49 protein-coding genes are annotated in these 56,819 nt (G+C 63.5%); 23 read left to right on the top strand and 26 right to left on the bottom strand.

The features are described 5' to 3' along the window. Positions 1 to 322: 322 nt before the first annotated feature. The 4 genes from ACSC1P_RS21395 to lonB all read right to left on the bottom strand — a co-directional run bounded on the left by ACSC1P_RS21395 (position 323) and on the right by lonB (position 5,017). Positions 323 to 673 carry a hypothetical protein gene (locus tag ACSC1P_RS21395; protein ID WP_435362252.1) on the bottom strand — a complete coding sequence of 117 codons (351 nt, stop codon included), beginning with the start codon at positions 671 to 673 and terminating at the stop codon, positions 323 to 325. A gap of 263 nt (positions 674 to 936) precedes the next feature. Then, complete coding sequence (locus ACSC1P_RS21390) at positions 937 to 1,338, bottom strand: hypothetical protein (protein ID WP_435362251.1); 402 nt, start codon at positions 1,336 to 1,338, stop codon at positions 937 to 939. A 955-nt stretch (positions 1,339 to 2,293) separates the two neighbouring features. Beyond that, positions 2,294 to 2,605 (bottom strand): hypothetical protein, encoded by a 312-nt coding sequence (locus ACSC1P_RS21385; protein ID WP_435362250.1) that lies wholly within the window; start codon positions 2,603 to 2,605, stop codon positions 2,294 to 2,296. Positions 2,606 to 2,989: 384 nt separating this feature from the next. Further along, a complete protein-coding gene (lonB, locus tag ACSC1P_RS21380) occupies positions 2,990 to 5,017 on the bottom strand; it encodes an ATP-dependent protease LonB (RefSeq protein WP_435362249.1) in 2,028 nt (675 codons plus the stop codon). A 139-nt stretch (positions 5,018 to 5,156) separates the two neighbouring features. Between lonB and ACSC1P_RS21375 the strand changes: the two genes are divergently transcribed. Both ACSC1P_RS21375 and ACSC1P_RS21370 read left to right on the top strand, forming a co-directional pair. Then, positions 5,157 to 6,845, top strand: coding sequence for an Hvo_1808 family surface protein (locus tag ACSC1P_RS21375; RefSeq protein ID WP_435362248.1), 1,689 nt, complete (start codon positions 5,157 to 5,159; stop codon positions 6,843 to 6,845). A gap of 110 nt (positions 6,846 to 6,955) precedes the next feature. Next, on the top strand, positions 6,956 to 7,330 hold the full coding sequence (locus tag ACSC1P_RS21370; RefSeq protein WP_435362247.1) for a twin-arginine translocase TatA/TatE family subunit: 375 nt from the start codon (positions 6,956 to 6,958) through the stop codon (positions 7,328 to 7,330). A gap of 204 nt (positions 7,331 to 7,534) precedes the next feature. Here ACSC1P_RS21370 and ACSC1P_RS21365 read toward each other — a convergent pair whose 3' ends face one another. Continuing rightward, positions 7,535 to 9,115 carry a HEAT repeat domain-containing protein gene (locus ACSC1P_RS21365; RefSeq protein WP_435362246.1) on the bottom strand — a complete coding sequence of 527 codons (1,581 nt, stop codon included), beginning with the start codon at positions 9,113 to 9,115 and terminating at the stop codon, positions 7,535 to 7,537. 333 nt (positions 9,116 to 9,448) lie between these two features. On the opposite strand from ACSC1P_RS21365, the gene ACSC1P_RS21360 reads away from it, so the two are divergent. Both ACSC1P_RS21360 and msrA read left to right on the top strand, forming a co-directional pair. After that, complete coding sequence (locus ACSC1P_RS21360) at positions 9,449 to 10,126, top strand: metallophosphoesterase family protein (protein ID WP_435362245.1); 678 nt, start codon at positions 9,449 to 9,451, stop codon at positions 10,124 to 10,126. Between the two features lie 81 nt (positions 10,127 to 10,207). Continuing rightward, complete coding sequence (gene msrA / locus ACSC1P_RS21355) at positions 10,208 to 10,738, top strand: peptide-methionine (S)-S-oxide reductase MsrA (protein ID WP_435362244.1); 531 nt, start codon at positions 10,208 to 10,210, stop codon at positions 10,736 to 10,738. 32 nt (positions 10,739 to 10,770) lie between these two features. Here msrA and ACSC1P_RS21350 read toward each other — a convergent pair whose 3' ends face one another. Next, entirely contained in the window at positions 10,771 to 13,893 is a 3,123-nt protein-coding gene (locus ACSC1P_RS21350) for a PAS domain S-box protein (RefSeq protein ID WP_435362243.1), read from the bottom strand. A 278-nt stretch (positions 13,894 to 14,171) separates the two neighbouring features. Continuing rightward, a complete protein-coding gene (locus ACSC1P_RS21345) occupies positions 14,172 to 15,161 on the bottom strand; it encodes an aldo/keto reductase (RefSeq protein WP_435362242.1) in 990 nt (329 codons plus the stop codon). A 353-nt stretch (positions 15,162 to 15,514) separates the two neighbouring features. Here ACSC1P_RS21345 and ACSC1P_RS21340 point away from each other — a divergent pair, with 353 nt between their 5' ends. Further along, complete coding sequence (locus ACSC1P_RS21340) at positions 15,515 to 15,811, top strand: DUF8028 family protein (protein WP_435362241.1); 297 nt, start codon at positions 15,515 to 15,517, stop codon at positions 15,809 to 15,811. 45 nt (positions 15,812 to 15,856) lie between these two features. On the opposite strand, the gene ACSC1P_RS21335 is transcribed toward ACSC1P_RS21340, so the two are convergent. After that, positions 15,857 to 17,125 (bottom strand): RNA-guided endonuclease InsQ/TnpB family protein, encoded by a 1,269-nt coding sequence (locus tag ACSC1P_RS21335; protein WP_435362240.1) that lies wholly within the window; start codon positions 17,123 to 17,125, stop codon positions 15,857 to 15,859. Positions 17,126 to 17,513: 388 nt separating this feature from the next. Between ACSC1P_RS21335 and ACSC1P_RS21330 the strand changes: the two genes are divergently transcribed. Next, positions 17,514 to 17,975, top strand: a complete 462-nt coding sequence (locus ACSC1P_RS21330) for a hypothetical protein (RefSeq protein ID WP_435362239.1) — start codon at positions 17,514 to 17,516, stop codon at positions 17,973 to 17,975. 52 nt (positions 17,976 to 18,027) lie between these two features. Here ACSC1P_RS21330 and ACSC1P_RS21325 read toward each other — a convergent pair whose 3' ends face one another. The 4 genes from ACSC1P_RS21325 to ACSC1P_RS21310 all read right to left on the bottom strand — a co-directional run bounded on the left by ACSC1P_RS21325 (position 18,028) and on the right by ACSC1P_RS21310 (position 21,887). Beyond that, complete coding sequence (locus tag ACSC1P_RS21325; RefSeq protein WP_435362238.1) at positions 18,028 to 18,669, bottom strand: DUF6517 family protein; 642 nt, start codon at positions 18,667 to 18,669, stop codon at positions 18,028 to 18,030. A gap of 55 nt (positions 18,670 to 18,724) precedes the next feature. Then, complete coding sequence (locus ACSC1P_RS21320; protein ID WP_435362237.1) at positions 18,725 to 19,534, bottom strand: TrmB family transcriptional regulator; 810 nt, start codon at positions 19,532 to 19,534, stop codon at positions 18,725 to 18,727. Between the two features lie 105 nt (positions 19,535 to 19,639). Then, a complete protein-coding gene (locus ACSC1P_RS21315; protein WP_435362236.1) occupies positions 19,640 to 20,698 on the bottom strand; it encodes a transcription initiation factor IIB in 1,059 nt (352 codons plus the stop codon). Positions 20,699 to 20,837: 139 nt separating this feature from the next. Continuing rightward, the gene (locus tag ACSC1P_RS21310; RefSeq protein ID WP_435362235.1) at positions 20,838 to 21,887 is read right to left on the bottom strand and encodes a lamin tail domain-containing protein; all 1,050 of its coding nucleotides are present in this window, start codon (positions 21,885 to 21,887) and stop codon (positions 20,838 to 20,840) included. Between the two features lie 126 nt (positions 21,888 to 22,013). Here ACSC1P_RS21310 and ACSC1P_RS21305 point away from each other — a divergent pair, with 126 nt between their 5' ends. Next, a complete protein-coding gene (locus ACSC1P_RS21305) occupies positions 22,014 to 22,898 on the top strand; it encodes a hypothetical protein (protein WP_435362234.1) in 885 nt (294 codons plus the stop codon). 62 nt (positions 22,899 to 22,960) lie between these two features. Next, positions 22,961 to 23,605: a hypothetical protein gene (locus ACSC1P_RS21300; protein WP_435362233.1), complete on the top strand. Its 645-nt coding sequence runs from the start codon at positions 22,961 to 22,963 to the stop codon at positions 23,603 to 23,605. 6 nt (positions 23,606 to 23,611) lie between these two features. Here ACSC1P_RS21300 and ACSC1P_RS21295 read toward each other — a convergent pair whose 3' ends face one another. After that, positions 23,612 to 24,631, bottom strand: coding sequence for a DHH family phosphoesterase (locus ACSC1P_RS21295; protein ID WP_435362232.1), 1,020 nt, complete (start codon positions 24,629 to 24,631; stop codon positions 23,612 to 23,614). Between the two features lie 371 nt (positions 24,632 to 25,002). Here ACSC1P_RS21295 and ACSC1P_RS21290 point away from each other — a divergent pair, with 371 nt between their 5' ends. Together ACSC1P_RS21290 and ACSC1P_RS21285 are read left to right on the top strand one after the other, a co-directional pair. Next, positions 25,003 to 25,707, top strand: coding sequence for a ribulose-1,5-bisphosphate 5-phosphatase (locus ACSC1P_RS21290; protein WP_435362231.1), 705 nt, complete (start codon positions 25,003 to 25,005; stop codon positions 25,705 to 25,707). Continuing rightward, positions 25,704 to 26,333 carry a ribulose-1-phosphate aldolase gene (locus ACSC1P_RS21285; RefSeq protein ID WP_435362230.1) on the top strand — a complete coding sequence of 210 codons (630 nt, stop codon included), beginning with the start codon at positions 25,704 to 25,706 and terminating at the stop codon, positions 26,331 to 26,333. The genes ACSC1P_RS21290 and ACSC1P_RS21285 overlap by 4 nt, the downstream gene beginning before the upstream one ends. Positions 26,334 to 26,619: 286 nt before the next feature. Here the strand turns inward: ACSC1P_RS21285 and ACSC1P_RS21280 are convergent, their stop codons facing one another. Further along, the gene (locus ACSC1P_RS21280; protein WP_435362229.1) at positions 26,620 to 27,372 is read right to left on the bottom strand and encodes an endonuclease/exonuclease/phosphatase family protein; all 753 of its coding nucleotides are present in this window, start codon (positions 27,370 to 27,372) and stop codon (positions 26,620 to 26,622) included. Between the two features lie 45 nt (positions 27,373 to 27,417). Beyond that, the gene (locus ACSC1P_RS21275) at positions 27,418 to 27,861 is read right to left on the bottom strand and encodes a Rieske (2Fe-2S) protein (RefSeq protein WP_435362228.1); all 444 of its coding nucleotides are present in this window, start codon (positions 27,859 to 27,861) and stop codon (positions 27,418 to 27,420) included. A gap of 208 nt (positions 27,862 to 28,069) precedes the next feature. On the opposite strand from ACSC1P_RS21275, the gene ACSC1P_RS21270 reads away from it, so the two are divergent. From ACSC1P_RS21270 to ACSC1P_RS21260, 3 genes are all read left to right on the top strand, one after another. Next, complete coding sequence (locus ACSC1P_RS21270; protein WP_435362227.1) at positions 28,070 to 28,645, top strand: DUF7344 domain-containing protein; 576 nt, start codon at positions 28,070 to 28,072, stop codon at positions 28,643 to 28,645. Positions 28,646 to 28,867: 222 nt separating this feature from the next. Then, positions 28,868 to 29,338, top strand: a complete 471-nt coding sequence (locus ACSC1P_RS21265) for a helix-turn-helix transcriptional regulator (protein WP_435362226.1) — start codon at positions 28,868 to 28,870, stop codon at positions 29,336 to 29,338. Positions 29,339 to 29,542: 204 nt separating this feature from the next. Beyond that, a complete protein-coding gene (locus ACSC1P_RS21260) occupies positions 29,543 to 31,558 on the top strand; it encodes a right-handed parallel beta-helix repeat-containing protein (RefSeq protein WP_435362225.1) in 2,016 nt (671 codons plus the stop codon). 117 nt (positions 31,559 to 31,675) lie between these two features. Here ACSC1P_RS21260 and ACSC1P_RS21255 read toward each other — a convergent pair whose 3' ends face one another. Further along, positions 31,676 to 34,144 (bottom strand): hypothetical protein, encoded by a 2,469-nt coding sequence (locus ACSC1P_RS21255; protein ID WP_435362224.1) that lies wholly within the window; start codon positions 34,142 to 34,144, stop codon positions 31,676 to 31,678. Positions 34,145 to 34,334: 190 nt separating this feature from the next. Between ACSC1P_RS21255 and ACSC1P_RS21250 the strand changes: the two genes are divergently transcribed. Further along, the gene (locus ACSC1P_RS21250) at positions 34,335 to 36,245 is read left to right on the top strand and encodes a hypothetical protein (protein WP_435362223.1); all 1,911 of its coding nucleotides are present in this window, start codon (positions 34,335 to 34,337) and stop codon (positions 36,243 to 36,245) included. 268 nt (positions 36,246 to 36,513) lie between these two features. Further along, positions 36,514 to 37,818, top strand: coding sequence for a polysaccharide deacetylase family protein (locus ACSC1P_RS21245; protein ID WP_435362222.1), 1,305 nt, complete (start codon positions 36,514 to 36,516; stop codon positions 37,816 to 37,818). A gap of 627 nt (positions 37,819 to 38,445) precedes the next feature. On the opposite strand, the gene ACSC1P_RS21240 is transcribed toward ACSC1P_RS21245, so the two are convergent. The 3 genes from ACSC1P_RS21240 to ACSC1P_RS21230 form a co-directional block, all read right to left on the bottom strand. After that, the gene (locus ACSC1P_RS21240; RefSeq protein ID WP_435362221.1) at positions 38,446 to 38,964 is read right to left on the bottom strand and encodes a GNAT family N-acetyltransferase; all 519 of its coding nucleotides are present in this window, start codon (positions 38,962 to 38,964) and stop codon (positions 38,446 to 38,448) included. Positions 38,965 to 39,056: 92 nt separating this feature from the next. Continuing rightward, positions 39,057 to 39,635 (bottom strand): metal-dependent hydrolase, encoded by a 579-nt coding sequence (locus ACSC1P_RS21235; RefSeq protein ID WP_435362220.1) that lies wholly within the window; start codon positions 39,633 to 39,635, stop codon positions 39,057 to 39,059. A 50-nt stretch (positions 39,636 to 39,685) separates the two neighbouring features. Continuing rightward, positions 39,686 to 40,591: a DUF8471 domain-containing protein gene (locus tag ACSC1P_RS21230; protein WP_435362219.1), complete on the bottom strand. Its 906-nt coding sequence runs from the start codon at positions 40,589 to 40,591 to the stop codon at positions 39,686 to 39,688. 190 nt (positions 40,592 to 40,781) lie between these two features. Here ACSC1P_RS21230 and ACSC1P_RS21225 point away from each other — a divergent pair, with 190 nt between their 5' ends. The 3 genes from ACSC1P_RS21225 to ACSC1P_RS21215 all read left to right on the top strand — a co-directional run bounded on the left by ACSC1P_RS21225 (position 40,782) and on the right by ACSC1P_RS21215 (position 42,242). Then, on the top strand, positions 40,782 to 40,991 hold the full coding sequence (locus tag ACSC1P_RS21225; protein WP_435362218.1) for a hypothetical protein: 210 nt from the start codon (positions 40,782 to 40,784) through the stop codon (positions 40,989 to 40,991). A 241-nt stretch (positions 40,992 to 41,232) separates the two neighbouring features. Then, positions 41,233 to 42,000 (top strand): helix-turn-helix domain-containing protein, encoded by a 768-nt coding sequence (locus ACSC1P_RS21220; RefSeq protein ID WP_435362217.1) that lies wholly within the window; start codon positions 41,233 to 41,235, stop codon positions 41,998 to 42,000. 53 nt (positions 42,001 to 42,053) lie between these two features. After that, positions 42,054 to 42,242 carry a hypothetical protein gene (locus tag ACSC1P_RS21215; RefSeq protein WP_435362216.1) on the top strand — a complete coding sequence of 63 codons (189 nt, stop codon included), beginning with the start codon at positions 42,054 to 42,056 and terminating at the stop codon, positions 42,240 to 42,242. 53 nt (positions 42,243 to 42,295) lie between these two features. On the opposite strand, the gene ACSC1P_RS21210 is transcribed toward ACSC1P_RS21215, so the two are convergent. After that, the gene (locus tag ACSC1P_RS21210; protein WP_435362215.1) at positions 42,296 to 42,589 is read right to left on the bottom strand and encodes a PadR family transcriptional regulator; all 294 of its coding nucleotides are present in this window, start codon (positions 42,587 to 42,589) and stop codon (positions 42,296 to 42,298) included. 217 nt (positions 42,590 to 42,806) lie between these two features. Between ACSC1P_RS21210 and glmM the strand changes: the two genes are divergently transcribed. Beyond that, positions 42,807 to 44,141 carry a phosphoglucosamine mutase gene (glmM, locus tag ACSC1P_RS21205; protein ID WP_435362214.1) on the top strand — a complete coding sequence of 445 codons (1,335 nt, stop codon included), beginning with the start codon at positions 42,807 to 42,809 and terminating at the stop codon, positions 44,139 to 44,141. Between the two features lie 100 nt (positions 44,142 to 44,241). Next, entirely contained in the window at positions 44,242 to 45,057 is an 816-nt protein-coding gene (locus tag ACSC1P_RS21200) for a dienelactone hydrolase family protein (protein ID WP_435362213.1), read from the top strand. A gap of 82 nt (positions 45,058 to 45,139) precedes the next feature. On the opposite strand, the gene ACSC1P_RS21195 is transcribed toward ACSC1P_RS21200, so the two are convergent. Continuing rightward, positions 45,140 to 45,292 (bottom strand): DUF1328 family protein, encoded by a 153-nt coding sequence (locus tag ACSC1P_RS21195; RefSeq protein ID WP_435362212.1) that lies wholly within the window; start codon positions 45,290 to 45,292, stop codon positions 45,140 to 45,142. Positions 45,293 to 45,732: 440 nt separating this feature from the next. Between ACSC1P_RS21195 and glmU the strand changes: the two genes are divergently transcribed. Beyond that, on the top strand, positions 45,733 to 46,914 hold the full coding sequence (glmU, locus tag ACSC1P_RS21190) for a bifunctional sugar-1-phosphate nucleotidylyltransferase/acetyltransferase (RefSeq protein WP_435362211.1): 1,182 nt from the start codon (positions 45,733 to 45,735) through the stop codon (positions 46,912 to 46,914). A gap of 64 nt (positions 46,915 to 46,978) precedes the next feature. Beyond that, positions 46,979 to 48,502 carry an oligosaccharide flippase family protein gene (locus ACSC1P_RS21185; RefSeq protein ID WP_435362210.1) on the top strand — a complete coding sequence of 508 codons (1,524 nt, stop codon included), beginning with the start codon at positions 46,979 to 46,981 and terminating at the stop codon, positions 48,500 to 48,502. Between the two features lie 448 nt (positions 48,503 to 48,950). On the opposite strand, the gene ACSC1P_RS21180 is transcribed toward ACSC1P_RS21185, so the two are convergent. After that, positions 48,951 to 50,318 (bottom strand): CapA family protein, encoded by a 1,368-nt coding sequence (locus ACSC1P_RS21180; protein ID WP_435362209.1) that lies wholly within the window; start codon positions 50,316 to 50,318, stop codon positions 48,951 to 48,953. 216 nt (positions 50,319 to 50,534) lie between these two features. On the opposite strand from ACSC1P_RS21180, the gene ACSC1P_RS21175 reads away from it, so the two are divergent. After that, entirely contained in the window at positions 50,535 to 51,230 is a 696-nt protein-coding gene (locus tag ACSC1P_RS21175; RefSeq protein ID WP_435362208.1) for a hypothetical protein, read from the top strand. Between the two features lie 37 nt (positions 51,231 to 51,267). On the opposite strand, the gene ACSC1P_RS21170 is transcribed toward ACSC1P_RS21175, so the two are convergent. The 4 genes from ACSC1P_RS21170 to ACSC1P_RS21155 all read right to left on the bottom strand — a co-directional run bounded on the left by ACSC1P_RS21170 (position 51,268) and on the right by ACSC1P_RS21155 (position 56,366). Then, the gene (locus tag ACSC1P_RS21170) at positions 51,268 to 52,188 is read right to left on the bottom strand and encodes a sensor histidine kinase (protein ID WP_435362207.1); all 921 of its coding nucleotides are present in this window, start codon (positions 52,186 to 52,188) and stop codon (positions 51,268 to 51,270) included. Between the two features lie 284 nt (positions 52,189 to 52,472). After that, entirely contained in the window at positions 52,473 to 54,107 is a 1,635-nt protein-coding gene (locus ACSC1P_RS21165) for an alkaline phosphatase family protein (protein ID WP_435362206.1), read from the bottom strand. A 301-nt stretch (positions 54,108 to 54,408) separates the two neighbouring features. Continuing rightward, complete coding sequence (gene glmS / locus ACSC1P_RS21160) at positions 54,409 to 56,226, bottom strand: glutamine--fructose-6-phosphate transaminase (isomerizing) (RefSeq protein WP_435362205.1); 1,818 nt, start codon at positions 56,224 to 56,226, stop codon at positions 54,409 to 54,411. Beyond that, positions 56,226 to 56,366 (bottom strand): hypothetical protein, encoded by a 141-nt coding sequence (locus ACSC1P_RS21155; RefSeq protein ID WP_435362204.1) that lies wholly within the window; start codon positions 56,364 to 56,366, stop codon positions 56,226 to 56,228. Before ACSC1P_RS21155 ends, glmS begins: the two co-directional genes overlap by 1 nt. Positions 56,367 to 56,819 lie beyond the last annotated feature (453 nt).

Below are 56,819 nucleotides of genomic sequence, written 5' to 3'. Positions count from 1 at the left end.
CGACCTCCAGTCTATCATAGGGAGTCCCCAGTGATAACCTATCGGTAATGTTACAGTCACGAGAGTACGACTAAATCAACAGAATGTACTCACTTTCACCTGAAAAATAATACAGTCATGTTATTTGTTGGTCACTGCTGGATGGTGGTCATATCTGGGCGGTGAGACTGCCTCAAATCCTCAGTACGTCGTGTTGGTGCGGTCGTCGCAGGTGGCACGAATAGCCGGTCACCAGACAAAACGGCACGGACGAATCTACAGCGTAAAAAATCGGATACGAGGATGTCGAGCTCGAACGCTCGACGCTCTGCGGTCGGTTCTATCAGTAGTAGCGCTGGAACGGGCTGATGTAGACACGGTACGGGCTCACGTACGGGACGTAGCCGCCGTAGTACGGTCCGAACGCACACGGGTCGGCGCACGGGTCGTAGCACGGGTCGAAGCAGCCGCCGTAGCCGCCGTACGCACCGTAGCCACCGCCCCAGTAGCCGCGGTAGCCGCCCCAGTATCCGCCGTAATACTCGTCCGTGGGCGCAGTCCCTTTTCCAGGCGTGACGGACTGGCTCTTCCCGTCGGCTGCGGCGACGGCACCACTGCCGATGCCCAGTGCGAGCAGGCCGATTCCTGCGTTCTTGAGCATTCGGCGACGCGACAGCATTGATTCTTGAGTCATCTGTATTTCAACTCCCTCGTCACTCTCATAGGGAGTGAATGGTGATAACCTGTCGGTAATAACGCAGTTACTCAGATACTACAAAATCAATAAACAATACCGACTTACAGATGAGAAATTACGTTCTAGTACAATTAATTTGTATTTATTTCAAATCGACAGAACTGGCTGTCGCCAGTTCGCAACAGTGAGTCGGTGGCCACGTGGACAGTACAAAATGGAGTCGAGCGAGCAGCGACGCGCTCGACGGTTCGCCGGCGATTCTACCAGTAGTAGCCGCGGTAGCCGTAGCCGCGCCAGTACGGGCGGTAGCCGTAGCCGCGGTAGCCGTAGTAGCCATACGGGCGGTAACCGTAGCCGCGGTAGCCGTAGTAGCCGTACGGACGGTAGTAGCCACGGTAGCCGTAGCCGCGGTAGCCGTAGTAGCCATACGGGCGGTAGTAGCCGCGGTAGCCATACCCGCGCCAGTACGGGCGGTAGCCGTAGCCGCGGTAGCCGTAGCCGCGATAATACTCCTCGGTTGGTGCGGCACCCTTTCCCGGCGTGACGGACGGGCTCTTCCCCTCAGATGCGGCGGCAGCACCGCTGCCAACGCCCAAGGCGAGCAGCCCGACGCCGACGGTCTTGATCATACGACGACGCGATAGCTGTGAGTTCTGGGTCATTTGTGTCTCCCCCTCCACGGTGTCCATACGGGACGTTTCCGCATAACCCCGCGGTAAGCTACTAGTATTAGGATACGTCGAAATCGTATTACTGCGTTGTGCTACTTACCGGAAAGTTCGAAAAGTATGCAGCTAACGTTGACGTGACTCGCGTGTCGGTGTGCCGACTTGCACTGTCCCAAGACCGGCGTGGTGTCGACGCCGTCGTCCACTCCGGGTACGACCGTCTGTCGGCGCTGTCACAGCGGCGTCCACCCGAACAGTCGGGCGTCTCGTCGAGCGGACAGCTCACGACTGGCGTGTCGTCGCCCGGAAACGTAGAGAGATGAAGTAGTGCGTCTAGCGATTCACGACGGCTCGACGCGCTGGTTCGAGAATCTCGGAAGTAGTCGTGGCTGCGGTAGTACTGGCGGTAGTGGGTTCCGTAATACGTCCTGTAGCCACCGTAGCCGTCGAACCGGCGCGTCGTGACGAAGCCGTAGCGGGGAACGCAGTACGTGACGGCAGGGCACTGCCCGCCGGTTGCAGCGGCAACGCTGCTGCTGCCTTCCAGAGCGAGCGGCCCACCATCGACGTTTTGACCATACGATGACGCGGTAGCGGTGGGTGTTGGGTCATGTGTGTGGTTCCCCAGCGCGAGATACGAGACGTTTCTGCATAATCTCGCGGTAAGCTACTAGAATTTAGATACCTGAAAATCAATTGACTGCGTTGTGCTACGGTAGGAAATTTCTGAATTTCACGCAGTTTTTCCTCGGCGTCGACGGTGCGTTCTCAGCACTCCACTGGCGACGGACGGGTGACGAACGACGCAGCGCCGACGCTCGCTCTCCGACGACGCGATGGCTGGTGTACTGAGACAGGGTCGCTCTGCGTGAGGAAAAAATACGTGAGTCGAGCGGTCGAGGACTGCTCGACGGTCGTGCGGCGGTTCTACCGGAAGTGGGTAGCGGGTCTACCAGAAGTAACCACGGTAGCCGTAGCCACCGTAGCCGTAGCCGCCGTAGAGCCCAGCACACGGGTCAGCGCACGGGTCGAAGCAGCCACCGTAGCCGTAGCCGCCGTAGCCATAGCCACCATAGCCGCCATAACCGCCCCAGTACGCGCCGTAATACTCATCGGTGGGTGCGGTACCCGTTCCGGGCGTAACGGACAGGCTCTTTCCCTCGGACGCGGCGACAGCACCGCTGCCGACACTCAGCGCGAGCAGGCCGATTCCTGCGTTCTTGAGCATTCGACGACGCGACAGCATTGATTCTTGAGTCATGTGTAACTCCCTCAGCGGTATCGTAGGTACTATATGGTGATAACCTATCGGTAATCCCACAGTTACTGGGACACCACGAAATCACGTGGTAGTTTTGATTTTCACAATCAAGATGATTCTGTCATGCGCTATATCTGCTATAATTTTGGCTCGGAAACAACTCCGCACGCGAGTGACTACGATTGGTAGTCAGTATGGGTCGGTCCCGTTGTCGAGACAGTCTCGTGGCCGTCTACGATGCCTCGCTGTGTCTGCGTTCTGGAGCGGGCAGTCGCGGGCAGTTCGCTGAATACTCGCGAGTACGGAGACAGGGACTCCCAGAGAGTGAGAGGACGGGGCGACGGGAGCCAAGAAAAACAGTCAGTACGGTCGGTGTCGATTCTCCTATCTGCTGCCGACGTCGACGTCGCTTTCGGCGCGGGCTTCCCCACCAGCCCCCGAGCCGAACGTGAACTCGCCGAAGGCGTCGTTGGCTGCCTCGGCAAGCCGGGTGAGCAGCGTGTTCTCACGAGCTTTCTCGCCTGCGAGTGCGACCGTCAGCACTTCGCCGATGTGGCGGACGGGGACGATTTCGACCCGCTCTGCCATCTCGGGCGAGATGAGCACGTCTCGCTCGTTCGCGATGGGGATGACGACCGTCGAGCAGCCCGCTTTGACCGCTGCTTCGACTTTGTGAGTCACCCCGCCGACGGGGAGGACGTCGCCACGGACCGAGAGCGACCCGGTCATGGCGACGTGCTGGTCGACCGGCACGTCGGTGAGCGCCGAGAGGATGGCGGTCGCCACCGTCACGGAGGCGGAGTCGCCGTCGACGCCGTCGTACGCCTGCACGAACTGGACGTGGATGTCGGTCTCGTTCAGGTCGACCTCGGAGTACTTCTTCACGACTGCGGAGACGTTCTTGACCGACTCCTCGGCCATCTCCTGTAGCTTCCCGGTTGCGATGACCGCGCCGCTGCCCTGTGAGGGCGCGACTTCGGCCATGATGGGCATGACGATACCCGAGTCTTCGCCCATCACCGCGAGACCGTTCACACGGCCGACGACCGAACCCTGGTTCACAGAGAGGTCGTATTCGCGGCGGCGGTCGATGTACTCGTCGGCGATCTGTTGCTCGATGGAGCGTGCCTTCGTCTTCGCTTCGACGACGTGCTCACGCGTGGTGACGAGCGCGTCGTCCGCACGGGCGAGGTCACCAGCGACCCGCACCAGTCCACCCAGGTCGCGGAAGCGCAGCGTGAGGTGGCCCTGTCTACCCGCCCGCCGCTGTGCTTCGCGGATGACCTCCGCGATGGCTTCGGCGGTGAACGGTGGCAGCCGGCCGTCGTTCTCGACTTCTTGGGCGACGAAGCGCGCGTACTTCTGGCGCGTCTCGGGCGTATCCGTGATGGTCTCGTCCATGTAGACCTCGTAACCGTAGCCTTTGACGCGCGAGCGCAGCGCCGGGTGCATGTTCTCCATCGCGTCTAAGTTGCCCGCGGCGACCATGACGAACTCACACGGGACGGGTTCGGTGTGGACCATCGCGCCCGAGGAGGTCTCGGACTGTGCCGTAATCGAGAACTCCTGCTCTTGCAGTGCGGTCAGGAGCTTCTGCTGGGTGCGAATTTCGAGCGTGTTTATTTCGTCGATGAACAGCACGCCCCGGTTCGCCTTGTGAATCGCGCCGGGTTCGACCCGGTCGTGACTCGGCGTCTCCATCCCACCGGACTGGTAGGGGTCGTGGCGAACGTCGCCGAGCAGTGCGCCTGCGTGGGCACCGCTCGCGTCCTCGAACGGCGCGGTCTTGCGGTCGGCGTTGCTTATCAGTATCTTCGGAACGACGCGGGTCCGCCCGCGAGCGCCCAGCCGGAAGATGTAGTAGACGATACCGGCCGCGAGGATACCGAGCAACAGTTGCCCGGTCATCAGCGTGTAGACGAAGATGAGCAGTATCGTCAGCCACATCGCGAACCAGCGGAGCTGGAGCCCTTTGCGGGAGCGCTGCCGGTGCTCTTCGACGACGAGGTCACCCATGCCCGCGGGGACCGTCTCTACCTTCGGTCGGTTCCCGTCGTCCGGGTTGTGGACGACGAGGACGTCTTCTAGTTCGCGACTGGGGAGCAACTCGGCCATCGCCTTGGCCAGCATGGACTTGCCCGTCCCCGGCTCGCCTATCATCATGACGTGGCGGCGTTGATGGGCTGCCTTCTCCACGATGTCGCGTGCTTCGTCTTGTCCGATGACCTGGTCGATGAGCATTCGTGGGACTTCGATGTCCTCGGTACTCTCGATAACCAAGCCGCCGAGGAGCCTCGTCGTCTCATCGTCGGCGTCCGGATCGATGACCGGCGCGTCGACGACGACCCCCCGGTCGTCGGACGAGTGTTCGGTGCCTGCAGCTAACTCAGAGTTTTCCTTCTCGGTGTCCATAATCGGGTCGGTGCATCACACGTGTGTAAACTAGTCTCACAGAGTTCATATACTTTCTACACTTCTGTCAGGAAACACGCGTTACCTCCTTACTGCGAGGCGTGGAAGCCTTATCAGAAGACGTAGCTTTCTGCTACACATGAATGGGGTATCCGGCGACAGTGTGTCGGCAGCACTCGTCGCGCTCCTCGTCGTGCTCTCGGGGACGGTCGTCCTCGTTTCGATGGACGCGCCTACGACGGACGTGGGAGATCAGCCAGCGGACGTGTACGACCCACCGAACGGCGACGACCCCAGTGTCAACGACCCGGGCGACGGACCGGTCGGTGACGGGGTCGGCGACACGCCCGACGTGACCGGCCCCGACGGTGACGCCGGGAGTCAAGACGGACCCGACGTGCCCGGCGACGGCGGGAGCGGTCCCGACGTGACCGACCCGACCGACCCCGGTGACGTCGACCCGAACAACGACGGGGCGACCGACGGCGGTATCCCCGGCGACGGCGACACGCCGACGCCCGACCCTGAGTACGTCGACGACGGCGTCCTCGGCTTCGAGAACGGCTACTGGTACAACCAGACGGTCGCCATCGACCAGTCTGATGGCCTCTCCGACGACGAACTCGACGCGCTCGTCTCCGTGACGATGGCTCGCATCGAGTACATCCGCGGGTTGGAGTTCCTCCAGCCGGTCGACACGAAGGTCATGTCGCGCGCGGAGTACCGCACACAGGTCGAGGCGAAGTACAACGAGACGTACGAGCACTCGCTGTGGAACAATCAGGTCTGGGAGGCGCTGTTCGTCACCGGCGAAGACGCCAACGTGAGCGAGGAGTTCAAGAAGCTCTACGGCGGCAACGTCCTTGGCTACTACGCGCCCAAGACCGACGAGATGGTCATCGTCTCGTCGAACCCGAACAGCCCGCAGGTCGACCCGAAGGTGCTCACGCACGAACTGGTCCACGCGCTGCAGGACCAGCACTTCGACCTCACGGCGTCGCTGAAGACGGTACAGGACGAACAACTCGGACGTAACGGACTGGTCGAGGGCGAGGCGAACTACGTCGCCGCGCTCTACGACGAATACTGTGGCAACCTGTGGACCTGCACCCAGACGCCGAGCAACACCGACGAGTCGAACCCCGAATCGCCCGCGACCGGCGTCCTCATCGCCGTCTTCCACCCGTACTCTGACGGCCCGGTCTGGATGGAGTACATGGTCGAGAACTACGGCTGGGACGCTATCACGGCCCAGTGGGAGCAGGTGCCCCGGACCACCGAGTCCATCATCCACCCCGGCACGAGTGACGAGTCGACTATCGTCGCGGTCGAAGACCGCACCGACGGGACGTGGACTCGCTTCGACGCCGGACAAGACGGTGCGGACGTCCTCGGTGAGGCGTCCATCTACTCGATGTTCTACCACCTCGCCAAGGAGGACAACGTCCGCGTCGTCAACCAGTGGGAGTTCGCAGAAGTCGACTCCGACTACGACACGTTCAACTACGAGAGCGACCCGTCCGCCGGCTGGGCTGGCGACCGTATCGTCCCGTACCAGAAGAACGGCGAGTACGGCTACGTGTGGGTCACGCAGTGGGACACCGAGCGTGACGCACGCGAGTTCTTCGAGGCGTACCGCGACGTCCTCGACTCGAAGCGCGCACAGGCGGTCGGCGTGAACACCTGGGTCATCCAGTCCGGCCCGTTCGCCGACGCCTTCCACGTCGTCCTCGACGGGACGACGGTGACCATCGTCAACGCGCCGACGGTCGAACAGCTGACCGAAATCAAGACCGACACGGACGTCCAGGTCTGGCAGCGCCGCTAACGCTCTGGCGACGCACTACCGGCTTTCCTGCAGGTACGGCGGTCTCTTCGATGTTATCAGACGATCTCGGTGCGCTCGTTAAGCCGTTTGGTCGCGTATTCGTACACACGATGGTGACGACACCGCTATTCATCGGAGGCATCGGCGGGCCCGAGATCATCGTCGTCTTCCTGCTCGTTATTCTCCTCTTCGGGGCGGACAAACTCCCGAAGCTGGCGCGAGCGAGTGGTGAGGCGATGGGTGAGTATCAGAAAGGACGCGAGAAACTCGAAGCCGAGATTACCGGCGTGAAAGAGGAAACGCGCCGTGCAGTCGTCGGTGACGACGACGAAGACGAGGTCGACATGCCGGCCGATGCGGCGGCTGCAGCCAGTACGACCGAGACTCGCGAAACCGAGTCGACGGCCGCGACCGACACCGAGACGTCCGAGTCGACGACCGAGTCGCGTGACGAGCGCGAATTCGACGCCGAACCCGCGGACTGACGGAACCCGCGGACTGAGACCGAATCGGCGGGCCGGCACCGACGCCGTGGGCTGACACCCAGCCGATTGTCGAACGCTATTACTTCGGTTCGTTGTCCCTGTCTCGAACGCTGTCTGCGCGACGCATACGCCGTATCGTCGTATCTGTGTATTATCTGTCTCTGCGTATCTGCTGCCCGCGCTCGTGTTTTTAGTAGTACCGACTCAGTGGCCACGGACCCGTTCGATGGCTGCACGGGCGGCAGCCCGGACCTCGGGTTCCTCGTCGGTCTGGCGGTCGTAGAGGTCGTCGAGCGCCGTCGGCGTCCCGAGGTTACCCAGTGCGGTACAGGCGTTCGCGCGGACGGTCGGGTCGTCGTGTGCGAGGAGTCGGCTGACCGGGCGGAGCGGGTCGACCGTGACGGTGTGGTCGCTCGTGGTCAGTTCGACCAGCCCGACGCTAGCGAGGCGCACGTCGTGTCTGGCCGTTTCGCTGGTGAGCATCGTGAGGACTGCGTCGACGGCGGTCGGCGGTGGGTCGCCGACGAGTCCGAGTGCGATGGCGGCGTTCCCACGAACCGCCGGGTCGTCTGCGCCCATCGCCCCGTGGAGAGTATCGGCGTGGTCACGCACCGGGTCTGGGTAGCCCTCCGCGACGATGGCGACCGCCCACGTTCCGTTTCGGCTGACCCGAGTGGCGTCGTCGTCGATGGCCGCTGCCAGCCCGTCGAGGTGGTCCGCGACCAGTTCTGGATACGTCCGGCCGACGACGCCGAGCGCGTAACTCCCGTTGTGCCGGCAGTCCTCGTCACGGTCGAGGACAGAAGCGATGGCTGCGGTGTGCGCTGTCAGCGACTCTGGGTGCGTCCACGCGACCGTCCCGAGGACGAGTGCGGCGTTCGAGGCGACGCGCAGGTCGTCGTCCGAGAGCGCGTCGACCAGTGCCGGTGCGTGGGTGGCGACCGCCGCGGGCCGGTCGTCGGCGACGACGTTCAGCACGTTCGTCGCGCTCGTGCGTGTCTCTGCGTTCTCGTCGTCCAGCAGTTCGACGACGGTTTCGACCTCGTCGCGGACGACGTCCGGGAACGACTTGACGACCTGCTGGACGACCGCGGTCGCGTTCTGGCGTATCCGGGGGTCGTCGTCGTGCAGACAGTGGCACAACTGCTGGCCGTGCGGTTCGACCGCGCCGGGGAATTCGGTGGCGAGCGGCCCGAGTGCGGCCGTCGACAGCACCCGAACGTCGCGCCGTCTGTCGATACAGCGGGCCATGATGTCGCCCACTGCCGGGAGACAGTCGCCCGGGTGTGCCGCCGCCAGCGCGCGGAACACCGCGACCGTACTCAGCCGGGTCGTTCCATCGATGGCGTCGAGGTGGGACCGAAGGCCGTCGACACCCGGCCGGACCGCGTCGGGGTACTCACGTGCGATGGGCCAGAGCGCCGTCACCACGTTGTGGCTCACACCTGGTCGGTCGTCGTCGAGCAACAGACACAGGTCTTCGGCGATGGGTTTCGTCAGTTCGGGGTCTGCGTCCCCGACGATGGCGAGGACGCTCACACTCCGGCGGGCGACCCGGTCGTCTTCGTCCCGCAGGAGCGGGACGACAGCGTCGACCTCGTCGGCGACTGCTGTGGGAGCATCCTGTGCGAGTTCCCACAGTCCTTCGACGGCCGCGAGTCGGACTTCGGGGTCCGGATTTCGGGACAGTGAGGTGAGGTCTCGCGCCAGGCCAGCAGGGTCGGCTGTGTCCCCCGCCGCCTCGCGGAGCTGCGCTGCCCGCTCGCGGTCGTCGTCTCCTCCCATGATGAAGGTGTACACACGCGGGAACACCTTATGTCTGTGCCATGCGACAACACGGGGTGGTTATTCGTGGTGCCGCCTGCTCGTGTTCCCAACGAGTTCGGTACGTCGCTCACTCGCAGTGGCTTCCAGATCTCGTGTGTGGGAGATAGCACATATGAAGTACGCGTCGTCGCTCGTCGCTTCGTCGGTCGCGGGCCGAGGCGCACCGGAGAGATAGGAAACCCCAACTGGTGGGGAAGCCGCGCCGAAGACACCGACACGACGCTTTCCTGCGGCCCCGAGCAGACTTCCCGTTGGCGAACGTTCTTGTCGCAGACCGCACAAGTCCCGACAATGCGAGTCGGCGTCATCTCGGACGTACACGCGAATCTGGTTGCCCTCGAAGCGGTCCTCGACGATATGCCGGCCGTGGACACCCTCGTCTGCGTCGGCGACGTGGTCGGCTACAACCCGTGGCCGGCAGCGTGTGTCGAACTGGTCCGTGAAAACGCCGACACGACGGTCATCGGGAACCACGACCGGACGCTGTCGACGCCGGAACGCTATCGTTCCCACCGGCAAGCACACGCTGGTCTCGAACTCGCCGCCGAGCGAGTCTCTGCCGAACAGTTCGAGTGGGTCATCTCCCGGCCGCGAACCACGACCGTCGCCGACGGCCGATTCGAGTTGGTCCACAGCCACCCCGACGAGATGCGTCGTGGCACGTACGTCTACCCGGACGATTTCTCGGAACTCGGCGAGTACGTCGAAGACATCGACGTGCTGGCGCTCGGACACACCCACGTACAGGGTTCGCAGACAGTCGAGGGCACGCTCGTGTTGAACCCCGGGAGCGTCGGCCAGCCACGCGACGACGACCCGCGGGCGGCCTACGCCGTCGTCGACCTCGGTTCGAACACGCCGACAGCGGACTTGCAGCGAGTCGAGTACGACGTCGAGCGTGTGCAGGACGCCTGTGCTGAGGCGGGTCTGCCAGAAGAGACGGGAGAGCGGTTGGCCGATGGCGAGTGAGGCTGGCCGAGGGCGAGTGAGACTGAACAGCAACTTTCCGCTGCCTGTGTCCATTTAGGCTTCCAGCACCTACCACCAGCCATGACCGAGACTGCGACGTTCGGCGGTGGCTGTTTCTGGTGTACCGAGGCGGCGATGAAGGAACTCGACGGCGTCGAGTCCGTCACCTCCGGCTACGCCGGGGGACACGTCGAAGACCCCTCCTACGAGGCCGTCTGTCGCGGCGAGACTGGCCACGCCGAAGTGGTGCAGGTCGAGTACGACCCCGACGTACTCGGCTACGAGGACCTGCTCAAGGTGTTCTTCACGGTCCACGACCCGACCCAGTTGAACCGGCAGGGACCGGACGTGGGCACGCAGTATCGCTCCATCATCCTCGCCCACGACGACGACCAACTCGAACTGGCGAAGGCGTTCGTCGTCGAACTCACCGAAGAGGGCGCGTACGACGACGATATCGTCACCGAAATCGAGCGCCTGGAGACGTTCTACGAGGCAGAGCAGTACCACCAGGACTACTACGAGAAGAACCCGAACGACAGCTACTGTACGTTCAACGCACAGCCGAAGATCGAGAAGGTTCGCCAGAAGTTCGCGACGAAGGCGAACTGACGCGGCCACGTCGCTCGATTTCTCGTCACCGACTACTCCTCGATTACTTCGGGCGCAGCGGGCACTCGGACCGTCACGACTGTCCCAGCGTCGGAGGCGTCGATGTCCACCGAGCCGTCGGACTTCGAGACGAGCCAGTGGACGAACCAGAGGCCAAGCCCGCTGGAGTGTTCGAGCGGCGTCTCCGCGCTCGATGCGAGCACGTCGACCTCGCGCTCGGGGATGCCCGGACCGTTGTCCCGGACCGTCACGACGACCTGTCCGTCGGCGTGGTCGAGGCTGACCGTCGCGTGTGGCTCGGCGGCGTCGTTGTGCTCGATGGCGTTCTCCAGCAGGTGTTCGAACGCGAGGTGGAACCGGGCGTGGACGACGGCCGATGGCGACCCCTGGTCGACGACCTCGAACGTCGCGTCGGGGTACGTCTCACGCGTACTGTCGGCCGCGTTCTCCGCCATCCGTGCGAGGTCGACGGTGACGACCCCGTCAGTCTCGAACGCGTCTTCGATACGCCGGGCACTCCGGCTGACGGCTTCGAGGTCGTCGAGGGACGTCTGGATGTCATCGACGTGAGTCGGCGACACGTCACAGGACTCCTCTATCAGGTCGAGGACGCCACCGATGATGGTGAGGTTCGTCCGCAGGTCGTGTCGAAGCACGCGGTTGAGGACGCTCACGCGTTCGGCCTGATTCTCCACGGCCTGTTCGCGCTGTTTCTGCTCCGTGATGTCCGAGAAGGAGACGATGACCTCGCCGTCGCCCGTGCTGACCGGGGCCGCGTTGACGTGGAGCCAGCGGCGGTCGCCGTCGGTCCGGTGGAGGACGTAAATCTCGTTGAACAGCGGTTCGCCGCTCTCTCGAACATGGGTGAATCCGAGGACCGAGCCCGGGAGCTGGACCCCGCGTTCGTCCGTGACGACCCACGAGTCGCGTGCGAACGACTCGGTGACGGTCTCGTCTGGCCCGACGCCGAGTATCTCCTTCGCTCGCCGGTTCTCGCGGCGAATCTCACCACCGGGACCCATGACGAGGATACCGACCGGACTCGTCTCTAGCAGTCGGGTCTGGCGTTCTCGCTCCGCATCTAAGTCGGCCTGTGCGAGTCGCCGCTGGAGGACGACACCGAGGTGCGTCGACACGGACGAGAGGAGTTCGAGGAATCGGTCGTCACGCTCGCGTGGGGTTCGACTCAGGAACACGAGGACAGCGACTGGCTCGTCGGACGCGTTTAGAATCGGCACACCGACCGCACTGTGCAGGCCGTGGTCGCTGGCGAGTTCCTGTCGTGGAAGGACTTCGCTGTTCGCCGCTGCGAGGTCTTCGACCCACTCCGATTCGCGGTGTTTCCACACCCGGCCCGGGAGGCCCTCACCGATGCCGAAGACGAGCCGTTCGCTCCGGTCGCCGAAACTCGTCAGGTCCTCGTCGTCGGTCCACCACGCGTCGGTCAGTTCGAGCTGGTCGTCGGTCTGGACCCACGCCTCGCCGTAGGCGACCTCGCTGGAGGCCACCACGCGCTGGAGCGTCTCGACGAGGGCGTCGTCGAACGTCTCCGCACCCGCCGCCTGCTGGATCGTTTCGAGCAGGAGTTCGCGCTCGCGGTTCGCCACGACCTGTTCGCTGATGTCGATGCCCTCTGCGACGATGGAGACGACCGCCCCGTCGTCGTCGGTGACCGGTCGGAACGAACAGTCGAGGTGCATGAGTGCGTCGCCGTCGCCGACGTTCGTCGTCGTGAGTCGCATGAACTCGCCGTCCGCTGCCCGGTCGAGGGCCGCTTTGAGTCGCTCCTGCTCGGCTGCCGAGTGTGACCACCACGGCAGTCGCCAGAACAGGCCGCCCGTGACCTCTTCGGGAGACTTCCCGATGAACTCACAGGCGTGTTCGTTCACTTCCAGCAGCGTCCCGTCCGGAGCGAGCAAGCCGGTGAACGCCATCGGGTCGTCGAACACCGCGTCGAACCGTCGTTCGGACTCGCGCAACTCGCGGAGGCGACGCTCACGGGTGCGAACGTCGCGGCCGATACCGGTGAAGCCGACGAACTCGCCGTCGATGACTAGCGGCGAGACGGTGAACTCGTGTGGCACTTCGCGGCCGTCGTCGGTCACGAGGTCGATCTTCACGCTCGCCGATGCGCCCTGCTCGACGGTTTCCAGTGCGTCTTCGAGCGTCTGTACGTCGTCCGGCACGACCAACTCCGTCACTTCGGTGTCGGTGAGGTCGACGTCGCGTCGTCCGGAGACGGCCCGGACCTGCGCGTTCCACCGCCGAAGTCGGTGTTCGACGTCGAGAACGAAAAAGAGGTCCGTGAGCGAACCGAGGATGCCGTCGGTGAACTCTCGCTCACGACGGAGACGCTCTTCGCGTTCTTTCCTGTGGGTCACGTCCCGGACGCTGACGACGAACCCGTCGACGGCCACGTTTTCAGCGTCGGTCTGTCCACGGGCTTCGAGCCAGCGCCACGACCCGTCGGCGTGTCGCGCCCGGTACTCACTGGAGTCGATGACTGCGTCTGTTCCGTACACCACGCCAGCGAACGTCTCGAGCAGGCTCTCTCGGTCGTCCGGGTGGACGTGCTCGAAGGCGTTCTCGCCGACGAACGACTCCGGTGAGTAGCCGAGCACCGTTTCGACGGCCGGGTTCGCGTACTGGACGTCGCCATCGTCGTCGACGACGAGTATCATGTCCTGTGCGTGGTCCGCGAGCGTATCCGGGAGGTCGGTCGCGGTGTCAACTGCTGGGTCCGCTTCTGTCGCTGGTTCTTCCGCCGTCGCTGCGTCTGCCGCCTGCGCCACGAGTGCCCGTTCGACTGCCCGCTCTAAGAGCACGGGGAGGGCGGTCACGCTCTGGCTCCCGACGATGTGGTCGATGCCTGCCGCCTCGGCACGCTCGACCGCGTCACCACTCGACGCGACGAGGACGAACGCTGGTGGTTCTCGATTCGTGGCGAGGCGTTCGTACAGGTCGACGCCGGCGGCGTCCTGTCCGACGACGCAGCACGACGAGACGATGTCCGCGAGCGTCGAGATGTCCTCGGGAGCGGTCCCACACGCTGTTCGCCACGTCTCGGCGAACTGGTCACGACCGTAGAGTGTGTGGAGGGTGTCGCCGCTCTCACAGGCGAAAACGACCGTCGGAGGTGAGGCGAACGAACTCATTGTGGGAGGGTCTGGCCGTTGCCGGGCGCTGGCGCGGATAGTAACCGATTCTGGTAACCCTTTGGCGTTCTCGTATATAAGCAGACGGGCCGCTAGTCCCTGTTCTTCGCTGGATAGCCGTCAGTAGGAAAGCCGAGGAGTAGTTCACGAATCACGACGGTACACGACCGCACCGCCTCCGCTCACGTAACTCCTCACGTAGCCTCGCATCCACGACCTCCTCGCCCGCCTCACGAAACGGCGCTCGCGCCGTTTCGCTCACCCTCGCGTCGTCGGCCTCAGAGGAAGCCGAGCGGGTGGTCCTTCGCGTCGGCGAGTCGCTCGAACTGCTCCTCGGAGAGGTCGATTTCGGCTGCACCGAGGTTCTCTTCGAGTTGGTCGACTGTCCGCGCGCCGATGAGTGGCACCGACACCTGCTCGTGGTGCATGAGCCACGCGAGGGCGACCTGCGCGGGCGAGGCGTCGACTTCGTCGGCGACGGTCTGGAGTTCGTCGAGGACCGCGAAGTTCTCGTCGGTGAGGTAGTTCTCGCGGAACCGGCTTTCCGCGCTGACCTTCGAGTCCTCGGGGTTCTGGTCGTCGCGGGTGTACTTGCCGGTCAGGAAGCCCTGGCCGAGCGGACTCCACGGGCAGACGCCGAGGTCGTAGTCGGCGCACATCTCCAGGTAGTCGACTTCGACCTCGCGGTCGACGAGGTTGTACCGCGGCTGCGTGACGGTGAACGGCTCGTAGCCGCGCTTGTCGGCGAGTTCGTTCGCCTTCGTCACCTTCCAGGCGTTCGGGTAGAGCGTCGACGCGCCGAGGTAGTTCACCTTCCCGTCCTCGACGAAGCCGTTGAGGGTGCGCATGAACTCCTCGGCCGGCGTCTCGTCGTCCCAGCGGTGGATGTACAGCAGGTCGATGTAGTCCGTTCCTAACCGCTCCAGCATGAGGTCTATCTGTCGGCGGAGGTGCTTTCGCGAGAGGCCGCGGCCGTTCGGGTCCTCCTCGCGTGTCGGCCAGTAAATCTTGGAGGCGAGCACGTAGTCCTCGCGGTCGCGGTCGGCGAGCCAGTTACCGATCCACGTCTCAGACTGGCCGTCGCCGTAGATGTCTGCGGTGTCGATGAAGCGCCCGCCGTGCTCTTCGTAGGCGTCGAGCAGGTCGTACGCTCGCTCTTCGCCGATTTCGAGTCCGCCTTCGGACTCGCGGCCGAAACGCCACGTTCCGAACGCGAGTTCGCTCACCTGCGTGCCGGTCCGACCCAGTGGGACGTAATCGAGGTCCATGGCCGCCCTTGTTCGGCGGCGGAGTTAAAAACAGAACACCCGGCAGAGGCTGCCGTCTCCCGTGTGAGTCAGGTCGTCGCTGGTGGGGGCTACCTTGTCGCAGGTCCAGTCGCCCGTGTTAGCCTCTCCCACACGATGTGTGTTAATGACAAACTATGCTATGTGGACCAACAGATATAGGACGACGGTGGGGGTACCATATCAGAACGTTGTGCATTTCGGGCGGGTTAGAGAAAAAGGTGTTGAAGCTCGTATAAAGTTTTTAGGCGTTTCTGTGGCTGTCTCGTGACTCGGCGTCAGACGGTTAGGTGGTGCGAAATGACTCGAATTCCGTACAACGCTCGTGGCGTTATATGTGGGGTTCGTGCATAGTCTTCTTCGCCGACGAGGTCATCCCGATGCCCACCGCGCTCCCCTCTCCGTCCGACTCCCGAATCGACCCGCAAACGCTACTGGCCCCCATCCGGCGGCTGAGCTTCTGGCTCGCCGTCGGGCTCCCGTTCGCCTTGCTGTTGCTCCTGCTGTCGGGTCTCGGGTCACCCACCGAGACGGGCACGTTCCTCGTCCTCTTCGCCCTGAATCTGGTCACACTCGTCGTCGGCCACGGTCACGGTGGCGGTGACGGGGAGTCCGGAGCAACCAGCGCTTGACATCCTCCCGCGCCTGAAGACGCGGGAATCCCGAGCGTTGGGATATTAGGGTTCGCAACTCGCCTGTTCGCTCGGTGCGAAACGCCCCGAGGTTTGATTGAACAAGCGAACTGCTGGCCGTGCCAAACGACCGTTACTCATATCCCCCGTAGGAGGACTCTGAGTTATCTTTCTGTGAATATTCACTGCACCGTTCACGTCTGCGTTCATCGTCGCACCGCACGACTCACAGACGTACAAGCCACGCTCCACACGATTCGCATCTCGCTTCCGACCACAACACGAACACGTCTTGCTCGTGTCTCGCTCTGAAACACGGTCAACGAGTATCCCGTGTTCCTCCGCCTTGTACTCCAAGAGCGTCGTGAAACGGTCAAACTCCCAACCGTGGAGTTTCTTGTTCCTACGTTTGCCCCAGTTTCGAGACCCACCGTTCTCGTCCTCTCGAATCTTGCTCAAGTCACCGATAGCGATGCGACCGACCGCGTGGTCGATGCACTGCTCAACGACGTGCTTGGCCAGGGTGTGCAAGAAGTGGGCTTTCCGCCGAGACAACTTCTGTCGGGCACGTAACGCACGCTTCGATGGCCCGTTCTTACCTTCAGTGTTGTACTCGTCACGGGTGAAGTAGTGCTTGTCCTGTTTCAGCACGTTCCCCGGATACAACTCGGCTTCACCGTCGTCGTAGGCGATGGCGAGGTAGTTGTTGATACCGAGGTCGATTCCAGCCGTGTTGTCACCGGGAGCGTCCTCGACAGGGATTTCGACCTTGCAGACGAGGTGGAGTTCCCAATGGCCGCCGTTCCAGACGGCTCTGACCTGCTGGATGTTCTCCACGGTCACGTCGGGTCGTGTTTCGTACTCTGTGAGGATAAAATCAGAGCGGTAGTTCTTCAGGTTGAAGCCCTTGCTCAGACGGAGTTTGTTGTGCTTGGTGTCGTGTTTGATGCCGTTCTGCTTCCATGTCACGGTGGAGCGTGGGTGGTTGTCGCCTCGCTTTCTGTATCCGGGTGGATTCGCGTCGGCATCGCCGTTCTTACGCTTTTTGAACCAACCGTTGAACGCCTCAGCGAGTTCTTCGAGAACGCGCTGACTTGATTGAGAATGTAGGTCACTGTAGCGTTCGTGGTCTTTTATTTCACGCTTGAGGTCGGCTTCGGACGGAATCTCTCCGGTGTCGTTCCATTCTTGTTGAGAGTGGTAGCGGGCGACGTTCCACAGTTTGGATGCTGCGTGTCCGCAGTCATCGAGGACGTCACTCACTTGAGAGTGGTTAACGATTTTCGCTCGATAGGTGCGGGTTGTCTTTAGCATCGTACTGTGCCCATAAGCACTTATGGGGATTAGTGTATTAAAAGGAGTGATTGTGGCGTGGAATATCCAGCCATGTCATCGAACGGTGGGTGGTGTAGGACCGTGTCGGATTCATCCTGACCCTAAAGGGTCAGGTATTCTCCTTGATTTCGTATAATCGGCGAATGGCGGCACGAATATCCCTGCTGATGACTGTCTTGGACCTTGAACCTAATTATTTGTCGCACACGTAGAAACCGTTATAAATGTTCTAACGGCCTCTAATCCGCTCGTGAAGGGTCTGGTACCAGTTCACAAATCATTGCAACCGAACCGGGAGATGTGAAACCAACCGAACGATGCTCGGCGTATAAGGTCTTCTCGGCCCCAGATTCGGGTGAGAACGCTCATGTCATCCGGAACCCGCACGCCGGTCGTCGACGCGTCCAGCACGTCGGTCACTGACTCGCTCGGCCCCGGGCGCGGCACAGGTGAGACGGTCACGGTCGCCGTGGACGCGCGACTCGTCCGTGGTGCCCGTTCTGCCCTCGGCTATCTCGACGACGCCGACGAGTTACCGGCACAGGACCGGTCCACCATCGAGGACGTCCGGATGCACGTCGAGTCGCTCGACGCACGCGTTCAGTCACAGTCCCGCGACTCGTTCACCGAGGGCTTCGCGGCTGGTGACCTCGTCCTCCTCGTCAGCGGCCTGCTCGGCGTCGCACGACACTACAGCGAGCGTGACGACGAGGTCGCCGCAGATTTCCACCGTCTGTGTGCGAAGCGCGTCCTCGACGCACTCGTCGACCAGCGCCCGGACCTCGTCGACAACCTGCGAGTCATCGCCCAGGATTCGCGCGAGGAGTGAGCTGTCGGACCGGCTCCTTCCGAACCGGTCTCCCGCACGCTTCGGCCTTCACTCAGTGTGAGATACCCTGCACCAGCGCCAGCACGTTTTCTGCCTCCCGCTGGAGGTCGGCTGGATAGCCACCGAACAGCACCACCACGTCGCCAGCGTGCCGGGCCGTTCCGAGTTCGAGTCGCACGTCAAAGTCGACACCCGCGAGCGTCGCCACTCCCGCGAACCGTGCCAGTTCCCGGGCCGCACCGAGGGCTTGCACCTGCTGGTTCCCGAGGTGCTCCTCGATTCGCATCGTCCCGTAGGTCTGCTGTGCGCGCTTCGCCAGCGCTTCTTTCTTCAACTCGCCGAGCGGGTTCAGCGACTGCCCGAACACCTCGACCGTCGGCGAGGCGAGCGCGACGAACGTCGCGGCGGGCTGTTTACCGATACCCGGCAGCGAGACCAGTTTCTGGTACGTGCTGAGGTAGTTCGTCAGCGTGACCGTCTGTTCCTGTCCCTCGATTTCGAACGTGTGCGTGAGCGTCTGCGGGTCGGTCCCGAGGTGTTCGTAGCTCGTCTGTGCGAGGACGTCGGCCCCGACCGTCGCCGCGGTCGCCTCGGCAGACTGCTCACCACTGAGTAGGCCACCGACACACCCGGCCGTCGCGGCCAGTCCGCCAACCCCCGTCGTCGTCAGAAACTCCCGCCGTGAGAACTGCATGCGCCAGTACTGGTGAGAAAAATCATAAATATTGTGACCAGTGCCGCCGACCACCCTACCAGTCGCCGTCGCCGGTAATCGCCCGGGCGAGCAGCGGCCGCAGCACGCGTACGAGCGGCGCGTCGTCGCTGTCTGTCCACACGGCGCGGTGGGTCCGAACGCCGGGCAGGTCGGTCGGCGCGTCCGCGCTGACGAGCAGCGAGCGCCCGTCGACCATCAGGACGCTGCTCATCGCGCCGGGGCGAATCGGGTGGTCCTCCCACCACGTCCAGGTCTCGACCGCAGTGGCTTCGGGGACGGCCGCACCGACTCGCTCACGGATGTCGGCCGACGGCGAACCAACCGTCACCGAAACACCACGGTCGGCCGCACTGGCCAGGGCCTCGACTACGGCCTCGGTCAGCAGGTCCTCGACGGCGACCGCGAGCAAGATTTCTGTGTCGCTCTCGGCGACGAGTCTGGCCGTGCGCTCTGCCACTTCGTCGTCACCCTCGGTGACCCAGATTTCCCCGCCCTTCTCGGGGCGATTGTCGGCCCGGAGCCGTGGGAGAACGTCGCCGAGCCGGTCGAGTTTCGCGTGCACGTCGCGCTCTAAGGTCTCGACAGCTTCGTCGGGAGCGGCCCCGCGGTAGCGCCGCGGCTTCGACTGCTGGCTGTCGGCCAGACCGCGCTCACAGAGCGTCTCCATGCAGTCGTACACGCGGGCCTGTGGCACGTCCGCTACCTCGCTCACTTCCTTTGCAGTTCCCTGCCCGATGCGGGCGAGGGCGGTGAAACACTTCGCTTCGTACTCGGTCAACTCGAACGACCGGAGTAACTCGACGGTCTCGTTCGTGCGGTCTCCCGTGGGGTCGGTGTCGGACATGGCTGCGGGTTCGTTGCCGTGGCTTGGAAACGGACTTCGATAGTCGTTGCTACTCGGGGACTCGTATCGTCCTCACCTTCCGGCGGGCGAGAGCGGGGTGACGATTTAGGCAGTCGCCTGCGAGGGCGTCCCGTCGTCGCCGCCTTCCTCGTCGTCGGCACGCAACAGTTCCTTGTACCGGTTGCGAATCGTGACCTCGCTCACGTCGGTGACCTCGGCGACCTCCTTCTGGGTTCGCTTCTGGTTCGTGAGCAACGAGGCGGCGTAGATAGCCGCCGCAGCCAGTCCGACCGGGGACTTCCCACTGATGACGTGCTGGCGCTTGCCCGCCTCGACGAGTTCGCGTGCTCGTTGGGCGACCTCGTTCGAGACGCCGAGGTCCGAACAGAACCGCGGCAGGTACTCCGCGGGGTCGGCGGGTTCGAGCGCGAGACCCAGTTCACGGCAGATGTAGCGGTATGCCCGGGCGAACTCGCGACGGTCGACGCGGCTGACCGGTGCGAACTCGTCCAGACTGCGCGGGACGTTGCCCTGTCGGGCCGCGGCGTACAGCGACGCCGTCGCCATCGCCTCGATAGAGCGGCCGGGAAGCAGGTCGTCTTCGAGCGCGCGCCGGTAGATGACCGACGCGGTCTCCTCGACGGGTTGGGGCAGGTCGAGCGCGCTCGCCATCCGCGTAATCTCGCCGAGTGCCTGCTTCAGGTTGCGGTCGCGGGCGCTGGTCGCGCGGAACCGTTCGTCCCACGTCCGCAACCGAGCCATCTGCTGGCGTTTTCGAGACGACAGCTGGGTGCCGTAGGCGTCGCGGTTCTGCCAGTCGATGACCGACGACAGGCCCTTGTCGTGCATCGTATTCGTCGTCGGCGCGCCGACGCGGGACTTGCGGTCCTTCTCGGCGGCGTCGAACGCGCGCCACTCCGGCCCGTGGTCCACGAGCCCCTCTTCGACGACGATGCCGCACTCCTCGCACACGGTCTCGCCGTGTTCGTCGTCGGTGATGCTGTCGGCACCACACTCGGGACAGGTGTAGCGGTCGCGGACGCGGTCGTCCGTCTCCTCGTCCCGGGTGTCGGACCGGTCGGCTTGCTCCCGTGTTCGTCGGTTCTCCGTGAACTCGGGGCGGCGGTCCTCGGTCGTCTCGACCGTCTGGTTGGCTCCGTTCATGATTGCTCGTCCGAGCGGGGGTCGCTCGGGCTCCACGAGTGGAGGTAGTGAGTTGACTACTATAATAGTTTCTCCGAACAGAGTACGATAGTAGAAACAGGAATCGGGTGCGGGCTGGTGGTTTCGGCTATCGTTTACACTATACGTAAACTATTTGTGTCTCGGACGGCCACACGTTCCACTGCCGGCTCTCAACCACCGCAATTCGGGCTGCACTGCCGTAGCCGTACTCCAGTACAACCTGCCCGCTCGCATCACGGACGACGACCGTGTCGCCGCCGTTGTTCCAGATTGCGCCGTCGCTACCCCAGTAGCGCGTCCCGTCGCCGTCGGTCCCCTGCCCACTGCGGAGTGTGAGTCGGTCGCCCGGCGCGAGGGTCACGCCGTCAGGAACGGTGTACGTGTGGTCGGCCTCGTCGGCGACGGTGTAGCCGGAGAGGTCGATGGCCTCCTCGCCGCGGTTCACGAAGACGACGTACTCGCCGGTCGGGTCCTGATTATCGTTGCCCGGCGCGTCGGCGCGCACCTGCAAGACGGCGAGGCCGTTCGCGGCGGTCCGGCCGTCCTCGCCGTCTGTGGTTCCTGTGCCGCCACCGCCGTCCGTCCGCGCGGCGAAGCCCCACACGCCACGCTCGGCCGACTGCGCTTCGGCCTCGATGCTGTAGTACTGGTCGCGCTTCGAGAACTTCGAGTCGTACACCCGGGCGAGGCCGCGACTGAGCAGTTCTTCGTTCAGGCTCACCCCGTCGTGGTAGACGTACGCCAGCAGGCGACCGTAGTAGCCGCGGCGGTCGCTCTCGGGGTCGACGACGACTTCGACCGTCTCCCCATCGAGTTCGTCTTTCACGAACTGACTCGCGTTTTCGCCCCAGTTCTGGAGCCAGTCCCGTCCAGCGAGCGTGTCGGGGATGCCGTACTCGTCCGGTTCGACGCCCTTGTGTACCTCCGGGGTGTCGACGCCGAGCAGTCGGACCGTGTCCTCGGTCCCGTTCCGGTAGCGAATCTCGATTGTGTCGCCGTCGATGACCCGGGTGACCGTCACGCTCACGCCGTCTTCCAGTGCTGGTGCCTCGCCGTCGCCGGATTCACCGCCGGGGAAGAACGGTCCCGTCGTGATACAGCCCGCACTGACGACGCACAGGACGAGTGCGACGATGAGGGCGCGAAATCGCCACGAATCGGGACGCATTACACGTCTAGACGCGCCCATCCGCTATCTGGTTGTGCAGGAACCTGTTAGGGTCGCTCGCACTCCGGCAACTTTCTGGGGCGTCACGTCGAAATTTATTTCTGACTCTTTCGAAAACGAACAGACATGTCTGCCAGTCAGTCGACACAGCCCATCCAGTCCCCCGAGCGACTGGACACGCGCTTCGGACTGGTGGTTGGCTGCTACGTCGCCGCGCTGGTCTCACCTGCACTCTTGTTCGCCGTTGCCGACCGGTTGCGGCCCGACAGTGCCCTCGTCGTCCTCGGACTGCTCGCGGCGGTGGTCGTCGCCGTCGTGACGTGGGGCGTCACGCGCTGGGGGTCGCTGGTCGAGCGACTCGACTCGCCCGTGCTCCTCTGGCTGTTGCCCGCTATCGGCGTGCTACCGTTCTTCGCGTACGGATTGCTAGCACTCGTCTTCCTCGGCACGACCATCGCATCGCTCGAGATACACGATGCGGCCCCCGCCATCGGCTTCGCCGGGGTCGTACTGGGAATCGTGGCCATGTGCCTGGGCGGTGGTATCGTCGCCATGGCTCGTACTCGGCTGGCGGCCGCCTCGGTCGGCGACGAGTTCGACGTCGAGTGGTCGGCTAGCTGGCCGCGACGGGCCCGGTTCAAACTCGGGGGTGCGATGCTCGGCGTCTTGCTCCCGCTCTGTGGATTCGCTGTCTGGTACCTCGGCTTGCAGGCGATGCTGACCGTCGTACCTGCCGTGTTGCCACTGCAACTCGGTGTGCAGAACGTCGCGGACGAGCGTACCTATCGCGTGTCACCAGCGGGACTGGAACAGCGCCAGGAGGGACGATGGACGACCGCTCGTCGGTTCATCCCGTGGTCGCAGTTCGAGGGCTTTAGCGTCACCGACGACGGACTCGTGCTCCACCGGCCGCGGCCCTCTCTCGATATTCGATGTTCGAAGTGGGACCTCGACACTGCGGAGGCCGACGTTATCGCGGCGCTGGAAGAACACCTCAACCCGACGGAGTAACGGCGGGCACTTTCAGTCGACTAGAACAAATTATTGATATAATTGCATTCAGATGTCGAAGTATGCATACCGACATCTCCCGGAACTCCTTCGGTCTGGGATTTCTCGTCTGTTATTCGCTCGTTCTCGCGATGCTGCCAGTTGTCGGCCTCTTCCTCCTCGAACCAGACGAGTCGCTCATCGACACACCACTAATCCTCATCGCGACCATGCTCACTGCCACTGCAATTGCTGCAGTGCTTCTCTACACGCGCACGACCGCACTCGAAACCGTCGTCTACGATGCCGACTCGACCGAAACCATCTGGGGTGAACTCATCAGCTACACCGCCGTGCTCATCGCTACCTTCGTCGTGACTGCGTTCGTCTTTGCCCCACTCGAAACTCGCTTCGGACGGCCCCGCCTCATCAGTTTCGTCCAGTTCGTCCTCTCCACCGCCATCGCAGCGACCGTCGTCGGCCTCCACCGCAACGGCACGCTCGACTTGCCGACGTGGATTACCGCCACCAACTGGGGACTCTGGGACTTTTTCGCGCTTTTCGCTGCCGTCGCCGCGCTCACGCTCATCTACGCGAACACCGTCTTCGACTCCACGAGTGGCCTTCTCTCCATCACTGCCGTCTTCTTCTCCGCCATCGCCGTCTTCCTCCGCAAGCAGAATACGCTGGTCGCGCCGAGCACCCCAGACCAGACGGACACCGTCTAATCTCGCTTACTCTCCGTTCCCGTCCTCGTCACGCTCGCTCAACCGCAACTCCGCGACCAGTCGCTTCGTGACGATTCGCTCCACGATGTCGACGAGCTCCGCCTCCTCGTCTGCGTCGGCGAACAGCCCGAGCGGAATATGCCCGCCTGCCATCTGTCGGTGGCCGCCGGCACTCCCTACGTCGCCGAAGGCGTCGTGCATCGCGTCGCCGACGTGGATACGCGAGTCGGTCGAGCGCGCGCTCAACTCCACCGCGTCGCCGATGATGGCGAAGACGACTGCCGTCTCGACACCCTCTACGTCCGAGAGGTAGTCCGCCGCCTGCGGCAGCGCGTCGCGCTCGCTCGTTCGTCCGGCGTGTGAGATGAGCACTGACCCGCGAATCGTCCGGTTGTCGATCGTGTCGCTGATGGCGTCGATGGTCGCCTCGCTGATAGCCGGGTGTGACAATCGCCGGAGCAGGTCCATGTCGACCGTGCCCTGTAACTGCCCTGCCGCCTCGAACTCGGCTCCGGAGACGCCACGTAGGAACTCCAGCGTCTCGCGCCGCAGCGCGAACATCAGCGCGGTCGCCAGCGTCCCGTCGAGGGGGAGGTCCAGTTCGTCGAGATACTCGGTGAGGATAGTCGCCGTCGCGCCGATGTCCTCTCGCCGGTCGACGAAATCTGCCTCCACGTTGTCCGCCGGATGGTGGTCGATGACGATGTCGACGCCGATTTCGGTCGGGACGGGGTTGTTCCGGCCGGGAATCGAGTGGTCGACGAACGCGACGAGGTCGGCCGCGTCGACGATTTCTTCGGAGTATGGCTGGCAGTTCACGTCCAGCAGGTTCACCATCGCGCGGTTCTCCTGATGCGTAATCTCGCCGCCGTACAGTATCGACACCTCTTCGATGCCCGCGTTGCGGGCGATGGCCTCCAGCGCCATCGCGCTGGCCAGACTGTCCGGGTCGGGGTTGTCGTGACAGACGATGGCCAGCGACGAGGCGTTCGAAAGGAGGTCGTGAAGTTCACGAGCGCGGCCCATTATCGGCTTCGTGTTGGACGGGAGGGGTGAAGGGTGTGTGGGAAATACGTCTGTTTCGCGGCTGTTTCTGTCGTCGTCTCTGTCGTCGGGGTTTCTGTCTTAGTGAAGCAGTTCACGAATCACGACGGTACATGACCGCACCGCCTCCCACGCACCTCGCTTCCACAACCTCCCCAACCGATTCGCTTGGGATGCTCACGGGTCGTTCCACTCCCCGCTCACACCGCGCGCTCATCCCTCGCGCGATGTCCGCTCGCAGCCTTCGGCATGCTCGCCAGCGCGCGCCAGGCCGGTTGTGACGGCTCTCATCGCCCTTCCATCTCGTCACAGAACGACAGACCGATTACTTTCCACCCGAAAGAGGGTGGAACATGAGTTATCGCTATCGCGCCGTGTTCGTCGACCTCGACGACACGCTCTACCCCTACGAACCCTGTAACGAGGCGGGGAAGGAGGCTGCCTGGAAGACTGCGCTGGACCTCGGCTACGACGTGGACCGCGACGAGTTCGACGACCTGTACATGGAGGCAAGAAGCGAGGTCAAACGCGAACTCGCCGGGACCGCGTCGGCGCACGAGCGCTTCCTCTACTTCAAACGGCTCATCGAGATTTACACGGGCACGCACAAGTCCCGGCACGCGCTGGAACTAGGCGAGGCGTACTGGGAGACCTACATCGAGGAGATGGAACTGTTCGACGGCGTGGCGGAGACGTTGCAGAAACTCCACGACGAGGGCGTGAAAGTCGCGGTCGTGAGCAACCTCACGACGCGGATTCAGCTGAAGAAGTTGGAGAAACTCGGCCTTGAATCGGTCATCGACCTTGTGGTCACCTCCGAGGAGACGGGCAACGAGAAGCCGGCCTCGGTGATGTTCACGCTCCCGCTGGCGCAACTCGACCTGCGCCCGAGCGAAGTCGTGATGGTCGGCGACGACGTGGCCGCCGACATCGAGGGCGGGAACGCGCTCGGCCTGACGACGGTGCTGTTCAACGCCGAGGCGGGTGAGTTGCAGGGCCGCCGCCAGCCCGATTTCCGAACAGATAACTTCGCGGACCTCACAGAGTTGATACTATGAAACTCGCAGCCGAACGCGACGCGGTCGTCGAGTGGGCACCCGACCTCGCAGACCTGACCCCGGGCCGGACCGGGAACCTGAGCGTGCGCGCCGACGACGCCTTCGCGGTCACGCCGACCGGCGTCCCCTACGACAGTTTCGACGCTGAGGACGTGCCGGTCGTCGACTTCGAGGGTGAGCAACTCGCGGGCGAGATGTCCCCCTCCAGTGAGGTGCCGATGCACCGCTACCTCTACCGCGACATGGACGCTGGTGCCATCGTCCACACCCACTCGACGTGGGCGACGACGATGTCGGTCCTGCACGAACCGCTCCCGGCGCTGCATTACATGGTCGTCGCCGTCGGCCACGAGGTCCCAGTCGCCGAGTACGCGCCGTACGGCACGCAGGAACTCGCCGAGAACTGCGTCGAAGCGATGGAGGAAGCCGACTCGCGGGCGTGTTTCATCGAGAACCACGGCCTCGTCGTCGTCGCCGACGACCTGCCGACCGCGATGGAGAACACCGGTCACGTCGAGAACCTGTGCCAGGTGTACCTGCAGGCGCGCTCCGTTGGGGAGCCGAACTTGCTGTCGACCGAGCAGCTAGCAACGGTCGAGGAGAAGTTCGAGTCGTACGGGCAGTAACCGATTTCTGTCTGTTTACTTACTGTCTCTATTCCTGCGAATCCGATGGCCATTGCCATCGAAAACGGCGACATGAGAGCGAAAGCAATGAAGTTAAATATATAACATGTATTCGAACGAACGGGAGTTGCGGGGGGTCGTCACCTGACAGTCTAACTTTAGCATACCCCGATTCTCCCGTTCCACCAGCCGAGGGCGTCTCCGGAGCCATCCACCACCGGGGCAGCCCTCGATGCAGTTTCTCGCGGCCGTCGTGTGTTCTACGTCGACTGTCTGTCCCGAACGCCTACCGTGTCCCGAGTTCTACGTCCGCGACGACGGGGAAGTGGTCAGACGGGTACGGCGCGTCGTCGGCGAGCGTCTCGACCCGACGCACGTCGAAGTGGTCACTTGTCAGCACGTAGTCGATGCGTGCGTGGGCGTCGCCGGTGAACTCGTGGAACGTTTGGGCTGGGCCGGTTGCGGTCGCAGCAGCCTCGCGGGCGGGTCGAAGCCCGTCTGAAGTTACCGTCTCAACCGGACGTGATTCCGGCGTCGCGTTGAAGTCGCCGACGACGAGCGCGGGGTCGTCGGTGTCGACCCACTCACGGAGCAGTCGTGCGCCCTCTTCGCGCGCTCGCTCACCCTCGTGGTCGAGGTGGGTCACGACGAACTGGCAGGGTTGGCCGTCGATGCGGCAGTCCGCCCACGTGGTGACACGGGGGTACGAGGCGTCCCAGCCGACGCTCGGTTCGTCGGGTGTCTCGGAGAGCCAGAACGCACCCCAGTCCTCGCAGGTGATCCGGTCCGGGTGGTAGGCGACGGGAACGTGTTCACCGTCGTCACCGCCACGGCGACCGACGCCGAGCCACTCGTAGTCGGGCAGGTGCTCGCGGAGGTAGTCGAGTTGGTGCGGCGTCGCTTCCTGGAGCCCGAGTAGGTCCGCGTCGATGTCTGTCAGTCGGTCGACCACCCGCTCGCGGCGGTGTGGCCAGGCGTCGTCACCGTCGTCCGGAGTGTCGTAGCGGACGTTGAACGTCGCTACGCGGAGTGCCGTCATCCTCGTCGCCGAACAGGGGAGGGATAGACAAGGCCGTTTCGCTCGCTAGAACTGGAGGTGCGAACTCGACCCCGGCATGTCGTCGCCATCGTCGTCCTCGTCCGCAGCCGCATCGATGCCGCCCTCGTTGTGGAACTCGACGCTTCCGTCCGTGAGATAGACGGTTCCGTCCTCGACGGCCGTGTCGATGTTCACCAGCGTCTCGCCCGCGGCGTCGCCGTTGTCGCAGTAGCCGCTACAGGCGTCGAACATCGACCCGTGTTTGGGACAGATGACTTCGCCGTCACGCATCGCCGCGCCCATCCCGCGGTCGAGTCGCTGGTCGGGTTCGTGCAGACAGAAGTTCTTCCACGCCTCGATGCAGTCGTCGCCGCGGACGAGGATGACCTCCTCCAGCGCGCCGCTTGGCTCCTGTACCGTGAACAGGTACGAGCCACGTTCTGGGATTTCGCTCTCTGGAACGAGTCGCGTCCAGTCGTCAACACTCATCGACCGCGGATTGGTCACCTTCCAACATAGTTCCTCTGCGAATCGGTTCGAAGCCAGTACTATTGCGCGCCGCTGCACGCTCGTAACCCGTGTCCCATTCGTTTTCCCTACCGATAACGTGACCAAAAAGGTCGGTACGGTCGCCGAACCGGCGAGCCTCGGATGGTAGGCTCAATCTTTAACCCCCTCGGTGGCGCGCTTTCGCACGATGAGCGAGAGTGATAGCCCTCCGGCGTCGTCCGCCGCCGATGCCGCAGGTGCGCCCTCCAGCCTCGCGCGTGGTGACGTGTACGAGTTATTGACAAACGCGCGCCGCCGTGCAGCAGTCGATATCTTGCGCGAGTCCGACGGCTCGCTCGAACTCGGGACGCTCGCTGAGCGTGTCGCCGCCGCCGAAGAAGGCACTACCGTCGACGAGTTAGGATCCAACGAACGCCAGCGTGTCTACATCTCGTTGTACCAGTCGCACGTCCCCGCGCTGGTCGACGCGGACGTCGTCGAGTACGACAAGGACTCCGGCGTCATCACGCCTGGCCCACATGCGCACGTCCTGTACCGCTACCTCGACATGGGAGCCGAAGCGACCGCCAACGCTGGCCGCCGCTGGGCGTTCTACCACGCTCTCGCGGCCGCTGTCGGTCTCGTCTTCCTTACTCTCAATGCCCTACAACTCACCGCGACGTCGCCCCTCGTTCTGCACGCTGGCACGGTCGCCGCCAGTCTCTTCGCGGTGGTAGGACACGTTCTCGACCGCGCGGGCGTCCTGTTCTCGACGGCCAGCTGAGGCCGGCTAACTGAGACGACGATACATTCGGTTCCTGTACGGTTTCTTCACCCGTTGAGGGCACTATCCTCAAAATAAAGAGTTGGGTTTGTTGCAGTTGTGAATTTGACAGAAACGACTGGAATCAAGGGACGGGCTTTAGGTATAGTTGTTCTGCCTCCCGCCGTATCCAAAGCACATTGGGAACCATTTAATCGACCGTGGCCGCAAGCTATACAAGTGATGGCAGTCCGAAACCCCGAATCCGACGCTGCAACATCTGGGACGACGTTCGTATCCCGTCTTCAGAACAACTGGGACTCGATGAAATCTCTCGCGTCCGACGCAATCGGTTCGTTAACCTCGGCCGACGACGAGGACGACGTCGAGACGAGCGACACCCATACGCACGAGACGACTACCGACGGTATCGACCGCGAGTTCATGACCACGAGTGAAGAGATCCTCTACGTCGTCGAGCTGAGTGGCGGCCGCATGTGGCAGTCCGACATCGTCGACGAGGTCGACGCGTCCTCCTCCACGGTCAGCCGACACCTGACTTCCCTCGAAGGTGACGACGAGATTCAGCGCGTCACCGTCGGTCGCGAGAAGATCGTCGCCCTCCCCGACCAGGAGTTCGAGGCGACCAACACTATCCAGCAGTCGGAACCTGCAGTCGAGGCGGACGGCGCGGTGGACAAGCGGGCAGCGTGAGCCGGTTCACAGGGGTGACCGGAACACACGTCTTTTTCCGCTGATCGACGGCTACATTTTAGAACGCCTACTGTTTCACCGGGGTGCAACGGAGTGAAACAGTCTCTCGTCGTTTTACTGACTCGATTAACGGGGGGTTAATAAATACTGGATAGTTGAAGGGCGGGTTGCTTGTCGGTCCTGTTCGTGGGAATTGTTAGGTGGATGAGTAACGAACTTTCGAACGGGGCTTCGGACGAGCGGACCGCCGTGGTGGGCGGCACGACCGAAGACTCGACTGACGAGCGGACAGAGAATTATAGTCGACGGCACTGCCTGCAACTCGCGGGTGCAGCGGGCATCGCCGCCGCAGGGCTGACCGGTACGGCAGCGGCTGGTGACCGCGCCGTGGCCGACGTCGACGTGTACAACGTAGTCGAAGAGGGTGCAGACCCGCATGGTAACGAGCCGATCGACCCCGTCATCGACGACCTCGAACGCGATAACGTCACGTTAGAGTTCCCGAACGGGACGTATTTGGTAAATTCGCTGAACTTCTACGGCCGAGAAAACTTCACTGTCCGTGGCATCGGCGACGACGTGACGTTCGTCCCCGGCCCGAACTGGAACGAGCAGTACTGGATCGCCGGCTGGAGCATGAACAACTTCACCTTCGAGAACGTCACCCTCGACAACTCGGAGAAAGGTGTCGCGCCGACCGTCACGTTCGGCTGTCACGACGGCCTGCTCGTGCGCGACGTCGAGAAGGTCGGCTACCACGACGGCAACAACACGGCCTTTGGCTTCTGGGTGCTCGATTCGGCCGGGACCGGCCTCGTCGAGAACCTCGAGATGCGCGACGGCAGCATTCCGGTCAATCCGGTCGGTGTGTACACCGGGTCTGACGGCGAACTCACGTACCGTGACTGCCACATCGAGGGCTTCGGCAACAACGGGCTCTACGCCTCGACGGGCGAGGGTGCGGTCAAAGTCGAAGGCGGCGTGTTCAAGAACAACGACCGGACGCAGGTCCGCCTCGGTGCCCCTGGCAGCTACGTCAAGGACGCAGAGATCATCGTCGACGACCCCGAGCGCGGTGGACAGAACCAGCGCGGGATTCGGCTCTCGGACAACTCCGGCCCGATCACCATCGAGAACTGCGACATCAAGATGCTCGCAGGTCGTGGCTTCGGAGCCATCGTCTGTGCCTTCGACGGCGGCACGATGCACGTGAAGGACACGCGCATCCACGTCGAAGAAGAGTACTACAGCTACTGGAGCGACCACACTGCACCGGCCATCTACGTCGACGAGGCGACCGACCGCGCGCAGTCGGACGGTATCGGCGAGCGGACGTTCGAGAACGTCTCCATCACCGGTGGTGGCCACGACGAATACCCCGTCTTCGCCACGCGACGCTCGAACAACACGTTCCGGAACTGCTGTATCCAGCAGACGGGCAACGACCGAAACGGGCTCGAAACGTGGAGCGACGCGGGCGACACCGTCGTCGAGGACTCGACCGTGAACGTCCCCGGGCAAGTCGCGACCGGTAACGTCGAAGAGGTGAACATCGTCGAGAGCGACACCTGTCCGGTGCCGTCTGGTGTCGACCCGATGCCGGACCAGGATGAGACGTTCGACGAGCCGGTCGCAAATGTACCGCTCTCCGAAGCACCGCTTCCGGGCAACGCTAGCAAACTCGACTACCCCGTGATGGGGACCGACTCGGACAACCCGACGCTCACCGTCTACGGGAACTTCGTCTACGACACTACGCAGCGGTTCGCAGCGGAGAACCTCCCGAAGATTCTGAGCGAGTACGTCGTCTCCGGTGAGATGAACGTGGAGTTCCGCTCCGTCGCCTACCCCGACGACCACTATCTCAATTCGGTGAAAGGCGAAGTCCGAATCGCACAGCTGGCGCTCGGTACCTGGCGGAAGAACTGCTGGGACGACTACTGGGGCCTCTTCGAGTACATCTGTGCGAACGAGGACAGCATCGAGTGGAACAGCTACAACGAGGCGCGCGACCTGCTGAAGCGAAACGACGTGCGCACGTACGGCTGGGTCACTGGACTGGTCGAGAACGACGAGTGGGAAGACGACGTGTACGCGTCGCGCCGCGCCGCGGCCGACGCTGGCCTCTCGTACATCACGCAGGTCGAACTCGACGGCGACCTCGCCGGTGCGAACTGGCGCTGGGACATCCTGGATAGCTGGATCGACCGGCGACTCTAAGTCTCCCAGTCAGAGTTTTTCCGTCTCACACTTCGACGCATCTCGACGTTCGAGATCCGTCTCCACCGCTTGCTCTCCGTCACCCGTTTTCTGCCGAAAATTTCCCGACTACCAGCCTCAGCTAGCGACGCGCCTCGCGGCTGCGACGGCGAACAGGCCACCCAGCAGGAGGCCGCCGTTCGTCGACCCAAACAGGCCACCGACGCCAGCCTGGTCGAGCTGTCGACTGTCACTGCGACTGCTGTTTTCGACGTCGAACAGGCCATCGTCCGTCGTCGTGGTGCCCGGACTGGACGTCGCCGTTCCCGGGCCAGACGTGGTGGTCGTCGTGCCTGGGCCGGACGTGGTCGTGGTCCCGGGGCCAGATGTGGTCGTGGTTCCGGGACCAGTCGTGGTCGTGGTGCCCGGTCCACTGGTGGTGGTCGTCCCCGGCCCAGTCGTGGTCGTCGTGGTGCCTGGGCCGGACGTGGTCGTGGTGCCCGGTTCGGTAGCCGTCGTGGTCGGCGTCTCCGTGGTGGTATCGTCCTGTCCGTCGTCGGGTTGGGTAGTCGTCTGTGGCTGGTCGTTCCCGCCGTCGTCGGTGTTCTGTTGCCCGTCTTCGTCCTCGTTCGGGTTTTGCGGGTCGTTCATCTGGGCGTCGTCGTCGTTCCCGACACACAGCGTCACGTCACCGTTCGCGTAGATTTTACTCTTGTCCGGACCACAGATGTCGGATTTCTGGACCGGGACGATACCCGACGTCGAGCCGATGTCCCAGATGGGCGCACCGGAGGTGTGGTAGTTCCGGTACACGATGATGTCGTCGACAGTCCGACTCGTGTTCGGATTCACCGCCGCCATCGTCGCCTGTGGTTGTGTTCCGGTCCGTCTGAACACCTCCGTGTACGGCGAGTCGGTGTAGAGTGGCTCCTCGTCTGGGACGTATGCGGCCGTGTCGCGCATCCCTTCGAGTTCGGCCTCGGTGTAGCTGAACCGGGGCTGGTCGTGGTCGAACACGGGCGAGTCGATGGTCGCGTCCGTCGAGACGAACATCGCGGCCGGGTAGGCCAGCGCGATGAGCAAGAACACCGCCACCGTGAGTGACGGGTTCAGGTTCGACCCGAGGTAGGCGAGGCCGAGCGCGCCGAGCATCGCCATCGGGAGGTACATGAACGCGTACCAGCGGCCGGGCAGGAACAGCCCGATGCCCAGGATGGGCAGGAACAGCGCGAACAGAATCATCGCGGTGATGACGAACACGAGCAGCAGGCGCTCCAGCGAGGTGTCGTCGCTCTTGAGGGCGTACAGACACCCGAGGACGGCGACGCCGAGGATGAGCAGGAAGCCCGCGACGTTCAGGTACGGGATGACGATGTCGAGTAGCGTCGGTTCCCGAACGGCCATGTTCCCGCCCGACGCTCCGCTCGTGTCGACACCGAGACCGACGGACTCGGTCAGGGTCTCGCGCAGCTTGTTCAGCATCACTTCGGTGAACGTCTCACCACGGTACGGCGTGATACTCCACACCAGCGAGAGCAGGCCGGCCTGGAAGACGAACAACCCGGAGAGGTCGCGGGCGTTCACCTCGGGGTAGAGCCAGTCACTCGTGACGACGTACTGGACGACCGCGGCCGTCCCGATGGTCACCAGCATGATGAACGCCGACACCTGGTGTGAGAGGGTGACCGCGACCATGAAGAACACGAGCATGGCGATGTCGCGCGCGTCGCGGTCTTGCAACACCCTGACGAAGTAGTAGAACCCGGCGATGTAGAACAGGACGCCGAGGCTGGTCGGGATGAGGTTGAACCCCCACTTGATGGCGTGGTCGCTGAAGACGTACAGCGCGGTCGCCGCCAGTGCCCAGCGCGCGGGAGCGAAGAGCTTGCCCGCCGCGTACACGAGAGGGATGGTCAAAACCATTCCGGCGGCGAGTGAGAGGTAGAGCGCCGTTTCGAGCGCTGTACCCGCCATTAACGCTGTTGCAACGACGAGCAGGTGGTACAACGGTGAGGCGAAGTATTTCGCGCCGCGCGAGGCGTTCTCGCGCATCACCGAGAGGCTCCCAGCGTCCTGCACGTCGACGGCGAGGTTCGTGATGTGCGTCCAGACGTCGATACCGACGAAGCCGGCGGTCGTCTGGAGCGCCATGAGCCGGATGACGCCGGAGAGTACGACGAGCTGGACCATCACGAGTCCCGGGACGAGGTCGTCGTCGTGTCCGAACAGGACTTGGAAGAGTATCGAACTCGACGCCATCGCCGCGATGAAGTGGAACAGCGGCGTGCGGGCGTTCGAGACGGTGGCGACGAGGACCATCGCACCGATGGCGAAGAACGTGAACGACGGCGCGAACCGCGTCACTGGGGCTGGTAACGTCGGTAGCTCGTGGGACACGTTAGACCGAGTGCGAGTCGAGGCCTTCCACGCAAGGAGGTAGAGGACACACGCCGTGGCGAGGACCAGTGGCATGGTCTTCGCGAACAAGTGACTCAGGACGAACCGGAGCGGTAGCATGAGTACCGCGATCACCAGGCCGATGATGGCGACGTCCCTGTCGAACGGCCGGCGGTGTATCCAGTCTGCAACACGATTCCCTGTGCTCATTGGACTGAGGATGGATTCGGGGGGCCATTGTTATCGGTCGAATAAGCTACGATGGGCCGGTTTTAGGCCGTGATTCTATCGTGAACAGTTTGGGAACGTGCCTAAAATGGTTCTAAATCCACAACCGTCGGAAACGAACTCGCAGATTCAAGTGGAATACCCGATGTGACTTGGGATGATGTCTAATAGGATGACGGACGATATGGGTCTCGGTCGACGGCAGCTTCTTCGCTCTGCGGGTGGGCTTGCTGGGGCAGCTGTTCTCTCCGGCACAACACTCGCATCCGCGAGCAACTACGATAGAGTCGTAAATATCGTCGATGCAGGTGCAGATCCCACAGGTGAAGAGCCAATAGACGACGTCCTCGGCGCTCTCGAAGCTGACGACACGCTCGTCGAATTCCCGAACGGGGAGTACAAGCTCGACCAAATCAACCTCTACGGTCGCGAAAACTTCGGTATGCGTGGAGTCGGTGACGATGTTACCCTCGTCGCCGAAGAGAGTCACGGCGACGACTTCTGGATTGCGGGCGCGAGCACCAGCGACATCGTCTTCGAGAACTTCACTATCGACACTACTGCGGACGGTACGGACCCCTCCATTCAGTTCGGGACGTACGGCGGACTCGTCGTCCGCGATATCGACAAGGTGGGCGCACAGGACGGGGCGGGTGTCCCGTTCGGCTTCCGCACCTACAACTCCGGCAGCGAGGCACTCGTCGAGAACGTGAGTATGACCGACGGCGGCGACGGGCACGGTTTCTGGGTCGACGGCAACGGTACTATCACGTTCCGTGACTGCCACGTCCACCGGTTCGGCGACAACGGTCTGTACGCGTCCTGGGCGGACGGTGCCGTGCAGGTCGAAGGCGGGACGTACAAGAACAACGACCGGACGCAGGTCCGCCTCGGCGGCGAAGACAGCTACGCCGAGGGCGTCGAAATCGTGGTCGACGACCCAATCGACGTTCACCCGCAACTCGGTGTCCGCGTCTCGAACGGACTCGGTCCCGTCGAGGTACGCGACTGTGACATCCTGATGCAGAACGGACGCGGTAGCGGGGGTATCGTCGTCGCCGAGAACGGTGGTGCGATTCGAGTCGACAACTGCCGCATCGAGATCGGCGACGAGTACCACGCGAACAAGTCCGGTGGGTCGCGTAACGCACCGGCTATCTACATCGACTACCCGCCGAACGCGGACTACGTGCAGGCGCGCATACAGGACACGTCGATGGTCGGCGGTGGCGGTGGCGACCACTACCCCGCAGTGCTCTCCCGTCGTGACGCCACCGACATCGACCGTATCTGTGTCGACTGGGACGGCTCCGACGGTGTCTGGTTCCAGTCCGACGGCAACACGCTGTACGACAGCACCGTCGACGTCCCCGGCGACGTGTTCGGCGGCGACGCGGACGTCGCCGGTATCTCGACCTCCGGCAGCTGTCCCGCACCGGACTTCGGTGACGGCTCTGGCGGCGGTGACGGCGGTGACGATGGCGGTGACGGCGACGGTGGCAGCGCCTCCCTCGCCGACGCGCCGGTCCCGGGCAACGCGGACTATCTCGACTACCCCGTGATGGGGACCGACTCGGACAACCCGACGCTCACCGTGTATGGGAACTTCGTCTACCCCAACACGCGCAAATTCGCGATGAACAACCTCCCCGAAATCATGGAGGAGTACGTCCTCTCGGGCGACCTGAACGTAGAGTTCCGCTCCATCGCGTACCCCGACGGGCACTACCTCAACACGACCGAGGGTGAAGAGCGCCTCGCACAGCTCGCGCTCGGCACCTGGGACAAGGACTGGTCCTCGTACTGGGGCCTGTTCGAGTATCTGTTCGAGAACCAGGGCGACTTCGAGTGGGGCAGCTACTCCGAGGCACGCTCGCTGCTAAACCAGAACGACGTGCGCACGTACGGCTGGATTCCGGCACTCGCCGGCGACGACGAGTGGTCGGACGAAGTCGTCGACTCCCGACGTGCTGCGGCCGACGCAGGGCTCTCGTACGTGCCGCAGGTCGAACTCGACGGCGACCTCGCTGGCGCGAACTGGGACACCGGTCACCTCCTCACCTGGATCGGTAACCGGCTCTAAATTCCCACTGTCCCGAAGATTTACGCTTCCGATAACGTCCGTTTAACCGCCAGAATCGACCGATTTGGCGACTATCACGACTGCCAGCGAACGTCGCAGTTCCCCATCATCCATCCCCCAATCCCCCGCTGGCTGGTGTTCAGTCGCTGCTACACCCGCATCCCCCCACTTTCGACCCGCCGAGTTCACTGTTTTTTACGACCGTTTCGGCGGGTCTCGTCGCTTATTTGGCTTATAATATTAGCCGTATGCAGCCAAGGAGTAGTTGATGGTAGACCACAGCACCAGACGCCGTGCCCTCAAAGCTATCGGACTCGGCACCCTGACTGGGCTGGCCGGATGTATGGGCGGCAGCGACCCGGGTACCTCCAACCCGACCAGTGCAACGGGCACTCAGACGGCTACGAGCACGACCGGAACCACCGCGCAGAAAGGAAGCGAGACGACCACCAAGGACGACGCCCAGCAGAAAGACGGCGACGTCATGGACGACTTCGAAAACCTGGGCGCGTGGAAGAACAAGTCCGGGAAATTCGGCAAGGTGACTGGCGAAGACGCCTACATGGGCAGCCAGTCCGCGGTGATGGTCCGCACGAGTGGCGAACCCGTCATCGAGCGAGAGCTCGAAGTCGACCTCGCCAAGTCGAACATGTCCATCGCGATCAAGCTCGAAGCAGACAGCCACGCCGTCTGTGACGTCACCCTGTTCAACGACGACGACGGCAACTCGGTGACGTTCGCCGAGTCCATCCGCTCGTCCGCGAGTGGCTACTGGCACCGCCTCGACCTCGGCGCGTCGAACGTCAGCGGCCTGCCGGACCTGTCCAAGGTGACGCACATACGCATCACCATGAAGGGTGGTGGCAGCGGTGGCAAGCTCATGCTCGACGACCTGCGGAAGGTCCCGTCGCCGGACAAGGGCTACGTCGCTCTCGTCTTCGACGACGCGCAGGATTCTGACTACACGAAAGCGTTCCAGACGCTCAAGCAGTACGACATCCCTGCGACCTCTGCGCTCGTCACCAACCACGTCGACGGCGACGGCTTCCTCTCGATGAAGCAGATCGACGAGATGAAGTCCGCTGGCTGGGAGATGACCTCTCAGACCGCCAACCACGCGAACCTGCTGGAAGCGGGCCGCCTCGAAGCCGAGCGCGAAATCGTCGGCGCGAAGGAGTGGCTCGTCGACCACGGCTTCAAGCAGGGAGCCAAGAGCTTCACCTACCCGTACGGCCTGTACAACGAGCAGGTGAACGCCTTCGTGAACAAGCACCACGACATGGCGTACGGGTACTTCAGCGCCCGGAACGCGACGAGCGGGTACATCACTGACCCGATGACCATCTCGCGCGGTGACGCGACGAACAACCCACGTGCGAAGTCGATGGTCGACCTCGCACACCTCTACAACGAGGTCGCAGTCCTCACCTTCCACGGCATCGACCGCGGCGGTGAACTCGACGTGTCGTCGCAGCAGTTCAACGACTTCGCGAAGTACCTCGCGGACAGCAAGGTCGAGACGATCACGCTCTCGCAGGTCGCGGATGTGGCACAGCCGAAAGGCGGCTGGTAAGTTCGGATTTCGACGATTCGTCTCCTTTTCTGCGGTCTCACCGGGTCGACAGTGACGACACTCGCCCGTCGGTCGTTTAAGTGCTTCTGGTGATAACGGCTCATAGTGAAGCATTCTACCGGACCCTACGACACCGAGCGACGGCTGTTTCGTCGCTCACTGCTGTGCCACGTCGATGACTTCGAGGCATGACTCGATTCGTTGCTCACGTCTCGACTGCTCGGACAGCACTGGACGAACTGTCACTCGTTCTCGACTGCACCCACCGTGAACCCTTTAAGTGCTTCTGGTGATAACGGCTCATAGTGAAGCATTCTCCTGACGCTCACATCCCTGAGCAACTGCACCGCCTGTACTCCCGTCGACGAGTCACCACCCTGCTCGCGACGAGTCGCCCGTCGAGGCCATCCTCGCGATGTTCACTAGGAGTTCGGGCGGGGCCAACCGGCTGGTTCCACCGAGCCCGACGCTCCCCGCCGTCCTTTAAGTAGTTCTGGTGATAACGGCTCATAGTGAAGCATTCTACGGGAACTCACGACAGCGAGCGAGTGCTATCCTCGTTCTTTGAACGGGTGAAATACGGTTCTCGTCGTCGCAGTCGCACTACTGTGGGGCCGTCGTCCGGCGTCAGTCCGTGATGCTGGCCACCATGTGATACTGCGTCGTCTCGAACCCGAGTTTTTCGTAGAACGCGATGGCTCGCTCGTTGTCCACGTGTGGGTCGAGGCTGCACTCCGTACACCCGGTTTCGCGACCCCACGTTCTGAGACGGTCGAACAGGTCTTCGGCCAGTCCCGTTCCGCGATACGACTCGCGAACGTAGATGTCACAGACGAACAGTCGGTCGGAGCGGTCGAAGACGCTCGGCGCGTCGTCGATTTCTGCCGCGACAAACCCGGCGAATTCACCATCGCTCTCGGCGAGAGTGGTCGCCTCAGTGGCATCGTCGACGGCGATCCACAACCGGTAGCCATCCGTGTCGACGCGGTCGAGTCGGAAGGGGAGTTCCGCCGTGACGAGGTCGACGTCGTCGGCGAGCGCGAACTGTTCGACGGTCGCTTCGAGTTCGCGGTTGTACGGCAGCCAAAGCTCCTCCACGAAACGACGGACGGCAGCCGGTTCAGCGGGGAGTTCTACGAGGTCCATAGCTGTCTGCATTCGCACCGAGCACTTGTCACTGTTGCAGCTTTACCTGGTAATGCACGACTCTCTATAGTCGCGAAATCATGCCTCCTCTATCACTTTCGCTGGCGTCCGACCGCCGCCCGATAGAGGTCACTGACGACGGGGAAGCCGTCGACCGCCCACAAGAGACCGACGAAGACGGCGAGGGCCAGGTTGAACGTGAGGACGGGCGAGGGGTCGGCCGCCGTAACCTCCCGGAGGAAGCGGTCGAAGTATCGCGAGAACTGTGCGACGAGACCCGGGTCGTTCGTCCCCTCTAACTCGATGAGGGGCCAGAGGACGGCGTGGATGGCGGGTCCCTGTCCGCGGACGATGGGGTAGACGATGTCGCCCACGAGGTGTGAGCCGTAGCCGACGGCGAACGCGAGTGAGAGGTGTGGGCGGTCGACGCGGATCGCCAACAGCGAGACGGCGAAGACGACGAACGGGGCGACGAACATCGAGTGGCCGATGGAGTAGCCGGTCGCCGTGATATCGAACGACCACGCGAGGGGTTTGTCGACGAGGTCCGGGAGCTGGGTCGCCAGCGCGACGACGACGACGGCGTCGCCACGAGGGGAGTCACCGTTCACCACACGAGCGACCAGAGAATAGAGCACGTAGCCGAACGCGAGGTGTTCCCACGGCCACATTCGTTCGGACCTATTGGTGTCCCACGGTTGTGTGTTTCGTTGCCAGCATTCTACGCGACCCGCAGGGTGACGACGCGATAGGCGGACTCGCGCGAGGGGTCAGACGGTGCGTCACCCTGGTACAGGAGGACGACGACGCGGTTGCCGCCGGGGTTCACGTCGAGCGTGGTCGTCGCGCGCTCGCCAGCGCCGACGCTCATGCTGTTTCGGGTCAGTTCCTGTTCGCTCTGGACCACGGCTTCTCCGTTTTCACCTTCTTGGACCTGCTGGGAGAGGACGACCATGGTGTACTGCTGGTCGCTCCCCTCGTGGTTCTCGACGACCATGGTGGGGCTCTCGCCACCTTCGAGGACGGCCGTCTGCTGGGCAGTCTGTCCTTCGCTGTCGACTGCGAGGTCGGTGAAGCCCGTTCCAGAGGGGGTGTAGGCTGCGGCGAAGCCGACGCTGGCGATGGCGAAGAGGACGCTCACCGCGAGGACGATGTTGTAAATCGCGGTGCTGTCGCCGCGCATCTCGTCACGGTCGCTTCCGATGGCGAGCGCGCCGAGCGGGACGACGAACGCGTAGCGGTCTTCGGCAGTGACGCGCCAGCGGACGAGCAGGCCGAGGACGGCCAGCACACCGGTCAGCGCACAGGTACCGACGACGATGGGTAGGACCGTGATTCCCCACGGGGTGAAGTTCGCCACCAGCGTGACCAACGAGACCAGGGCGAGACTCAGTGCGACCGAGACACCGAAGCGCTCGCCAGCAGTCCGGCTCGCACTGGTCGACCCGGCCGTCCGTCGACGGGGGAAGACGATGGTCGTCGCGGCGTACCCCGGTAGCAGGAGGACGAGCAGTGCTGTCCCCGCGATTCGTACCCCCGGTATCTCCATCCAGATGGCTGCCCCACTGACCGCGGTGAGGGCGAGGACGACGAGCGCATCCAGAAACCACAGCTTCGTACGACTCATTGGTCCTCTGTACTGCTTCCAGCAGGATTACTACCGGGAGGGTAAAGCGTGCATCAGTCGAGAACCACGGTGTGCGATGGTTGCATCGCCCCGCAGAGAGACACGTTACGGCCGTCGTAAACCGCGAGTTCGGTGGCAACTGTTGGGACGAGCAACCCCGTTTACGTCCATGGCCGCGAAAGGTGTGGGTATGGTCCACCACGACGTCGTCTCTGCGGCGCTCTCTGAGACCACCACGAGAGACGACTTGACTGCGGCGTTGGCCACGATATTGGCTACAGCCGACGAGAACGGCGTCGACCTCGACAGTACGCTCACCGAACACGACCGCCGCGCCCTCGAGTCCGAGTTCGCGTTCTCGTTCTCACTGTTCGGTGGGGCCACAGAACAGGACGACTGAGGCGTCGGGCCCCCTGACTGACTAGACCGCGCGCGAGCCATCGACCGATATATTCTGCCCCGTTCGGCGAGAGCCAAACCTGTATAGGCCGTTCCTTTAAGTGTTGAATCGCTATCCAATTCACTTTGGGCCCATCTTTTTAAGTAATGGGTGGTTAGAAGTGTAACTTCGGCCACTGCTTTTTTATATCGTCGGATTTGTGTAGTTGCCAATGGCGGATGATGGTGAAGTAAAAAGCGTAATGGATACCGAGGTGGCGCCGGCGGGGACCGGTGCTGCGCTGGTATCCGCGGGTGAGACGGGTATTACACGCGAGGTCTACGACCTCACGACGGTGGTGCGTGTGGTCCATCCGGACCTCCCCCTTCGACCGACGACCGCAGCGGTGCCGTCGGTCTCGATCGATCTTGGGTATCAAACGACAGACAACGGAACGACAGTCCTCTTTTTCTCGGCAGCGGGAGAGGACCTCGACGAGTTCGAGTCGGCGCTCCAGCGCGACCCGACCGTCGAATCGCCTCGGGTGGAGGCGGAACACGACGGGTCACGCGACTACCGCGTCGAGTTCGGTGACTGTCTCCGTGTGCAGCCGCGTCTCGTCGAATCGGACGCGCGAATCACGGCGACCGAAGTCACCAGTTCGGGCTGGCGTATCGAGTTCGACGCGCCTAACCGGGACGCACTCTCTGCACTTTCGGACTTCTGCTCGGCGAACGGCGTCAGACTGCAGGTCAGAAAGGTGTCGACCGGCGACGAGCGCGAACTGGATGGCGCGCTCGGCATGGAGGAGTGCCGGAAAGAACTCCTCCGAACCGCGTTCTCCGAGGGCTACTTCGACGTGCCGCGGAAGGCGTCACAGGACGAACTCGCCGAGACGTTCGACGTCTCGCGTTCGGCCATCTCACAGCAGCTCCGGACCGTGACGAGAGACCTCGTCTCTCGAACACTGACCGTCGACGACGACTCGACCCCGGCGCAGAATCGATTCGTCTCGAAGTCGCACATATAAAAAGTGAACATCGACGAACGTAGGCTTAGGGAGCTGGCGATTCGATGACCAGTATGGATGACGAAAGCTGTTCGTCGCGGGTGCGGCGTGGGGATATCGAGTTCGAGGTGGCGATGCAGCGGCTCCTCCGCGAAGCACACGGCAACGGTGTACAGTTCGACCGCTCCTGGACGTTTCGAGACCTCGACAGCGATGCGCCTGATTTGATGGTCGAAGTGACCGTCCTCGCCTCTCAGGCGTAACAGTTAGCTGCTTGGTGGCTGCGACCGGGTGTGGCGGTGCAGTAACTGGTGGGTTACGAGGTGAGCTCGGACGATTCGATGTGTTCTTGCTCCCACTTGAAGCGTTCGTGGATCGCTTCTTCACCGCTCGCGGATATCTCGTAGTAGTTGGTGCGTCCGTCGATACAGCCCTTCTTGACGAGCTCTTTGTCGACGAGCGTGTCGAGGTTACGGTACAGGCGACCGTGGGGCAGCGAGCAATCGAGCGACTCTTCGAGCTTCTGCTTCAGTTCTCGGCCACTGGGCTCTTCCATGTTCGTCAGGACGACGAGCATGTTGTACTGGAATCCGGTCAGGTCGGTCCTCATCTCTACTCCATTCTTGCCGGGGATAGACCAAATACCCGTACAGTCGTTGCCGAACCTACACCAATGATAATGCCGTGCAACGGTCGCAACTTCGGGCTTTGGCCGCGTGTAATCAGAGGGTAACGGGGTGAACTAAGCCCGGCTTAGTCCGGAAACGGATGGGATTCGGGGGTTACTCTACCCATAGTTAGGCGTATCTCTAGTGATATCGAGAACAATGTTCGGAACCAGCGGAATCCGCGGGCAGTTCGGCAGCGACGTGACCAGCGACCTGGCGCTGTCTGTCGGTCGTGCGGTCGCGTCGGCCGGCTACGACCGGGTCGTCGTGGGTCGAGACACGCGAGAAACGGGAACCATCCTCAGAGATGCGATCGTCGCGGGCCTGCGCGAGTGCGGAACCGACGTCGTCTGGGTCGGTGTCGCGGCGACGCCGACGGTCGCGCGCGCCATCGAGACGCACGACGCGGACGCGGGCGTCGTCATCACGGCGTCGCACAACCCCGCGCCAGACAACGGTATCAAACTGTGGAATCCCTCGGGGCAGGCGTTCGATACCGCCCAGCGCGAGGAGATTACCCGCCGCGTCGAGGAAGACGACGTGGAACTCGTCGACTGGGAGGGCATCGGCTCGTACGAGGAAGCCGCGGGCGCGACCGGGGCACACGCGGAGACGCTCCGCGGCGTCGCCGACGTGGTCTCGGACCTCTCGGTCGTCGTCGACGTTGGTAACGGAGCCGGCGCGGTGACGGCGGACGTCCTGCACGACCTCGGCTGCGACGTGGAGACACTGAACGGCCAGCCAGACGGCCGCTTCCCCGGGCGACCGAGCGAGCCGACTGCCGAGAACTGCGAGGCGCTCACACAGCTGGTCGCCGCCTCGGACGCAGACCTCGGTATCGCCCACGACGGCGACGCAGACCGCATGATGGCGGTCACGGGCGACGGCGAGTTCGTCGCCGGTGACGTGCTACTCGCACTGTTCGCGCGCGACGCCGCGGGCGAGGGCGAGCGCGTCGCCGCGCCGCTCAACACGAGTCTGGCCGTCGACGACGCGCTGGCCGAGGTCGGCGCGACCGTCACGCACACGCCGGTCGGTGACGTGTACGTCGCCGAAGCCGCGACCGCGGACGACGTGCCCTTCGGTGGCGAGCCGAGCGGGGCGTGGATCTGGTCCGACCAGACGCTCTGTCCGGACGGCCCGATGGCCGCGGTCACGCTGGTCGAACTCGTCTCTCGGCGCGGGTCGCTGTCGGACCTCGTCGCCGAAATCGAGACGTACCCGATTCGCCGCGACAGCGTCGAAACCGACGACAAGGCGGGCGTGATGGCGCAGGTCGAAGACGCCCTGCGCGAGCGCTACGACGAGGTCGACGACTTAGACGGCGTGCGCGTCGACACCGGCGACGGCTGGTTCCTCGTCCGCCCGAGCGGAACCCAGCCGCTCGTGCGCATCACGGCCGAGGCCAGAAGCGACGAGCGCGCCGACGAACTGTTCTCGGACGCGAAAGCACTCGTCGAGGCGCAGGCTGGCCACGCGGTCGCCGACGACTGAACTGACGACGACGTTCTGCTCGCGATTCGCGTTTTCTCACCCGTCGCAGTTACCGCTAGGTTAGTGCTAGTAAACACGGTAGAACCCGTCTACTGGCCTGATGCCCGACGACGCCTCCCCCCGCACGCACAGACGCCGATTTCTCGCGGCAGTTACCGGGTCTCTGCCGCTCGCTTTGGCTGGCTGTCTCGGCGGGTCCGACGACGGTGCGACCGATTCGTCGACCGCAGACCCGACCACGAACACGCCGGAACCGACCGAGTCAGACGCGACGACCAGTGAGGGGACGCCGGAGACCACCGACCAGCCGACCACCGAGCCGACGACGACTCAGTCCGCCCCCCGCGACGTGTCCTTTCAGTCGTCTGCCGGCGAGACCATCGAGGCAACACTGTACGGACAGGGTTCGTGTGGCTTGATTCTCGTCCCGCAGATAAACTTGGACAGGGAGAGCTGGGAGCCGCAGGCGCGCCGCTGGGCCGAGCAGGGTCACCTCGTCGCCGCCATCGACGAAGGGGAACAGAAGACGGCTGGAGTTCGTGCGGCCGTCCAGTATCTCACGACCGAACAGGGCGTCTCGACCGTGGTCCTCGTCGGGGCCAGCGCGGGTGGGAAGGCGGCCATCGAGGCCGCAGCGGCCGAATCGGCCGTCAGCGGGGTGGCCGGCCTCTCCGCGTCGGGCGGGGCCGACGTCGCCGACCAACTCGATATGCGCGTGTTCCTCGCGGTCAGCGAGGGCGACGCCGACCGATTCGTCCAGACCACAAAGGACGTTCGCGCACGCGCGGGCGAGCCGAAGGAACTGCAACTCTACGACGGGAGCGCGCACGGCCAGCGACTGTTCGACAGCGACCACGCCGACGACCTGCTCGCTCGGCTGGACACGTTCGTCGAAAAATCGTGTGTGGGGCAGTGATTCGTCCGCGCCGTTCACCGGGTGGGCCGACCGGTGGCTCGGTCGGCCGAGAGCTGGACCGCCGCGTGCGGTCCAGCCCGGTCTACAGTACGAACGAGACGATGACGAGGACCAGGAACACCACCACGAGCAGTTTCGCGATGCTCATCGACAGCCCAGCGATACCGCGGAAGCCGGCGACTGCGGCGACGATGGCGAGGACGCCGAACAACACGACCAGCTCGATGATAGCCATGGTCAGCGGCCCTCCGTGACTGCTGGTGAGTTACTGCGCGTGCGACTATGGGTGGTAGCGTGTCGCATGTGCAGGACTTCGCCGGTTCAGTGTATCGTTAGTTTGCTGGTAAGCGAGACGGAATGATTGGTATCGTCCGTTACGGCGTGCATAGCAATGGTCCTCTAGTCGCAAACCTTCAGATGCCAGTGTCAGCCCACTGGTGTAGGTGCGTCCCCACCGCACCGACGTTGCCATCCACGCCCAGGTGGCTGCCTCCCCACCAGGCAGCCACCACTGTTTCCAACCTGTGATTCGGAGAGCGGCTGGACGGTTTAAACAGACACAGAAACACATCCCGCGTCTACCACCCCAATCTTTTCGTCGGTTTCACGACCGCTTCAGTGCTTAACTCGCCGATAACAAAAGGTCTCTGTGGTGAATTCGCTAGTGAACGAACGATGCAAGCTGTGATACTCGCTGCCGGAGAAGGGACGCGGATACGGCCGCTGTCGCGCACAGTGCCGAAGCCGATGCTGCCGACCGCCGACGGACCGCTCGTCGAGCGGACGGTGAAGACGGCCATCGCGGCTGGCGCAGACGAAATTCTGCTGGTCATCGGCTACGAGGCACAGGCCGTCCGCGACCACTTCGGCGACGACTACGAGGGAACCCCCATCAAGTACGCCGTGCAGGAAGAACAGCTCGGGACGGCACACGCCGTCGAACAGGCCGCAGAATATATCGACGGCCCGTTCGCGGTCCTGAACGGTGACAACTGCTTCGACGAGGAGAGTATCACCGAACTGTTCGACCGCTCGCCTAGTATTCTCGCCTACCGCGCCGACAACCCGTCGGCTTACGGCGTGCTGTCGACGACCGACGGCACGGTCGATGGCATCGTCGAGAAACCTGACGACCCGCCGGGCAACCTCGTCAACGCTGGCGCGTACGTCTTCCCCGAGGAAGCGCGCGACTGGCTCTCGGTCCCCGAGAGCGAACGCGGGGAACACGAAATCACGGACGTCCTCGACCGCGTCATCGAGGAGTTCAGCGTCACGCCGGTCGAGGTCGACCGCTGGCTCGATGTCGGTCGCCCGTGGGAACTGCTGGAGGCGAACGAGACGTACATCGCCGAGATGGAGCGACGAATCGAGGGCGACGTGAGCGAGGACGCTCACCTCGAAGGGATGGTCGTCGTCGAGGAAGGCGCGACCATCAAGCCGGGCGTGCTCATCGAAGGGCCGGTGCTGGTTCGCTCGGGCGCGACCGTCGGACCCAACGCCTACGTCCGCGGCACGACGCTCATAGACGAAGGCGCGAAAGTCGGCAACGCCGTCGAAGTGAAGAACAGCGTCATCGGGAAGAACTCGTCCGTCTCGCACCTCTCGTACGTCGGCGACAGTGTCCTCGGCGAGGACGTGAACTTCGGCGCGGGCACGAAGGTGGCGAACCTCCGCCACGACGACGAGGCGGTCAAGTTCACCGTCAAAGGTGAGCGCGTCTCGACCGGCCGCCGAAAGTTCGGCGTCGTCTGTGGCGACGGGGTGAAGACGGGCATCAATTCGAGCCTCAACGCTGGCCTGAAGCTCACGCCCGGCGCGATGACTAAACCGGGGGAGTCGGTAACCCGCGACCGCTAGTGATGCGACGACCTGCCGCCCGAACCACACGGCCGACTGACCCCCCCACCGGAGTATCCACTACATGAGCCGAAATATCGTCACTGCGTTCATCTCGACCGTCGGGAGCAGGCTCGCCGGACTACTGGTGACTGCCGCCATCACGCCCCTCCTCATCCACTACCTGGGTGTCGGGACGTACGGGCAGTACGCCACCATCATGTCCGTCTTCGCGCTGCTCACCATCTTCACGAGTTCCGGGACGAACAGTGGTGTCAAGAAGTACATCGCGGAAGAACGCGAGATGGAGGGCTGGAAGGGCCACGTCTTCGGCTACTACTTCCGGCTCGCGACCGTCCTCGCGCTCATCGCAGCGATCGGCTTCGCCGTCGCCGGATACACCGGTATCGGCGCAATCCTGCTGAGCGAGGAGATCCTCCCGTACTTCTACCTCCTCGGCGCGATGGCGCTCGCAGTCCAGTACCGCGAGTACGTCCGTCGGTCCCTGATGGGACTCAAGCTCGAACACATCTCCGAACCGGTCAACGTCGTCTACCGGATCATCTTCGGCATCGTCGGCATCGGACTGGCGGCCGTCGGCTTCGGCGTCCCCGGACTCATCGCGGCACAGATCGTCGCGAGTCTCGTCGCCGTCGCCATCAGCCTCGTCTACATCCGAAAGCGCATCTCCCTCGATGCCATCGTGACGCGGACACCCGACGACTTCCCCTCCTCTGACCTGTTCAACTTCAACCACCTCACGGTCGCGTACGTGTTCTTGCTCACGTCGCTGTATCACATCGACGTGTTGATGCTCGGCTCCATCACGAACAACTCGGACCTCGTCGGCTACTACAAGGCCTCGCTCGTGCTGGTCCAGTTCCTCTGGATTCTGCCCCGCTCCGTGCAGGGCGTGATGATCCAGTCGACCTCCGACCTCTGGGAGAAGGGCAAGACGAAGCGCATCACCGACCTCGCCTCGCGGACGACCCGGTACGTCCTCCTGCTCACCATCCTGCTCGCGCTAGGGATGGCCGCACTGGCGGAGACGTTCGTCCCGCTCTACCTCGGTGAGGGCATGACACCGGCCGTGACGCCGCTACTGCTCCTCCTCCCGGGGACGGTCGGCTTCGCGGTCGCCCGCCCGCTGCTCGCCATCAGCCACGCGAAGGGTGAAGTGAAGACGCTCATCGCGGCCACCTGGGCCTCGGCGTGTCTGAACTTCTCGCTCAACCTGATACTCATCCCCGAGTTCGGGATGACCGGGGCGGCGGTGGCGACGACCATCGGCTACGGCTCGCTGCCCATCTTCAACCTCGTCGCGGCGCGTGATCTCGGCTACAAGCCGCTGGCGGACATCCGCCTCACGCGCGTCGCCATCACCACGCTGGTCGCCGCAGTGCCCATCTATCTGCTGTCGACCAGCCTGACGAACCCGTGGGTCGCCCTCGCGGTCGTCCCGCCTGTCGGCTTCATCGTGTACGCCACTGCGGCGGTCCTGACCCGCGCGGTCGACCCCAGCGAGGTCGTCGACTTCCTGTCGGCACTGCCCGACCCTGTGGGCCAGAAGGCGACCGAACTCGGTCGGCGGTTCGAAGACAGCGCCTAGTCGCTTTTCCGGTCGTTCGTCGGTGGCGGATTTTCGCTTCACTCTCGTGACGAGGATCTGTTCTGCCGAGCAGTTCACTCGCGCCGACGGTAGCTGACCACGCCTCTCCCTCCCGGGGGTTTCGTTTCCAGATACGATTCGGCACAGCCGAGGTCGTCGCTCGGCCAGCCGACGACCTGTGGCGCGCGTCGCAGCCGACCGCCTCATTGCGAACGAAGAGCGAAGCGACTCGTGAGCGAGGCGTGTCGGCATGCTTCGCGCGAGGGACGAAGGCGCGAACCGAAGGTGAGCGCCGAGTCGGTTGGGGAGGGTGTGGCGATATCTTCCGTCAGCGCGAGTACGCTGCTCGTCGTCGCCAGTACTCGTGACTCACGAATTCGTGGTTCTCGGAGATAGAACAGGGCCGCAGTCGGTCTCAGCCGGAGCAGTCGAATCAACCGAGCCGCGCTCAACTAGACATCTTGTCGCCGAGCGCCGACAGCACCTCACCGACCGGCGACTGCCGGTCGTACAGCGGGCGGTCCTCGGTCTCCTCCAGCAACCGTCTCGTCTCGCGTTTCACCCGGGGCGTCCGCAGGTCGTCGCGCTTGCCCGTCTCGACTTCGAGCGCGGTCTGCATCAGCGCGTTGTGCGACTCGTTCCGGATGAGGTTCAACAGGGCGAGGCGCTGTGACTCGCGGTCGTCGGCGTCCCAGAGGTAGTCGGCCTCGAAGTGCTGACTCGGGTTCTTCAGCTGGGAGACGAGGTCGCCCGCGAGCGACCGGCGTAGCCACGTCGCGTAGCGCTGGCGGAACACGGCGACGGCGATTTCCTGCCAGTGGGCCTGCACCTGGTCCGTGTCGCTCGTAATCTCCGAAAGGCGCTGGAGATACGCGAGTCGGTCTTTGGGGTCGTTTCGCGCGCCGTCGAGTTCGGCCATCTCCTCGACGGTTTCGTCCTGCACCTCGGTCGGGACCACCTCGAAGCCGACGGGTGTCGCGCCGTCGAATTCGAGTTCGACGACGTAGGCCCACTGGGTCTTCGGGCGGCCACTCTGGCGCGGGAACAGGAAGTTCCCGAGGCTGTAGAAGATGGGCGTGTCGTCGTACAGTTCCCAGCCCTGTGCGACGTGGGGGTGGTGGCCGACGACGAGGTCGGCACCGGCTTCGGCGAACTCGCGGAAGAGTTTCTGGCGGTGCGGCGGCGACAGCGGGGCGTACTCCACGCCGCCGTGGGCCGCGACGACGACCACGTCGGCGTCACAGGTGGCGACGCGGCGAATCGCGCCGGGGTCGCTGACCCACGCCACGCCAGGTTCGTCCGCTTCGGCGATGCCGAACTCTTTCTCGCAGAAGCTGAAGACGGCGACCGAGGTCCCGTCGACCTCGAAGCGCGCGGGCGCCATCGCTTCGTCTTCGTTCTGGCCCGCGCCGCAGGTGGGCAGGCCGACATCGTCGCAGGCGGCGAGTGTGGCGTCGAGGCCGTCCGCGCCGTAGTCCATCAGGTGGTTGTTCGCCAGCGTCGCCACGTCGACCCCCGAAGATTCGAGGACTGTAGGGAGTTCCGTGTCCGCATCGAGTGACGGCCCGGACTTCGTGATGGGGTCGGCGTCGCTCGTGACGGGGGCTTCGAGGTTCGCTACGGTCACGGCGGCGCGCTGGAACCGACTCGTGAGTGCCGGTCCGATTGGGTCGTCTGCCGACTCGCGGTTCCGGTAGGCCGTATCGCCGGCGGCGACGAGCGTCCAGGTGTCGTCGGTCGCTCCCGGCGCGAGGGAGACCTGCTCGCCGGGGTCGAGCGGGTCGTCCTGCTCGCCACGCCAGTCACGTCTGCTCATGCACGGTACATTCGCGCCAGAAGCGAAAAGGCCTGTAGACCGTTCCGCCACTTCACCAACTGTTCCGCGGCTTAACCCCCGGGTAACAAACGTCTTGTAGCGTCTACGGTCGAGACAGACAGCTATGACTGGCGTGACACCTCCGGCACCGTCCGCTCGCCACGGGCGCACACTGCCCAGACACAGTGACCGACGCGGCCCCTGTGGGGCGGTCGGATGAGCGCGTCGCAGAAAGGACTGGCCCTGCTGGGCATCCTGTTCCTCTGTGTCGGCCTGGTCGTCTCGATGACCCCCATCGGGACGGCTCTCCTCGGCGGCGACGACGATGGTGGTGACCCGGGCACCGAGGCACCGACCGGTACGGACACGCCGGCGACGACCGCACAGGAGACCGCGACGACCGGTGGCGGCGACTCCACAGACACCGGTGGTGACGAGACGACGGCGACCGACGCGCCGACTGCGACTGCCACGCAGACTACCGGCGACCCCGGCACGACGTCGACGGAGCAGCCGACGACCACGACGCAGACCACCGACGGTCCAGACACGACGACTGAAGAGCCGGAGACGACGAGCGAGGACCCGGAACCCGATCCGACCCCGACTGCGACCGAGGAACCGACTCCCACGGCAACACAGACGCCGACATCGACGGCAACGTCGACCGCCACCGCGACGCCGACGGCAACGTCAACTGCCACTGCGACGCCAACGTCAACTTCTACCGCAACGCCGACGCCAACATCAACTGCGACGGCTACGTCGACCGCGACATCGACGCAGACCACGACCGCGGCTCGCCTCGAACGATCCGGACTGAGCGGCTTCTCGGCCATCAGCTCTACCCCCGGTCAGCTGTTGCTCGTGGGCCTGCTGGGCATCGCCGCCGGTCGCCAACTGCTACACTGACGCCGACTCGTCTGCGATTTTTCTCCTCGGTCCGGTTTCACGCCGCTGGAGCCGCTGCCACCGGCGCAGCGAACTCGAACCGAGCACCCCCGGTTTCGCTCTCCCGCACCGAGATGGTCCACCCGTGCGACTCGGCGATTTGGCGGACGATTGGCAGACCGAATCCGGTGCCCTGTTCTTCGGTGGAGAAGCCGCCCTCGAAGATGCGTTCTCGTTCTTCGAGTGGCACACCCACGCCATCGTCCTCGACGACGAACCCGACTGCACTGGTGCTGACGCGGATGGTCGTTATCTCTGGGGCCCCGTGGACGACCGCGTTTCGGAACAGGTTCTCGAACAAGGTCCGCAGACGCTCGGGGTTCGCCTCCACCTGAGCGTCCGTCTCGACGACGACCTCGACAGCACCGGTCTCGACGGTCGATGCCGCCTGGGTCGCGACGAGGCTGAGGTCGACGGTCGAGCGTTTCGCCGGGTGAGATTCCGACGTTCTCGCGAGTGTCAGCACCTCGTTGACCAACTGGTCCATCCGGTCGGTCGCTTCCTCGATGGCGTCGAAGTGTGACGCATCGCCCGTCTCACGGGCGAGTGGGAGGTGGCCCTGTACGACGTTGAGCGGGTTCCGAAGGTCGTGTGAGACGATGCTCGCGAAGTCGTCGAGCCGTTCGTTCGCCTGCTGTAGCTCACGAACCCGCCGTTTCGTCTTGACGCAGAAGTAGCCGACAATCGAGGTGAACATCACGCCCGAGGCGACGCTGTTCGCGTTCATCGCGACCGGGTCTCCGGTCGGCGTCCCGTCCAACGAGACGATCAGGAAGAACCACTGGCTGATGGCCAGCCCGAAGAGGACACCGATGCCGAGCCAGCGCGCGAATATCCGTCTGGATTCGAAGCTCCACCGGTGCTGAATCGCTCTTCCGCCGCCGACGAGGCCGATACCTATTGTAAATGGAAATAGCATTTCGAGAGAATCAACCAGAAATTCACCGGTAGAGGCGAGTAAATGAACTCCCGAAATACCGAGAAAAACGACCCCTAGGAGCACTGGTGACCATGTGACGAGTGTTGGGGGACACCATCGAGTCGTTTCTGACATCTAGGTGGATGTTCAATTCAGACAATATAACTTCATTGGTCATTCGTAGGGGAGTTCATGACTTGGCTGGCACCGTCGCTACCCGACGATAGTCTCACAGAATCCGCGGCCGCCCGAGAACTCGTGACAGGACAGCAGTCGAAACCCGATTATTCGAGGTACCCGAGGTCGCTGAGGCGAGATTCGACCGCCTCCTCGGGTGACTGCGTCTTCTCGTCGATACCCTTCGAGCGGTACGCTCGTGCGCCGATGTCCTCGACGACCGGGAGCGTTTTCCCGTCCGTCTTCTCGTTGTACGGGACGCCGAGTGCGGACATGATGGTCGGCGCGACGTCGAACAGGTGTGCGCCCTCGATCGAAGCGGTCTCGTCGACGCCTTCGCCGAAGGCCGCCACGACGCCGTCTAACTTGTGGTTGTACGGCTCTGTCGGCGGCGCGAAGTACTCGTCTCGGATCTGGTCCGAGAGGAAGTAGTTCATGTTCCGCGGGATGGTGACGATGTCGACGGCCTCGTCGACGTGGTCACCCTCGAAGTAGCGCTCGCGCGGGACGACCTCGTCGAAGACGGGATTTCCGTCGGGGTCGGTCACACCTCGTAGCGACTCGATGACTTCGGCGCGAACGTCGTCGTAGTCTTCTTGCGCGACGACGCCCTCGGGGTCGCGGCCCTCGACGTTCAGTCGAACGCCGAGTTCGGTGCGCGAGCGCAGGTACGCGATGGAGTCGGGGAAACTGACCTGCTTGTTCCCCGTCCGGGCCACGTCCTCGGGCGCGTAGCGCATGGCGACCTGGTCGAGTTTGACCTTCTCCAGTCCTTTGCGGATGCGCGTCGCGGTGAGGCCCATCTTCGCGGCGGCCGAGGCCAGCTTCTCTGCCATGCCCGGCTCCCACGAGTCGACGTCTTTCCCCTCGCGGAGTTCGTTCCGGATGGGGTTCCACGACGGCATGCCCTTGCCGCCGTTGGTGACCTCGACGAAGCCTTCGTCGTGCAGGTAGTCGTTGACACGGAACTCGTAGGCGTCGTACTCGCCCATGCCGTGGTCGCTGGCGATGAAGACGGTGTCGGGGTTCGTCTCCTCCAGTATCTGCTCTATCTGCTTGTCGGCCTCCGCGTACACCTGGTGGACTTTGTCCCAGTCGCCCTCGAACTCGTGGAAGACGGTGTCCGTCTTCTGGAACTGCACGAAGCCGAAGTCCGGCTTGTGCTTATCCACGAGGTACTGGAACGCTTCGCTGCGCATGCGGACGAGCGAGGTGTACTCCTCCATCTTCTCCTCGTCAGTCCAGTTCTCGTCACCGCGCGAGTATTCGGGGTAGACGCGGTACTCGCCGATCTCTCGGCGAATCTCGTCGAGCGTCCCCTCGGGGTGACAGCGCGGGTTCTCCGGCCCGATGAAGCCCGGCACGACGGCCCCGTCGATGGCCGGCGGCGGGTGCGTGACCGGGGCGTTGACGACGACGCTGGAGACGTCGTTCTGGTCGAGCATCTCCCACATCGTCGGTTCGTCGATGTGGTCCGCGCGGCTGACGTGCCAGTCGTAGCCGTCGTACGAGACGAAGCCGAACACGCCGTGCTTACCCGGATTAACGCCGGTGTACAGCGACGGCCACGCGCTCGGCGTCCACGGCGGAATCTGAGACCGCAGCGGTCCCATCGCGCTCTCCTCGCGGATGCGACTGAGCGTCGGTGTGGTGTCTCGTTCTTCGAGCTCGTCGAAGACCGAGAGACAGCCCGCGTCGATACCGATGAGCAGGACGTCGAGTCCGTCGTCGTCGTCACTCATCGGATGACCACCGCTGTCGCATTCCCGTTGTTCTCACAGCCTGTGCCTCTGACGTGCCGTATTGGTGGGTCGGTTTTGGTCGCATACGAGTCCATACGCTTCTCAGTGAGTTTATTATCGGACGAATAAGCCGATAGTTGGGATACCCATACAGTTCGGGAATGGTCGAAAACTCGCGGGATGGACGGTCCGATTGGCGCGTTACTGCGCCCTACCCGCGGACCGTCCGGGGTGGCGGTGATTTGTCGAAACACTCCCATGACCTGAGTGACACCGCCGTCGTGAGTCTCGTGCCGCGTCGCTACTCTACCGTGACGCTCTTCGCGAGGTTACGCGGCTTGTCGATGGGGCGGCTGAGCTGGTCTGCCGCGTAGTAGGAGACCAGCTGAAGCTGGACGTTGGCCAGCAGGCCCGCCCAGGCCGAGTTCGTCGACGGCACTTCGAGGTGTTCGTCTGCGAACTCGAGCGACGGGTGGTCCTTCGGCGCGATGGCGATTATCGGCGCGCCACGCGTCTGCGCTTCCTGCGCGTTCGTCAGTGTCTTCTTGTCCTGCTCTTCGTCGCCGGTGAACACCGCGAACACCGGGGTCCGGTCCGTGATGAGCGCGAGCGGACCGTGCTTCAGCTCACCTGCAGCGAACCCTTCGGCGTGTTCGTAGGTGATCTCCTTGAACTTCAGCGCACCCTCCAGCGCGACGGCGTTCGCCGTCCCGCGGCCGATGAAGAAGTACGACTTCGCGTCGCTGTAGCGACGCGCGATGTTCTTCGCGTCGTCGTGTTCCAGGACGCGCTCGATGTCGTCGGGGAGACGCTGCAGCGATTCGAGGAACTCGGGCATGTCACCGCGTGGGGTGCCACGTTCGAGGTCGTCGAGGATGCGCTGGCTCAGCATCGTGAGCGAGACGACCTGCGACGAGAACGTCTTCGTCGCGGCGACGCCGATCTCCGGGCCGGCCCGGATGTACAGCGGCTGGTCGGCCTCGCGGGCGGCGGTCGAGCCGACGACGTTCGTCACGGCGACGACCTCTGCACCCTTCTCCTTCGCGGTGCGCATCGCACCGAGCGTGTCTGCGGTCTCACCACTCTGGGTGACCGCGATGACGAGCGTGTTCTCGTCGATGGTGTTCGTGTGGAGTTCGTACTCGCTGGCGCGGAACGCCGTCGTCGCGACGCCGCCCTCGCTCAGCATGTTCGAACCGTACATCGCGGCGTGGTACGAGGTACCACAGGCGACGAGGTGGATGCTGTCGATGTCCTCGAACGTCCCCGGCGGGAACTCTTCGAGGTTCACCTGCCCGTTCTCTACGTCAGCGCGGCCCTGAATGGTGTTCGAGAGCGCGGTGGGCTGCGTGTTGATCTCCTTCAGCATGTAGTGGTCGTACGAGCCCTTGCCGGTCTCGCTGGGGTCCCAGTCGACCGTCTCCACGTCGCGGTCGACGGTCACGCCCTCGATGTCCGACAGCTGGAGGTCGCCCTTGCGGATGATGGCGACGTCACCGTCTTCGAGGTACATGACGCGGTCCGTGTAGTCCAGGAACGCGGGCACGTCACTCGCGAGGTAGAACGCGTCGTCGTCGACGCCGAGGACCAGCGGGGACCCCTGTCGCGTCGCCATCACAGCACCGTGGTTGTCCACGATGCAGCCGATGGCGTAGCTGCCTTCCAGCATCTTGATCGTCTCGCGGAAGGCCGTTTCGGGGTCCTTCCCCTCGTCGAGGAAGTCCTGAACGAGGTGCGGGATGACCTCGGTGTCCGTGTCGCTCGTGAACTCGTGGCCCTTCGCCTCGAGCTTGTGGCGGAGGTCACTGTAGTTCTCGATGATGCCGTTGTGGACGACGGCGACGTCTTCCTTGGTACTCGTGTGCGGGTGGGCGTTGTCGTCGGTCGGCGGTCCGTGGGTACTCCAGCGCGTGTGACCGATACCGATTTCGGCGTGCTTGTCCGGCGTCGCCTTCTTGAGCTCGTCGACGCGGCCGGAGCGCTTGTACACCTCGACGCCCTTACCGTTCTGAATCGCGACCCCGGCGGAGTCGTAGCCGCGGTACTCCAGGTTCTCGAGTCCGGTGATGAGTCGCCCCATCGAGTCACGGACGCCGACGCAACCGATGATTCCGCACATCAGACGATCACCCCGTGGTGGTCGCCGTCGCGGAGTTTCGGCTGATACACGCGCCGCGTCCAGAGCGGCTCGGAGAGCGCCTCGGCGGACTCGCCCTCTTCCTGAGTCCTCGTCTTGGTGGTGTCTTCTGTGACGGTCATGGTATGCGGGTGTGGGTCCCCACCAGTGCCACGATGGGCCTCGCGGGGCTTACTCAACGCTTGGACTCCATGGGGGTTTACTATACAGCGGGTAAGGCTGTGTTAGTGCGGCGGTAAGGGTCACCGCAACGTTCGGTCGGCGCTGAACTGGTCTGAACTGTCGATTTCTCCCCTTATGATTAAACACAAAACGCGCTTCTCAGGCCCCAAAAGTGGTGATATCGTGGCTTTATCCGACTCCCTTTGCAGGTAGGGTACCCCTTTATTTACCGATAACATTCACGGAATCGTGAATGTCTGCGCCACCAACTCCCTACGTAGGTTGGTTCGGCTGAAGGGGCAGAAACCACCGGTTAGCGGCCGCAGTGTCGCGCGACGGTGTGCGACTGGCTCGGAGGTCTCGCGTGTGCGCGAAAGTTGACTACCGTTGCAGCCGGTGGGAGCGTGTCTGAC

It is taken from the genome of Haloarchaeobius caseinilyticus, from assembly GCF_051207395.1.
Classification (GTDB): Archaea; Halobacteriota; Halobacteria; order Halobacteriales; family Natrialbaceae; genus Haloarchaeobius.
Note: the sequence above shows the minus strand (reverse complement) of the source record. Positions and strands in the feature narration are given on the sequence as shown.

Bases quoted from the DNA above. Each gene is read 5' to 3' on its own strand.
- msrA (WP_435362244.1), top strand. From the start codon at position 10,208: ATGACCGAGACTGCGACGTTCGGCGGTGGCTGTTTCTGGTGTACCGAG.
- ACSC1P_RS21235 (WP_435362220.1), bottom strand. From the start codon at position 39,635: ATGTGGCCGTGGGAACACCTCGCGTTCGGCTACGTGCTCTATTCTCTG.
- ACSC1P_RS21170 (WP_435362207.1), bottom strand. From the start codon at position 52,188: ATGCTATTTCCATTTACAATAGGTATCGGCCTCGTCGGCGGCGGAAGA.
- ACSC1P_RS21375 (WP_435362248.1), top strand. From the start codon at position 5,157: ATGAATGGGGTATCCGGCGACAGTGTGTCGGCAGCACTCGTCGCGCTC.
- ACSC1P_RS21240 (WP_435362221.1), bottom strand. From the start codon at position 38,964: ATGGACCTCGTAGAACTCCCCGCTGAACCGGCTGCCGTCCGTCGTTTC.
- ACSC1P_RS21360 (WP_435362245.1), top strand. From the start codon at position 9,449: ATGCGAGTCGGCGTCATCTCGGACGTACACGCGAATCTGGTTGCCCTC.
- ACSC1P_RS21390 (WP_435362251.1), bottom strand. From the start codon at position 1,338: ATGACCCAGAACTCACAGCTATCGCGTCGTCGTATGATCAAGACCGTC.
- ACSC1P_RS21320 (WP_435362237.1), bottom strand. From the start codon at position 19,534: ATGTCCGACACCGACCCCACGGGAGACCGCACGAACGAGACCGTCGAG.
- ACSC1P_RS21290 (WP_435362231.1), top strand. From the start codon at position 25,003: ATGAGTTATCGCTATCGCGCCGTGTTCGTCGACCTCGACGACACGCTC.
- ACSC1P_RS21385 (WP_435362250.1), bottom strand. From the start codon at position 2,605: ATGACTCAAGAATCAATGCTGTCGCGTCGTCGAATGCTCAAGAACGCA.
- ACSC1P_RS21200 (WP_435362213.1), top strand. From the start codon at position 44,242: ATGCCCGACGACGCCTCCCCCCGCACGCACAGACGCCGATTTCTCGCG.
- ACSC1P_RS21260 (WP_435362225.1), top strand. From the start codon at position 29,543: ATGAGTAACGAACTTTCGAACGGGGCTTCGGACGAGCGGACCGCCGTG.
- ACSC1P_RS21370 (WP_435362247.1), top strand. From the start codon at position 6,956: ATGGTGACGACACCGCTATTCATCGGAGGCATCGGCGGGCCCGAGATC.
- ACSC1P_RS21395 (WP_435362252.1), bottom strand. From the start codon at position 673: ATGACTCAAGAATCAATGCTGTCGCGTCGCCGAATGCTCAAGAACGCA.
- ACSC1P_RS21155 (WP_435362204.1), bottom strand. From the start codon at position 56,366: ATGACCGTCACAGAAGACACCACCAAGACGAGGACTCAGGAAGAGGGC.
- lonB (WP_435362249.1), bottom strand. From the start codon at position 5,017: ATGGACACCGAGAAGGAAAACTCTGAGTTAGCTGCAGGCACCGAACAC.
- ACSC1P_RS21280 (WP_435362229.1), bottom strand. From the start codon at position 27,372: ATGACGGCACTCCGCGTAGCGACGTTCAACGTCCGCTACGACACTCCG.
- ACSC1P_RS21265 (WP_435362226.1), top strand. From the start codon at position 28,868: ATGGCAGTCCGAAACCCCGAATCCGACGCTGCAACATCTGGGACGACG.
- ACSC1P_RS21300 (WP_435362233.1), top strand. From the start codon at position 22,961: ATGCATACCGACATCTCCCGGAACTCCTTCGGTCTGGGATTTCTCGTC.
- ACSC1P_RS21350 (WP_435362243.1), bottom strand. From the start codon at position 13,893: ATGAGTTCGTTCGCCTCACCTCCGACGGTCGTTTTCGCCTGTGAGAGC.
- ACSC1P_RS21295 (WP_435362232.1), bottom strand. From the start codon at position 24,631: ATGGGCCGCGCTCGTGAACTTCACGACCTCCTTTCGAACGCCTCGTCG.
- ACSC1P_RS21255 (WP_435362224.1), bottom strand. From the start codon at position 34,144: ATGAGCACAGGGAATCGTGTTGCAGACTGGATACACCGCCGGCCGTTC.
- ACSC1P_RS21270 (WP_435362227.1), top strand. From the start codon at position 28,070: ATGAGCGAGAGTGATAGCCCTCCGGCGTCGTCCGCCGCCGATGCCGCA.
- ACSC1P_RS21215 (WP_435362216.1), top strand. From the start codon at position 42,054: ATGGATGACGAAAGCTGTTCGTCGCGGGTGCGGCGTGGGGATATCGAG.
- ACSC1P_RS21220 (WP_435362217.1), top strand. From the start codon at position 41,233: ATGGATACCGAGGTGGCGCCGGCGGGGACCGGTGCTGCGCTGGTATCC.
- ACSC1P_RS21165 (WP_435362206.1), bottom strand. From the start codon at position 54,107: ATGAGTGACGACGACGACGGACTCGACGTCCTGCTCATCGGTATCGAC.
- glmU (WP_435362211.1), top strand. From the start codon at position 45,733: ATGCAAGCTGTGATACTCGCTGCCGGAGAAGGGACGCGGATACGGCCG.
- ACSC1P_RS21310 (WP_435362235.1), bottom strand. From the start codon at position 21,887: ATGCGTCCCGATTCGTGGCGATTTCGCGCCCTCATCGTCGCACTCGTC.
- glmS (WP_435362205.1), bottom strand. From the start codon at position 56,226: ATGTGCGGAATCATCGGTTGCGTCGGCGTCCGTGACTCGATGGGGCGA.
- ACSC1P_RS21365 (WP_435362246.1), bottom strand. From the start codon at position 9,115: ATGGGAGGAGACGACGACCGCGAGCGGGCAGCGCAGCTCCGCGAGGCG.
- ACSC1P_RS21185 (WP_435362210.1), top strand. From the start codon at position 46,979: ATGAGCCGAAATATCGTCACTGCGTTCATCTCGACCGTCGGGAGCAGG.
- ACSC1P_RS21180 (WP_435362209.1), bottom strand. From the start codon at position 50,318: ATGAGCAGACGTGACTGGCGTGGCGAGCAGGACGACCCGCTCGACCCC.
- ACSC1P_RS21345 (WP_435362242.1), bottom strand. From the start codon at position 15,161: ATGGACCTCGATTACGTCCCACTGGGTCGGACCGGCACGCAGGTGAGC.
- ACSC1P_RS21230 (WP_435362219.1), bottom strand. From the start codon at position 40,591: ATGAGTCGTACGAAGCTGTGGTTTCTGGATGCGCTCGTCGTCCTCGCC.
- ACSC1P_RS21250 (WP_435362223.1), top strand. From the start codon at position 34,335: ATGACGGACGATATGGGTCTCGGTCGACGGCAGCTTCTTCGCTCTGCG.
- ACSC1P_RS21340 (WP_435362241.1), top strand. From the start codon at position 15,515: ATGTGGGGTTCGTGCATAGTCTTCTTCGCCGACGAGGTCATCCCGATG.
- ACSC1P_RS21330 (WP_435362239.1), top strand. From the start codon at position 17,514: ATGTCATCCGGAACCCGCACGCCGGTCGTCGACGCGTCCAGCACGTCG.
- glmM (WP_435362214.1), top strand. From the start codon at position 42,807: ATGTTCGGAACCAGCGGAATCCGCGGGCAGTTCGGCAGCGACGTGACC.
- ACSC1P_RS21315 (WP_435362236.1), bottom strand. From the start codon at position 20,698: ATGAACGGAGCCAACCAGACGGTCGAGACGACCGAGGACCGCCGCCCC.
- ACSC1P_RS21335 (WP_435362240.1), bottom strand. From the start codon at position 17,125: ATGCTAAAGACAACCCGCACCTATCGAGCGAAAATCGTTAACCACTCT.
- ACSC1P_RS21305 (WP_435362234.1), top strand. From the start codon at position 22,014: ATGTCTGCCAGTCAGTCGACACAGCCCATCCAGTCCCCCGAGCGACTG.
- ACSC1P_RS21175 (WP_435362208.1), top strand. From the start codon at position 50,535: ATGAGCGCGTCGCAGAAAGGACTGGCCCTGCTGGGCATCCTGTTCCTC.
- ACSC1P_RS21225 (WP_435362218.1), top strand. From the start codon at position 40,782: ATGGTCCACCACGACGTCGTCTCTGCGGCGCTCTCTGAGACCACCACG.
- ACSC1P_RS21210 (WP_435362215.1), bottom strand. From the start codon at position 42,589: ATGAGGACCGACCTGACCGGATTCCAGTACAACATGCTCGTCGTCCTG.
- ACSC1P_RS21195 (WP_435362212.1), bottom strand. From the start codon at position 45,292: ATGGCTATCATCGAGCTGGTCGTGTTGTTCGGCGTCCTCGCCATCGTC.
- ACSC1P_RS21275 (WP_435362228.1), bottom strand. From the start codon at position 27,861: ATGAGTGTTGACGACTGGACGCGACTCGTTCCAGAGAGCGAAATCCCA.
- ACSC1P_RS21245 (WP_435362222.1), top strand. From the start codon at position 36,514: ATGGTAGACCACAGCACCAGACGCCGTGCCCTCAAAGCTATCGGACTC.
- ACSC1P_RS21325 (WP_435362238.1), bottom strand. From the start codon at position 18,669: ATGCAGTTCTCACGGCGGGAGTTTCTGACGACGACGGGGGTTGGCGGA.
- ACSC1P_RS21285 (WP_435362230.1), top strand. From the start codon at position 25,704: ATGAAACTCGCAGCCGAACGCGACGCGGTCGTCGAGTGGGCACCCGAC.